This window comes from Pseudomonas sp. B35(2017) (genome assembly GCF_002113645.1).
Lineage (GTDB): Bacteria > Pseudomonadota > Gammaproteobacteria > Pseudomonadales > Pseudomonadaceae > Aquipseudomonas > Aquipseudomonas ekonensis.
In genome coordinates this window covers 112,456-168,054 of record NZ_NEIZ01000006.1, presented here as the reverse complement: position 1 = coordinate 168,054, position 55,599 = coordinate 112,456, and the positions used below count along the sequence as shown (strand labels likewise).

At 66.3% G+C, this 55,599-nt stretch carries 54 protein-coding genes (2 of these 54 cut by a window edge); 24 read left to right on the top strand and 30 right to left on the bottom strand.

Annotation, left to right across the window (positions count from 1 at the left end; genetic code table 11):
• Both CAG41_RS13630 and CAG41_RS13625 read right to left on the bottom strand, forming a co-directional pair.
• A protein-coding gene (locus CAG41_RS13630; protein WP_085707092.1) for an aspartate aminotransferase family protein crosses the window boundary here: on the bottom strand, nt 1-1,278 show its 5' portion. Its footprint begins 93 nt before the window's first position; 1,278 of the gene's 1,371 nt are visible here — the first part of the coding sequence; the start codon lies at nt 1,276-1,278; its stop codon lies beyond the left edge, outside the window.
• Between the two features lie 31 nt (nt 1,279-1,309).
• A complete protein-coding gene (locus CAG41_RS13625; RefSeq protein WP_085694668.1) occupies nt 1,310-2,803 on the bottom strand; it encodes an aldehyde dehydrogenase in 1,494 nt (497 codons plus the stop codon).
• A gap of 240 nt (nt 2,804-3,043) precedes the next feature.
• Between CAG41_RS13625 and CAG41_RS13620 the strand changes: the two genes are divergently transcribed.
• A complete protein-coding gene (locus CAG41_RS13620; protein WP_085584032.1) occupies nt 3,044-3,958 on the top strand; it encodes a LysR family transcriptional regulator in 915 nt (304 codons plus the stop codon).
• Between the two features lie 59 nt (nt 3,959-4,017).
• Here CAG41_RS13620 and hrpB read toward each other — a convergent pair whose 3' ends face one another.
• The gene (hrpB, locus tag CAG41_RS13615) at nt 4,018-6,537 is read right to left on the bottom strand and encodes an ATP-dependent helicase HrpB (protein ID WP_085707091.1); all 2,520 of its coding nucleotides are present in this window, start codon (nt 6,535-6,537) and stop codon (nt 4,018-4,020) included.
• Nucleotides 6,538-6,647: 110 nt separating this feature from the next.
• On the opposite strand from hrpB, the gene CAG41_RS13610 reads away from it, so the two are divergent.
• Both CAG41_RS13610 and CAG41_RS13605 read left to right on the top strand, forming a co-directional pair.
• Nucleotides 6,648-7,067: a polyribonucleotide nucleotidyltransferase gene (locus CAG41_RS13610; protein ID WP_085707090.1), complete on the top strand. Its 420-nt coding sequence runs from the start codon at nt 6,648-6,650 to the stop codon at nt 7,065-7,067.
• Between the two features lie 19 nt (nt 7,068-7,086).
• Nucleotides 7,087-7,998: a cation diffusion facilitator family transporter gene (locus CAG41_RS13605; RefSeq protein WP_085707089.1), complete on the top strand. Its 912-nt coding sequence runs from the start codon at nt 7,087-7,089 to the stop codon at nt 7,996-7,998.
• Here CAG41_RS13605 and CAG41_RS13600 read toward each other — a convergent pair.
• Nucleotides 7,988-9,082, bottom strand: a complete 1,095-nt coding sequence (locus CAG41_RS13600; protein ID WP_085584024.1) for a DUF6515 family protein — start codon at nt 9,080-9,082, stop codon at nt 7,988-7,990. The two genes, CAG41_RS13605 and CAG41_RS13600, sit on opposite strands and share 11 nt — an antisense overlap.
• A gap of 452 nt (nt 9,083-9,534) precedes the next feature.
• Between CAG41_RS13600 and CAG41_RS13595 the strand changes: the two genes are divergently transcribed.
• Together CAG41_RS13595 and CAG41_RS13590 are read left to right on the top strand one after the other, a co-directional pair.
• The gene (locus tag CAG41_RS13595) at nt 9,535-10,014 is read left to right on the top strand and encodes an Lrp/AsnC family transcriptional regulator (RefSeq protein ID WP_007909658.1); all 480 of its coding nucleotides are present in this window, start codon (nt 9,535-9,537) and stop codon (nt 10,012-10,014) included.
• 269 nt (nt 10,015-10,283) lie between these two features.
• The gene (locus CAG41_RS13590; RefSeq protein WP_016773053.1) at nt 10,284-10,493 is read left to right on the top strand and encodes a DUF2788 domain-containing protein; all 210 of its coding nucleotides are present in this window, start codon (nt 10,284-10,286) and stop codon (nt 10,491-10,493) included.
• Here the strand turns inward: CAG41_RS13590 and CAG41_RS13585 are convergent.
• The 4 genes from CAG41_RS13585 to CAG41_RS13570 form a co-directional block, all read right to left on the bottom strand.
• On the bottom strand, nt 10,488-11,123 hold the full coding sequence (locus tag CAG41_RS13585) for a pseudouridine synthase (RefSeq protein ID WP_085584021.1): 636 nt from the start codon (nt 11,121-11,123) through the stop codon (nt 10,488-10,490). The two genes, CAG41_RS13590 and CAG41_RS13585, sit on opposite strands and share 6 nt — an antisense overlap.
• Nucleotides 11,124-11,195: 72 nt before the next feature.
• Nucleotides 11,196-12,695 carry an AMP nucleosidase gene (gene amn, locus CAG41_RS13580; RefSeq protein WP_170930001.1) on the bottom strand — a complete coding sequence of 500 codons (1,500 nt, stop codon included), beginning with the start codon at nt 12,693-12,695 and terminating at the stop codon, nt 11,196-11,198.
• Nucleotides 12,696-12,883: 188 nt separating this feature from the next.
• The gene (locus CAG41_RS13575; protein ID WP_085638921.1) at nt 12,884-14,533 is read right to left on the bottom strand and encodes an acyl-CoA dehydrogenase family protein; all 1,650 of its coding nucleotides are present in this window, start codon (nt 14,531-14,533) and stop codon (nt 12,884-12,886) included.
• Nucleotides 14,534-14,629: 96 nt separating this feature from the next.
• Nucleotides 14,630-16,984, bottom strand: a complete 2,355-nt coding sequence (locus CAG41_RS13570) for a hybrid sensor histidine kinase/response regulator (RefSeq protein WP_085632361.1) — start codon at nt 16,982-16,984, stop codon at nt 14,630-14,632.
• A gap of 383 nt (nt 16,985-17,367) precedes the next feature.
• On the opposite strand from CAG41_RS13570, the gene CAG41_RS13565 reads away from it, so the two are divergent.
• The 4 genes from CAG41_RS13565 to CAG41_RS13550 all read left to right on the top strand — a co-directional run bounded on the left by CAG41_RS13565 (nt 17,368) and on the right by CAG41_RS13550 (nt 20,931).
• Nucleotides 17,368-18,165: a hydroxymethylpyrimidine/phosphomethylpyrimidine kinase gene (locus CAG41_RS13565; RefSeq protein ID WP_085707088.1), complete on the top strand. Its 798-nt coding sequence runs from the start codon at nt 17,368-17,370 to the stop codon at nt 18,163-18,165.
• 60 nt (nt 18,166-18,225) lie between these two features.
• Nucleotides 18,226-18,849, top strand: coding sequence for a thiamine phosphate synthase (thiE, locus tag CAG41_RS13560; protein WP_085632363.1), 624 nt, complete (start codon nt 18,226-18,228; stop codon nt 18,847-18,849).
• A gap of 17 nt (nt 18,850-18,866) precedes the next feature.
• On the top strand, nt 18,867-20,150 hold the full coding sequence (gene hemL / locus CAG41_RS13555) for a glutamate-1-semialdehyde 2,1-aminomutase (protein WP_085584011.1): 1,284 nt from the start codon (nt 18,867-18,869) through the stop codon (nt 20,148-20,150).
• 226 nt (nt 20,151-20,376) lie between these two features.
• Entirely contained in the window at nt 20,377-20,931 is a 555-nt protein-coding gene (locus CAG41_RS13550) for a tetratricopeptide repeat protein (protein WP_085584009.1), read from the top strand.
• Nucleotides 20,932-20,972: 41 nt separating this feature from the next.
• Here CAG41_RS13550 and CAG41_RS13545 read toward each other — a convergent pair whose 3' ends face one another.
• The gene (locus CAG41_RS13545; RefSeq protein WP_085584007.1) at nt 20,973-21,302 is read right to left on the bottom strand and encodes a DUF1820 family protein; all 330 of its coding nucleotides are present in this window, start codon (nt 21,300-21,302) and stop codon (nt 20,973-20,975) included.
• A gap of 134 nt (nt 21,303-21,436) precedes the next feature.
• Here CAG41_RS13545 and miaB point away from each other — a divergent pair, with 134 nt between their 5' ends.
• From miaB to lnt, 5 genes are all read left to right on the top strand, one after another.
• The gene (miaB, locus tag CAG41_RS13540) at nt 21,437-22,765 is read left to right on the top strand and encodes a tRNA (N6-isopentenyl adenosine(37)-C2)-methylthiotransferase MiaB (RefSeq protein WP_085707087.1); all 1,329 of its coding nucleotides are present in this window, start codon (nt 21,437-21,439) and stop codon (nt 22,763-22,765) included.
• A gap of 144 nt (nt 22,766-22,909) precedes the next feature.
• Complete coding sequence (locus tag CAG41_RS13535; protein WP_085584003.1) at nt 22,910-23,908, top strand: PhoH family protein; 999 nt, start codon at nt 22,910-22,912, stop codon at nt 23,906-23,908.
• Nucleotides 23,901-24,395 (top strand): rRNA maturation RNase YbeY, encoded by a 495-nt coding sequence (gene ybeY, locus CAG41_RS13530; protein WP_085584001.1) that lies wholly within the window; start codon nt 23,901-23,903, stop codon nt 24,393-24,395. The genes CAG41_RS13535 and ybeY overlap by 8 nt, the downstream gene beginning before the upstream one ends.
• Before the next feature lie 5 nt (nt 24,396-24,400).
• Entirely contained in the window at nt 24,401-25,240 is an 840-nt protein-coding gene (locus CAG41_RS13525) for an HlyC/CorC family transporter (RefSeq protein WP_085583999.1), read from the top strand.
• Between the two features lie 15 nt (nt 25,241-25,255).
• Nucleotides 25,256-26,779, top strand: a complete 1,524-nt coding sequence (gene lnt / locus CAG41_RS13520; protein ID WP_085632371.1) for an apolipoprotein N-acyltransferase — start codon at nt 25,256-25,258, stop codon at nt 26,777-26,779.
• A gap of 135 nt (nt 26,780-26,914) precedes the next feature.
• Here the strand turns inward: lnt and CAG41_RS13515 are convergent, their stop codons facing one another.
• Together CAG41_RS13515 and CAG41_RS13510 are read right to left on the bottom strand one after the other, a co-directional pair.
• The gene (locus tag CAG41_RS13515; RefSeq protein WP_085586005.1) at nt 26,915-27,694 is read right to left on the bottom strand and encodes a YdcF family protein; all 780 of its coding nucleotides are present in this window, start codon (nt 27,692-27,694) and stop codon (nt 26,915-26,917) included.
• 105 nt (nt 27,695-27,799) lie between these two features.
• Entirely contained in the window at nt 27,800-28,123 is a 324-nt protein-coding gene (locus tag CAG41_RS13510) for a hypothetical protein (protein ID WP_085586003.1), read from the bottom strand.
• A gap of 280 nt (nt 28,124-28,403) precedes the next feature.
• Here CAG41_RS13510 and leuS point away from each other — a divergent pair, with 280 nt between their 5' ends.
• From leuS to CAG41_RS13485, 5 genes are all read left to right on the top strand, one after another.
• Nucleotides 28,404-31,010: a leucine--tRNA ligase gene (leuS, locus tag CAG41_RS13505; protein WP_085632373.1), complete on the top strand. Its 2,607-nt coding sequence runs from the start codon at nt 28,404-28,406 to the stop codon at nt 31,008-31,010.
• Between the two features lie 88 nt (nt 31,011-31,098).
• Nucleotides 31,099-31,704 (top strand): LPS assembly lipoprotein LptE, encoded by a 606-nt coding sequence (lptE, locus tag CAG41_RS13500; RefSeq protein ID WP_085585999.1) that lies wholly within the window; start codon nt 31,099-31,101, stop codon nt 31,702-31,704.
• Nucleotides 31,705-31,743: 39 nt separating this feature from the next.
• Nucleotides 31,744-32,781 carry a DNA polymerase III subunit delta gene (gene holA, locus CAG41_RS13495; protein ID WP_085585997.1) on the top strand — a complete coding sequence of 346 codons (1,038 nt, stop codon included), beginning with the start codon at nt 31,744-31,746 and terminating at the stop codon, nt 32,779-32,781.
• Between the two features lie 121 nt (nt 32,782-32,902).
• Nucleotides 32,903-33,067 carry an alternative ribosome rescue factor ArfA gene (gene arfA, locus CAG41_RS13490; protein ID WP_085585995.1) on the top strand — a complete coding sequence of 55 codons (165 nt, stop codon included), beginning with the start codon at nt 32,903-32,905 and terminating at the stop codon, nt 33,065-33,067.
• 61 nt (nt 33,068-33,128) lie between these two features.
• Nucleotides 33,129-34,451, top strand: coding sequence for a lytic murein transglycosylase (locus CAG41_RS13485; protein ID WP_085656258.1), 1,323 nt, complete (start codon nt 33,129-33,131; stop codon nt 34,449-34,451).
• A 93-nt stretch (nt 34,452-34,544) separates the two neighbouring features.
• Here the strand turns inward: CAG41_RS13485 and CAG41_RS13480 are convergent, their stop codons facing one another.
• From CAG41_RS13480 to CAG41_RS13420, 13 genes are all read right to left on the bottom strand, one after another.
• The gene (locus CAG41_RS13480) at nt 34,545-35,495 is read right to left on the bottom strand and encodes an LD-carboxypeptidase (RefSeq protein ID WP_085585991.1); all 951 of its coding nucleotides are present in this window, start codon (nt 35,493-35,495) and stop codon (nt 34,545-34,547) included.
• Nucleotides 35,496-35,667: 172 nt separating this feature from the next.
• Nucleotides 35,668-36,690 (bottom strand): lipoyl synthase, encoded by a 1,023-nt coding sequence (gene lipA / locus CAG41_RS13475; RefSeq protein WP_085585989.1) that lies wholly within the window; start codon nt 36,688-36,690, stop codon nt 35,668-35,670.
• A gap of 1 nt (nt 36,691) precedes the next feature.
• On the bottom strand, nt 36,692-37,339 hold the full coding sequence (gene lipB / locus CAG41_RS13470; protein WP_085585987.1) for a lipoyl(octanoyl) transferase LipB: 648 nt from the start codon (nt 37,337-37,339) through the stop codon (nt 36,692-36,694).
• Nucleotides 37,339-37,614, bottom strand: a complete 276-nt coding sequence (locus CAG41_RS13465) for a DUF493 domain-containing protein (RefSeq protein ID WP_085585985.1) — start codon at nt 37,612-37,614, stop codon at nt 37,339-37,341. Before CAG41_RS13465 ends, lipB begins: the two co-directional genes overlap by 1 nt.
• 82 nt (nt 37,615-37,696) lie before the next feature.
• Nucleotides 37,697-38,854: a D-alanyl-D-alanine carboxypeptidase family protein gene (locus tag CAG41_RS13460; RefSeq protein WP_085632379.1), complete on the bottom strand. Its 1,158-nt coding sequence runs from the start codon at nt 38,852-38,854 to the stop codon at nt 37,697-37,699.
• Between the two features lie 189 nt (nt 38,855-39,043).
• On the bottom strand, nt 39,044-40,054 hold the full coding sequence (locus CAG41_RS13455; protein WP_085585981.1) for a septal ring lytic transglycosylase RlpA family protein: 1,011 nt from the start codon (nt 40,052-40,054) through the stop codon (nt 39,044-39,046).
• The gene (gene mltB, locus CAG41_RS13450) at nt 40,054-41,064 is read right to left on the bottom strand and encodes a lytic murein transglycosylase B (RefSeq protein WP_085632381.1); all 1,011 of its coding nucleotides are present in this window, start codon (nt 41,062-41,064) and stop codon (nt 40,054-40,056) included. The genes CAG41_RS13455 and mltB overlap by 1 nt, the downstream gene beginning before the upstream one ends.
• A gap of 17 nt (nt 41,065-41,081) precedes the next feature.
• Entirely contained in the window at nt 41,082-42,185 is a 1,104-nt protein-coding gene (gene rodA, locus CAG41_RS13445; RefSeq protein WP_085586018.1) for a rod shape-determining protein RodA, read from the bottom strand.
• 31 nt (nt 42,186-42,216) lie between these two features.
• A complete protein-coding gene (gene mrdA / locus CAG41_RS13440) occupies nt 42,217-44,112 on the bottom strand; it encodes a penicillin-binding protein 2 (RefSeq protein ID WP_085585977.1) in 1,896 nt (631 codons plus the stop codon).
• Nucleotides 44,113-44,122: 10 nt separating this feature from the next.
• Nucleotides 44,123-44,590, bottom strand: coding sequence for a 23S rRNA (pseudouridine(1915)-N(3))-methyltransferase RlmH (gene rlmH, locus CAG41_RS13435; RefSeq protein ID WP_009051038.1), 468 nt, complete (start codon nt 44,588-44,590; stop codon nt 44,123-44,125).
• A gap of 10 nt (nt 44,591-44,600) precedes the next feature.
• Nucleotides 44,601-45,095, bottom strand: coding sequence for a ribosome silencing factor (rsfS, locus tag CAG41_RS13430; RefSeq protein WP_085585975.1), 495 nt, complete (start codon nt 45,093-45,095; stop codon nt 44,601-44,603).
• Between the two features lie 71 nt (nt 45,096-45,166).
• The gene (gene nadD / locus CAG41_RS13425; protein ID WP_170930002.1) at nt 45,167-45,856 is read right to left on the bottom strand and encodes a nicotinate-nucleotide adenylyltransferase; all 690 of its coding nucleotides are present in this window, start codon (nt 45,854-45,856) and stop codon (nt 45,167-45,169) included.
• Nucleotide 45,857: 1 nt separating this feature from the next.
• Entirely contained in the window at nt 45,858-47,129 is a 1,272-nt protein-coding gene (locus tag CAG41_RS13420; RefSeq protein WP_085585971.1) for a glutamate-5-semialdehyde dehydrogenase, read from the bottom strand.
• Nucleotides 47,130-47,306: 177 nt separating this feature from the next.
• Here CAG41_RS13420 and CAG41_RS13415 point away from each other — a divergent pair, with 177 nt between their 5' ends.
• Together CAG41_RS13415 and CAG41_RS13410 are read left to right on the top strand one after the other, a co-directional pair.
• A complete protein-coding gene (locus CAG41_RS13415; RefSeq protein WP_085585969.1) occupies nt 47,307-48,005 on the top strand; it encodes a DNA-3-methyladenine glycosylase in 699 nt (232 codons plus the stop codon).
• Between the two features lie 87 nt (nt 48,006-48,092).
• Nucleotides 48,093-49,409, top strand: a complete 1,317-nt coding sequence (locus CAG41_RS13410; protein WP_085585967.1) for a bifunctional DedA family/phosphatase PAP2 family protein — start codon at nt 48,093-48,095, stop codon at nt 49,407-49,409.
• Between the two features lie 31 nt (nt 49,410-49,440).
• Here CAG41_RS13410 and CAG41_RS13405 read toward each other — a convergent pair whose 3' ends face one another.
• From CAG41_RS13405 to CAG41_RS13395, 3 genes are read right to left on the bottom strand one after another with little or no spacing between them, the layout of a single operon-like run.
• Nucleotides 49,441-50,031 carry an LON peptidase substrate-binding domain-containing protein gene (locus tag CAG41_RS13405; RefSeq protein ID WP_085585965.1) on the bottom strand — a complete coding sequence of 197 codons (591 nt, stop codon included), beginning with the start codon at nt 50,029-50,031 and terminating at the stop codon, nt 49,441-49,443.
• Nucleotides 50,032-50,041: 10 nt separating this feature from the next.
• Entirely contained in the window at nt 50,042-50,758 is a 717-nt protein-coding gene (locus CAG41_RS13400) for an LrgB family protein (RefSeq protein ID WP_085632385.1), read from the bottom strand.
• Nucleotides 50,758-51,120 (bottom strand): CidA/LrgA family protein, encoded by a 363-nt coding sequence (locus tag CAG41_RS13395; protein ID WP_085585961.1) that lies wholly within the window; start codon nt 51,118-51,120, stop codon nt 50,758-50,760. The genes CAG41_RS13400 and CAG41_RS13395 overlap by 1 nt, the downstream gene beginning before the upstream one ends.
• Before the next feature lie 193 nt (nt 51,121-51,313).
• Here CAG41_RS13395 and CAG41_RS13390 point away from each other — a divergent pair, with 193 nt between their 5' ends.
• The 3 genes from CAG41_RS13390 (at nt 51,314) to CAG41_RS13380 (ending at nt 54,284) form a co-directional block, all read left to right on the top strand.
• On the top strand, nt 51,314-51,769 hold the full coding sequence (locus tag CAG41_RS13390) for a MaoC family dehydratase (RefSeq protein WP_085707086.1): 456 nt from the start codon (nt 51,314-51,316) through the stop codon (nt 51,767-51,769).
• Between the two features lie 109 nt (nt 51,770-51,878).
• Entirely contained in the window at nt 51,879-53,615 is a 1,737-nt protein-coding gene (locus CAG41_RS13385) for a C13 family peptidase (RefSeq protein ID WP_085585957.1), read from the top strand.
• 27 nt (nt 53,616-53,642) lie between these two features.
• Nucleotides 53,643-54,284: an oxidoreductase gene (locus tag CAG41_RS13380; protein ID WP_085585955.1), complete on the top strand. Its 642-nt coding sequence runs from the start codon at nt 53,643-53,645 to the stop codon at nt 54,282-54,284.
• Between the two features lie 79 nt (nt 54,285-54,363).
• On the opposite strand, the gene CAG41_RS13375 is transcribed toward CAG41_RS13380, so the two are convergent.
• The 3 genes in view from CAG41_RS13375 to mpl are tightly spaced (each overlapping or abutting the next) and all read right to left on the bottom strand, a layout consistent with a single transcriptional unit that may run on beyond the window.
• Nucleotides 54,364-54,648: a YceK/YidQ family lipoprotein gene (locus tag CAG41_RS13375; RefSeq protein ID WP_085585953.1), complete on the bottom strand. Its 285-nt coding sequence runs from the start codon at nt 54,646-54,648 to the stop codon at nt 54,364-54,366.
• Nucleotides 54,641-55,273, bottom strand: a complete 633-nt coding sequence (gene ubiX / locus CAG41_RS13370) for a flavin prenyltransferase UbiX (protein WP_085585951.1) — start codon at nt 55,271-55,273, stop codon at nt 54,641-54,643. The genes CAG41_RS13375 and ubiX overlap by 8 nt, the downstream gene beginning before the upstream one ends.
• Nucleotides 55,270-55,599: the end of a UDP-N-acetylmuramate:L-alanyl-gamma-D-glutamyl-meso-diaminopimelate ligase gene (mpl, locus tag CAG41_RS13365; RefSeq protein ID WP_085585949.1), read on the bottom strand. The gene runs 1,020 nt beyond the window's last position; 330 of the gene's 1,350 nt are visible here — the last part of the coding sequence; its start codon lies off the right edge, out of view; its stop codon occupies nt 55,270-55,272. Before mpl ends, ubiX begins: the two co-directional genes overlap by 4 nt.

Below are 55,599 nucleotides of genomic sequence, written 5' to 3'. Positions count from 1 at the left end.
CGGCGCCATGATCATCCGGCCCAGGGTCGAGCGGATGATCACGCCTTCCTCGAAGCCGATCGTGCGGCAGCGCCAGGCGATGTCGTTCTCGTTGGCGAAGCGTTTGCGAGTGGCCTTGTCCTCGGCCAATTGCAGCGCCGCCACCATGCCCGCGCCCTGGATGTCGCCCACCAGCGGATGGTTGCCGAACACCTCGCGCAGGCACTGCTGCAGGTACGGCCCGATGTCGTCCTTGACCCGCGTCACCACGCCCTCGTCGCGCAACGCCTTGAGGTTGGCGATGGCCACCGCCGCCGCCACCGGGTGCCCGGAATAGGTCAGGCCGTGGGCGAACACCCCGCCCTGCTCCACCAGCACTTCGGCCATCTTCTTCGACAGGATCAGGCCGCCCATGGGGATGTAGCCGGAGGTCAGGCCCTTGGCGATGGACAGGGTGTCCGGCTCGAAGCCGAAATGCTCGTGGGCGAACCATTCGCCGGTGCGGCCGAAGCCGCCGATCACTTCATCGGCGCACAGCAGCACGTCGTACTGACGGCAGATGCGTTGGATCTCCGGCCAGTAGCTTTCCGGCGGGAAGATCATGCCGCCCGCACCCTGGAACGGTTCGGCGATGAAGCCCGCCACCTTGTCCGCGCCCAGTTCGAGGATCTTCGCTTCCAGTTGCCGCGCCGCCCGCAGGCCGAATTCCGCCGGGGTCAGGTCGCCGCCGTGGGCGAAGAAGTACGGCTCGTCGATGTGCTCGATGTCGGGCAGCATGCCGCCCATCTCGTGCATGAACTTCATCCCGCCCAGCGCCGTCGCCGCCAGGGTCGAACCGTGATAGCCGTTCCAGCGGCCGATCATGATCTTCTTCTCGGGCTTGCCCAGCACCTGCCAGTAGCGGCGCACCGTGCGGATCAGCACCTCGTTGGCCTCGGAGCCGGAGTTGGTGTAGATCGCGTGGCTGTAGTGCCCCGGCAGCAGGCTGAACAGTAGCTCGGACAGCTCGATCACCTGCGGGTGGGTGGTGTGGAAAAACATGTTGTAGTACGGCAACTGCTCCAGCTGTCGGCTGGCGGCGGCGTTCAGGTCCTGGCGCCTGTAGCCCAGGTTGGTGCACCACAGGCCGGACATGCCGTCCAGGTAGCGCCGCCCGTCGTTGTCCCACAGGTGCAGGCGCTCGCCGCGCACCATCACCCGCGGGCCTTCGTCGTTGAGGGCCTTCTGGTCGACGAACGCATGAATGTGGTGCGCTGCATCGGCGGCCTGGTAGTCGCGGGTTTCACGTGAGGTGGTCATCGCCGGATCTCCTTCTTGTTGTGAGCGGCTGTCATGAGCGCAGCTGAAACCAGGTGGTTTTCAGCTGGGTGTATTTGTCGAACGAATGCAGCGACAGGTCGCGGCCGAAGCCGGACTGCTTGCCGCCGCCGAACGGTACGGTGACGTCCAGCGCATCGACGCTGTTGACCGACACCGTCCCCGCCCGCAATTGCCGGGCCACCCGGTGGGCGCGGTGCAGGTCATCGGTCCACAGCGATGCCGCCAGACCGTAGACGCTGTCGTTGGCCAACCGCAAGGCGTGGGCCTCGTCGTCGAACGGGATCACCGCCAGCACCGGGCCGAACACCTCCTTGCGAAACAGTGCCATGGACGGCTGCACGCCGGTGAGGATCGTCGGCTGGATGAAGTTCTCCGAGCCGTTGAAGCTCAGCTGCCGGCCCCCGCAGACCAGCGTCGCGCCTTCGCGCTCGGCCTCGCGGATGAAGCGCAGCACCGTCGCGGTCTGACGGCCGTCGACCATGGCCCCGGCGGCGCTCGCCGGATCCAGCGGATCCCCCGGCTGCCAGCGCTCGGCCCGCGCCTTGAGGCGCTCGACGAACTCGTCGTGGATCGAACGCTCCACCAGCAGCCGCGAGTTGGCCGAACAGACTTCGCCCTGGTTGAAGAAGATGCCGAACGCGGCTTTCTGCGCCGCCAGCTCCAGGTCCCGGCAATCGGCGAACACCAGGTTGGCGCTCTTGCCGCCGCACTCCAGCCACACCTGCTTGAGGTTCGACTGCGCCGAGTACTGCATGAAGTATTTGCCCACTTGCGTCGAGCCGGTGAACACCAGGCAATCGACGTCGGGGTGCAGTCCCAACGCTTTGCCGGCCTGTTCGCCGAGCCCCGGCAGCACGTTCAGCACGCCCGCCGGCAACCCGGCCTCCTGCGCCAGTTCGGCCAGGCGCAACGCGGAGAACGGCGACTGCTCGGCGGGCTTGAGGATCACCGAGTTGCCGGCCGCCAGCGCTGGGGCGAGCTTCCACGCGGCCATGTCCAGCGGGAAGTTCCACGGCACCACGGCGGCGACCACGCCCAGCGCTTCGCGGGTGATGGTGGCGAGCACGTTCGCGGCGCTCGGCGCCACTTGGTCGTAGAGCTTGTCGAGGCTTTCGGCGTACCAACGGAACACCCCGGCGGCGCCCGGCACGTCGATGTTGAAGGCGTCCATCACCGGTTTGCCCATGTTCAGCGAGTCGAGCAGCGCCAGCTCTTCGCGGTGGGCCAGGATCAGCTCGGCCAGCCGCAGCAGCACTTGCTTGCGCTCCACGGGCGAGCGCCCCGACCAGACGCCGCTGTCGAACGCCTGACGCGCATCGCGCACCGCCGCCTCGACGTCGGCCTCGCCGCACGCGGCGACATCCGCCAGGTGCGCGCCGGTCGCCGGGTTGACCGCCGCAAAGGTCTGCCCCGACTGCGCGGCGCACCGTTTTCCGCCGATCACGGCCAGGTCGGGAAAGCTCAACGCAGCGGCCTTGCGCTGCCAGTCTGCACGTTCGAACACGGTCGGATGCTCCCTGGTGAGGTGTGATGCCTATTCTTGTGCGGTCGATAGTCGCTCACCCCCGCGAGCGGCAAAACCAGTAAAAATGTCTTCGCAGGCAATGAAAAAGCTAACCAGCGGACAACCCCCTCGCGCGCGTATGAGGCTATTGTTCAGGGACAAAAAACACCGTCGCCGGAACGGAGGATGGCGGCACATGAATTGCGTGGATGTCGAGATCCGTTCGACCTGAGGTTTGCCGTGGCCGCTTACAACCTGCGTCAGTTGAAGTACTTCATCACCACCGTCGAGTGCGGCAGCGTCGCCGAAGCGTCGCGCAAGCTGTACATCGCCCAGCCGGCGATCTCCACGGCGATCAAGGGGCTGGAGGACAGCTTCGGCGTGCAGCTGCTGATCCGCCATCACGCCCAGGGCGTGTCCCTGACCCCCAGCGGCGCGCGGTTCTTCCGCAAGGCTCAGGAACTGCTGCGCATGGCCAAGGAGTTCGAGCAGAACGCCCTGGCCGACAACGACGTGGTGGCCGGGCAGATCGACATCGGCTGTTTCGAGACCGTCGCGCCGCTGTACCTGCCGCAACTGATGGCCGGGTTCTCGGCGCTGTACCCGGGGGTGAAGATCCGCATCCGCGACGGCGAACAGCAAGAGCTGGTGCAGGGCCTGACCTCCGGCACCTTCGACCTGGCGATCCTGTACAAGCACGACCTGGACGCCACCATCGAGACCGAACCCCTGATGCCGGCCCAGCGGCCGTATGCGCTGCTGCCGGCGGACCACCGCTTCGCCCAGCTCAAGCAGGTGTCGCTGCGCGACCTGTGCCTGGAACCGATGATCCTGCTGGACGTGCAGCCGAGCCGCACCTACTTCGTCAGCCTGTTCGAGGAACTGGGCCTGAGCCCGCGGATCGAGTTCAGCTCGCCGTCCATCGAAATGGTGCGCGGCATGGTCGGCCAGGGTTTCGGCTTCTCGATCCTGGTCACCCGCCCGCACTCGGAATGCACCTACGACGGCAAGAAAGTGGTGTGCGTGGACATCGTCGAAGACGTCACCGGCTCAGGCCTGGTGGCGGCGTGGCTCAAACGCGGGCAACTGACCAAGCCGGCGCAGCTGTTCGCCGATTACTGCCGCGAACAGCTGACCGCCAAAGCGGGTGCCTGAAAGCTGTGGCGAGGGAGCTTGCTCCCGCTCGGGCGCACAGCGCCCGCCCTCACCGATGCTCAAGTCCCCCGCGGCTTGGCCCGCGCCGTCGCCTCCGCCACCAACGGATCGTCCGGCCAGTAATGCTTGGGGTAGCGCCCCTTCAGATCCTTCTTCACCTCGGCATAGGTGCTGCGCCAGAAGTTGGCCAAGTCCTGCGTGACCTGCACCGGCCGCCGTGCGGGCGACAGCAGGTGCAGTTTCACCACCTGTCGGCCGCCGGCGATCCGCGGTGTGTCGGCGAGGCCGAACAGCTCCTGCAAACGCACCGCGAGGATCGGCGGATGTTCGCTGTAGTCGAGGCGGATCGACGAGCCCGACGGCACGCTCAGGTGATGCGGCGCCAGTTCGTCGAGCCGCTGCGGCAACGGCCACGGCAGCAGATTGCGCACGATGCTCGACAGGTCGAGGTTGGCGAAGTGGCTGAGTCGCGAGACCTTGCCCAGGTACGGCATCAGCCAGTCTTCGAGGGTTTTCAGCAACGTGGCGTCGCTGACGTCCGGCCATTGGCTGTCGCTCTGGGTGTCCAGGTCGAGCTGGCGCAGCAGCCCGACCCGCGCCTGCCACTGGCGCAGTTCCGGTGTCCACGGCAGCAATTCCAGCCCCTTGCGCCGCACCAGATTGACCAGCGCCTGACTGCGGGCGTTTTCATCGAGACCGGTCAGCGGCTCGCGGCTCAAGATCAGCTCGCCGACCTTGCGCTGGCGCTCGGCGCGCAGCACGCCTTCGCGTTCGTCCCAGTCCAGTTGATCGACGCTGTGCACCTGTTCGGCCAGCACCGAGTCGAACAGCGCCGGATCGAAATCCGCCGCCAGGTAGATCCGCTCCTCGCGCTGGCCCTGGCGGCTGCCGAGGTCGGCGATCACGATCCACGGCTCCTTCATCAGGCTGTCGGCTTCGGCGAACAGCGCCGCGCGCCCGTTGGCCAACCGGTATTCGGCACCGCCGGCCTTGCGCTGCTGGGCCACACGATCCGGATAGGCCAGCGCCAGCAAGGCGCCGAGCCAACGCGGATGATCGGGGTCGGCCACCGGCTCGCTCGCTTTGCCGCGCAAGTAGCCGCGATATTGCTTGGCCAGTTGCCGGGCCCGCTGCACACCGCCCTGGGCACCGCGGGCCGCCCGCGCTTCGCCGGACAGCAACACCAGGCGACTGTGCAGATCGGCGCCGGCGCCGCGCAGGATGTCACGCTCGCCCAGCAGCGCAGCGACATCGCACGCCATCGCCGCCAGCCCCAGCGCCTGCCCGCGCAACAGCAGATGGGCGATGCGCGGATGGGCCGGCAGTTCGGCCATGGCCTGGCCGTGGCGGGTCAGGGTGTCGCCGTCCAGCGCGCCGAGACGCTGCAGCAAGTCCTGCGCCTGCGCATACGCGGCGGCGGGCGGCACGTCCAACCACACCAGATCCTTGGGCGCCACGCCCCAGCGGCCAAGCTGCAGCGCCAGCCCGGCCAGGTCCGCCGAAAGGATTTCCGCGCTGCCGTAGGCCGCCAGTTGTTCATGTTGATCCTGCGACCAGAGTCGGTAGCACACGCCCGGCTCCAGACGCCCCGCCCGGCCCGCGCGCTGGGTGGCGCTGGCCCGGGAGATGCGCTGGGTGTCGAGGCGGGTCATGCCGCTGCCGGGGTCGAAGCGCGGCACCCGCGCCAGCCCGGCGTCGATCACCACGCGCACGCCGTTGATGGTCAGGCTGGTCTCGGCGATGTTGGTGGCCAGCACCACTTTGCGCTGGCCCGCCGGGGCCGGGTCGATGGCCGCGCGTTGGGCGGCCAGATCCAGTTCGCCGTGCAGCGGGCACAACAACACGTCGCTGCGCTCGCCGAGGGCGTCGGCCAATTGCTGGTGGACTCGGCGGATCTCCGCTTGCCCCGGCAGGAACACCAGCAGGCTGCCGGTCTCGTCATGCAGGGCTTCGAGCACGGTCTGGGTGACGCGCTGATCGATGTATTCGCCGGGCTGGTACGGCCGGCCCCAGCGTGTGGTCACCGGGAACATCCGCCCTTCGCTGCGCAGGATCGGCGCATCGTCCAGCAGCCCGGCCAGGCGTTCGCCCTCCAGGGTCGCGGACATCAGCAAAATCTTCAGCGGCTGTTCAGCCCGGAACAGCTCGCGACCGTTCAGACTGAGCGCCAGCGCCAGGTCGGCGTCGAGGCTGCGTTCGTGGAATTCGTCGAAGATCAAAAGGCCCACGCCTTCCAGGGCCGGGTCGTCCTGCAGGCGCCGGGTGAGGATGCCTTCGGTGACCACCTCGATGCGGGTGCCGGGGCCGACCTTGCTGTCGAGGCGGATGCGGTAGCCGACGGTCTCGCCGACCTTCTCGCCCAGCTCGCTGGCCAGCCGCTCGGCCGCCGCGCGCGCCGCCAGCCGGCGCGGTTCGAGCATGAGGATGGTCTGCCCGGCCAGCCACGCCTCATCGAGCAAGGCCAGCGGCACGCGGGTGGTCTTGCCGGCGCCGGGCGGGGCTTCGAGCACGGCTTCGTGGCGTGTCGCCAGCGCGTCACGCAGGGCGGGTAGAACATCGTCGATCGGCAAAGAAATCATGCTGGCTCCCAAACAGAGTCGCGAGTATAACGGCGAACTGCCAGGTGTTCGTCAGGGTCTTAACTTCACACGACGACGCTTCGTCATCAGAGGATTCAGGAGATTTTTCCATGCGTTTACCTTTTCGCCTGATCGGCGGTGCACTGGTTGCCACCCTGCTCACCCAAGTGACCGCGTGCGGGTCGATCTTCTACCCGGACCGGCGCGGCCAGATCGACGGCAAGATCGACCCGGCCATCGCGGTGCTCGACGCCGTGGGCCTGCTGTTCTACATCATCCCCGGCCTGATCGCGTTCGCCGTGGACTTCACCACCGGCGCGATCTACTTCGAGCCGGGCAAGACGGCCCAGGTCGATCCGGCCAAGCTCAAGCAAGCGGTGGGCCTGGACGGTCAGGTCGATAACCTCAAATTGCAGGCTATCCTCGAAAGCGAACTGGGCCGCCACCTGCCGCTGGACGACCCGCGCCTGATCCGGCACAAGGGCAGCGCCCAGCAACTGGCGATGTTCGGCCTGCAACCGGCCGCTTGAACAAGGAACCGCTCCCGACATGACCTCCAGCCCCGAACACGCCCGCCTGCTGCGGCTGGCGACCCGCGCCTCGGTGGCGGTTGCCTGCACGCTGGTCATCGCCAAAGCGATCGCCTGGTGGCTGAGCGGTTCGGTGAGCATGCTCGCCGGCCTCACCGACTCGGCCCTCGACGGCGTCACCTCGCTGCTTAATCTGCTGGCGGTGCACTACGCGCTGCGGCCGGCGGACGACGATCACCGCTACGGGCACGGCAAGGCCGAGTCCCTGGCCGGCATGGCCCAGGCGCTGTTCATCGGCGGCAGTGCGGTGCTGATCGCCTTTCAGGCGTTCGAACGGCTCAAGCACCCCGAGCCCCTCGGCGCGCCATGGCTGAGCATCGGCGTGATCGTGTTTTCCCTGGTGCTGACGGCGGCGCTGCTGATGCTGCAGCACCGGGTGATCAAGCAGACTGGCTCCAACGCGGTGCGCGCCGACTCGCTGCACTACCGTTCGGACATGCTGCTCAACGGCAGCATCCTCATTGCGCTGGTGCTGGCGGGGCTGGGTTTCAATCAATTGGATGCCTGGTTCGGCCTGGGGATCGCCGCCTACATTCTGTGGAGCGCGATCCAGATCGCCCGGGAAAGCTTCGCGGTGCTGATGGACGAGGAACTGCCGGCGGACGTCAGCCAGCACATGCTCGAACTGGCCTGCGCCGTGCCCGGCGTGCTGGGCGCCCATGACCTGCGCACGCGGGTGTCGGGCAACCACTGGTTCGTGCAACTGCACCTGGAACTGCCGGGCGACCTGACCCTGACCGTGGCCCACGGCATCAGCGACCGGGCGGCGGATGCCATCCACACCGCCTACCCGCGGGCCGAAGTGCTGGTGCACGCCGACCCGCAGGAAGTGGTGAACGCCGCGCGTGCCGGCACCGGGATCAGTAGTTGACCTGATACCCGCGGCTGCTCAGGCAATTGCCCTGGGCCTGGCGGTAGGCCTGCACCACTTCGGGCGCCGGCTGGTAGGTCGCGGTGCGCGGGTCGAAACCGCTTTGCTGCACCGCGTACTGATAGCACTCGTAACCGTCGCGCTGGACCTGCTCCGGCGACTGCCCGTTGGCCGGATAGGCCTCCACGTCATAGCCGTTTCCGGACGGCTGCGACGGCTGCACCGGCGGCTCCACCACCATGTAGTCCTGCGTCGCCTCCTGGTAGGCGTAATAGGAACCGGCGGCGAGGAACAACAGTGCGCCGCCGATCCACACTTCGCGGGCGTAGTCGGGCAGGTACTGGATGCGGATCCCGCGGGGCGGCTGAACCACGATGTAGCGTGGGCCCTGCGGGCGATACCAGTAGCCGCCGGAATAGAAATAGTCCTGGCCGCGGTAGGGCACGCGGAAGTCCCGGTCCGGGAAGCGGTCGATCACATGGCCCGGCCGGTACTGCGGGCCGGGGCCCCAGCCGTTGCCGCGACCGTCCGGGCGGCCGGGCCAGCGGTGGTCGTCGGGCCGGTTGCCGGTCTGCCAGGTCTGGTGGTAGCCGCCGTTCTGCGGACGCTCGTCGCGGTAGTAGCCGGGGCGCGGCTCCTGAGTCTGGCGCACGGTGTCGGGCCGCGGCTGGATCGGCAGGCTGTTGGCCGGCAGTTGCGGCGGTGGCGGCGGCTGGCGCACCGGGTTGGGGTTGTAGGCCGGGCGCTCGCGGTTCTGGTCGTGGCCCTGCCACTGGCCGTTGCCGTGCTGCTGGCCGTTGTTCTGCCACTGGCCATTGCCAGGCTGCTGGCCGTTGTGCTCGAACTGGCGGCTGTTGTCGCCGCGGATGATCTCGTTGTTCTGCGGGCGCGGCTGATTCTGCTGCGGGCCGTTCTGCCCATGGGACTGATGCTCGCCGTCCCGCCCCTGATTGTTGCCCTGATGCCCCGGCCCGCGTCCGCCGCCGTCCGGGCCGCGATTCTGCGGCTCATCGGCCAGCGCCTGCGCACCGACACTCACACACAGCAAACCAACACCGGCCAGACGCCAGATGCGCGACTTCATGAAATTCCTCACTGCGGGGGGTTAGGGCTTGTAGCTAAGACCGGGAATCGACACACCGGGTTCTGCTACAGGTTATCAGTCACGGCATTTATTTATTGAGCCGCGCACACGCGAAGGCAGGCAAATCGCAGGCAAGAAAAAGGGGAGACCCGTCGGCCTCCCCTTCAGAGAACTTCGTCCTGGCTCGACGCTTGTGGCGCCGGCTCACCTCACCCCGTCTTCTGGACAGTGTGCAACTCGGGGGCCGGCGCGTCCCCGGTGGGGGCGGCGGCCGCGGCAGGCCTGATTGGGCGGCCGCAGTGGACTGTGTTACCGAGCAGTGATTCTGGTGATAAGGATAGGCCGGACGCCGCGACAGATGATTGCGAAGATTGCTCAAATAAACACCGCTTGCGCAATTTTTAACCCTGGATAGATAATCCGCCGCAATAGACAGCACAAAGGACAGATTGATGAGCAAACTCGACCGTTACGACCTGAGCATTTTGGCGGAGCTGCAGCGCGACGCCCGCATCTCCAACCAGGAGCTGGCCGAACGCATCGGTCTGTCGCCCTCGCCATGCTCGCGCCGGGTCAAGCAACTGGAGGACGACGGCTACATCTCGCGCCAGGTCGCCCTGCTCGACCGCAAGATGCTCGGCCTGAGCCTGACCGCCTATGTGCTGATCGGCATGGACCGGCACACGCCGGAGCGTTTCGAAAACTTCGAGGCGGCGATCCGCACCCTGCCGCAGGTGCTCGAATGCAGCCTGGTGACCGGGGTGGATGCCGACTATCAGTTGAAGGTGGTGGTGCCGGACATGGACCATTACCAGAAACTGCTGCTGGGCCACCTGACCCGGATCGAAGGGGTGACCAGCGTGCGCTCCAGCTTCGTGCTCAATCAGGTCCTGAACAGCACCGAACTTCCGTTGACCCACCTGCGCAGCTGAAGGCCCCTTCACAGGCCGGTCACCAGGATGTCGGCAATGCCGGCCTCATCGCTTGCAGGCAAGCTCCTGCAGGGTTTGGGGTGACAGCAGCTTTGCGGACATACGCGATCCCCTGTGGGAGCCAGCCGGCTGGCGATGGCGGTGCACCGGACACCGCCGATGCCGGCGACGGATGACTGCGGCACACCGCCGCAGGCCGATCCCCGCGCCGCCGCCCTTGGCGTATACTCCCCGCCGCCCTTTCAAGCCGCACGCGCCGGAGATGTCCGATGGATCCAGCACTGTTCGAAGAGTGGATGATGACTGGCCTGGTCAGCATCCTGATCATTTTCATGGGCTTCATCGTCTGGGACCTGGCGAAGAAATCCAAGGCCGGGCGCTTCGGCTCGTTCATCCTGTTCTTCGTGCTGGGTCTGGGCGTGGCCGCCTTCATCATCAAAAGCGTGGTGATCGGCCTGATCGAGTCCGGCGCCCTATAAGCGCGCCGGCACTTCCTTCCACTGGCCCTGATCGAGGCCGTCGAGCGTCCACCCGCCGATCCTGACCCGCACCAGCCGCAAGGTCGGCAGCCCCACCGCCGCCGTCATCCGCCGCACCTGACGGTTGCGGCCCTCCCGGATCACCAGTTCCAGCCAGCTCGTGGGCACGCTCTTGCGAAAGCGCACCGGCGGGTTGCGCGGCCACAGCTCAGGCTCGTCCAACTGCCGCGCTTCGGCGGGCAAAGTCATGCCGTCGTTGAGCTCGACGCCGTCACGCAGGCGCTGCAACTGCTCCGCGCTCGGCTCGCCCTCCACCTGTACCCAGTAGGTCTTGGCCAACTTGTGCTTGGGGTCGGCGATGCGCGCCTGCAACTGGCCGTCGTTGGTCAGCAGCAACAGGCCTTCGCTGTCGCGGTCCAGGCGGCCGGCCGGGTAGATGCCGGGCACGTCGATGTAGTCCTTGAGCGTCGCCCGCCCTTCGCCGTCGCTGAACTGCGTCAGCACATCGAACGGTTTGTTGAACAGGATCAGCTTCGGCTCGGCCGGCGGCGCCTTGGCGACACGGCGAGGGGCTGTCGGGGATGGCTTCGCGCCGGGGCGGCGGGAAGGCGGGCGTTGGGCACGGGACATGGGCAAAACAACATCTGACGGTCAGGGCCGACCATGCTAGTGCCCCGACCGCCAAATGGCCACGGCAAACCGTCAGCGGAACGGCGGTTCGTCGAAGCTGCGCAGCTTGCGCGAGTGCAGCGAGTTGAGTTCGGTGCGCAGCAGGTCCACCGCCTCGATGCCGATCTTCAGGTGCTGGCTGACCGCACGCTCATAGAAGGCGTTGGCCGAACCGGGCAGCTTGATCTCGCTGTGCAGCGGTTTGTCGGAGACGCACAGCAGCGTGCCGTACGGCACCCGCAGGCGATAGCCTTGCGCGGCGATGGTGCCGCTTTCCATGTCCACCGCCACAGCGCGGGACAGGTTGATCAGAGGACGCTCCTGGGCCCAGCGCAGTTCCCAGTTGCGGTCGTCGTAGGTCAGCACGGTGCCGGTGCGCAGGCGCTTCTTCAGGTCGTCGCCCTTGTCGCCGGTGACGTTGGCCGCCGCTTGCTGCAACGCCAGCTGCACCTCGGCCAGGGCCGGAATCGGAATGTTCGGCGGCACCACCCGGTCGAGGATCCCGTCGCGACGCATGTAGGCGTGGGCCAGCACGTAGTCGCCGATGGTCTGCGACTGACGCAGGCCGCCGCAGTGGCCGATCATCAGCCAGCAGTGCGGACGCAGCACCGCCAGGTGGTCGGTGATGTTCTTGGCGTTGGACGGGCCGACGCCGATGTTCACCAGGGTCACGCCGTGGCCGTCGCTGGCGATCAGGTGGTAGGCCGGCATCTGGTAACGGTGCCACACCACGCCGGCGGCGATGGCCGAGGCCTCGCCGTGATCCATGCCCTTCTCGATGATCACGTTGCCCGGCAGCACCATGCGCACGAAACGCGGGTCGCGGCGCAGTTGCTCAAGGCCGTGGACGATGAACTGGTCAACATAGCGGTGGTAGTTGGTCAGCAGGATCCACGGCTGCACGTGGCGCCAGTCGCTGCCGGTGTAGTGCACCAGCCGGCGCAGGGAGAAGTCCACCCGCGCGGCGTCGAACAGCGCCAGCGGCAGAGGGTCGGTGTTTTCCCAGTCGTAGAGGCCGTCGGCGATGCCGTCGGTGGCGGCGGACAGGTCGGTGCTCGGGAACACCCGCGCCAACACCGCGGCGGTGACGCCTGAACCGGCCAGCTCATCGCCCTGCTCGACCACGTACGGGTACGGGATGTTCTGCTCGCTGACGCCCACTTCAACGGTGACGGTGAAGTCGTGCATCAGCGGCGTCAGCTGCTCCAGCAGGTATTTGCGAAACGCCTTGGGATGGGTGACGGTGACGCTGTAGGTGCCCGGCAGCTGCACCTTGGCGTAGGCGCGGGTGGTCTGCGGGACTTCGCCCTGGCAGTGGTAGGTCAGGCGCAGTTCGGGGTAACGGAACAGGGCGCGCTGTGCGGCGTCCGGTTCGGCGCGGTCCTTGAGGTAACGCTTGAGCGCCGTGCTCAGCGCCGTGGTGGCCCGCTCGTGCAGCTCGGCCAAGAGGTCCACGGCCTGTTCGGCGGTTTGAACGACAATAAACGCTTCGGTCACGGTCAGCTTCCTGTGTTCTGTCTTGCAGGCCTTCATCTTGCCTGCAACGCGGCGTCACGGGAACAGTGGCGATTGGCTTTGCCGCAATCCTTGAGGCAAAGCGCAAACCTGTGGGAGCAACCGTCTCGGCTTTGCCCTGCGGCGCATGAGCTGACGCCATCGCCAGCAGGCTGGCTCCCACAGTGTTTTGTGCCTGGCGCCCCCCTTGTGGGATCGGGGCGGGATCAGAAACCCTGCGGCGTCGAGCGGGCGACAATGGCCGCCACGTCCACGCCACGGGGCAATGCGCCATAGACCCGGCCCGCGCCGCCGAGGCGGCTGGCGATGAAGGCGTCGCTGACCGCCGCATTCCCGGCCTCCAGCAACAGCTTCGCCTGCAGGCCGAGGGCGATGTCTTCGGTCAGTTGCCGCGCGCGGTACTGGATGTCGCCGGTGTCCTTGAACGCCGCCTGCAACCGCTGGATGTGCGCGGCCAGGCGCGGGTCGCCGTGGCCGTCGCCCAGTTCATGGAACAGCCCGTCGAGCACGCCCGGCTCTTTCGACAGGGCGCGCAGCACATCCAGGCACTGCACGTTGCCGGAACCTTCCCAGGTCGAGTTGACCGGCGCCTCGCGGTACAGCCGCGGCAGGATGCTGTCTTCGACGTAGCCGGCACCGCCCATGCACTCGGCGGCTTCGTTAATCATGGCCGGGGCGCGCTTGCAGATCCAATACTTGCCCACCGCCGTCACCAACCGCGCGAACTGCGCTTCGTGGCGGTCGTCCAGACGGTCCAGCGCCCGGCCCATGCGCAGGCTCAGGGCCAGCGCCGCTTCGCTTTCCAGCGCCAGGTCGGCCAGCACGTTCTGCATCAGCGGCTGCTCGCTGAGCAGCTTGCCGCCCACCTTGCGGTGCGCACAGTGGTGGCTGGCCTGGGTCAGCGCCTGGCGCATCAGCGAACTGGAGCCGACCATGCAGTCGAACCGGGTCATGGCGACCATCTCGATGATGGTCGGCACCCCGCGCCCCTCCTCGCCGACCATCCACGCCAGCGCCCCGCGGAACTCCACTTCGCTGGAGGCGTTGGAGCAGTTGCCGAGCTTGTTCTTCAGGCGCTGGATATAGAACTGGTTGCGCGTGTCGTCCGGGCGGTGGCGCGGCAGCAGGAAACAGCTCAGGCCCTTGTCGGTCTGCGCCAGGGTCAGGAACGCATCGCACATCGGCGCCGAACAGAACCACTTGTGCCCCACCAGCTCATAGGCCTGGCCCGGGCCGCCGGCGCCCACGGGGAACGCCTTGGTGGTGTTGGCGCGCACGTCGGTGCCGCCCTGCTTCTCGGTCATGGCCATGCCGATGGTCACGCCCGCCTTGTGGACCATGCCGACGTTGCGCGGGTCGTATTCGGTGGCGAGGATCTTCGGCAGCCAGCGCTCGGCCAGGTCCGGCTGCAGGCGCATCGCCGGCACGCTGGCGAAAGTCATGGTCAGCGGGCAGCCGCTGCCGGCCTCGGCCTGGCTATGCAGGTAGGTCATGGACGCCCGCGCCACATGGGCGCCGTCCTGCGGATGAGCCCAGGGCAGCGAGGTCAGGCCGTGCTCGATGGCCGTGCGCATCAGCTCGTGGTACGCGGGGTGGAACTCCACCAGGTCGATGCGGTGGCCGTAGCGGTCATGGCTGGCGAACACCGGCTTGTTCTGGTTGGCGAGGAACCCGGCCTCCATCAATGGCCCGCCGGCCAGGGCGCCGTAGGCGTCGATCCGTGACTCGGCCCAACCGGCGCCGAAGCGCCGCGACCACTCCTGCAGCGGCAGGTCGATGCGGTACAGGTTGGCGCCGTCCAGCGACGGCGGCTGGTTGGTGACTTCGTGGGTTTCGGCGAACTGATGCAGGTTCATGACGGGGCTCCTCCTGTCTGCCAGGCGTTCAGTTAAGCACCGCCCCGTGGCCGGACAAAGTGTCATTTACGCCGAACTCTCGGCGGTTTCACCCTATCAGCGACACAACACCCGGCGCTCCAGAGCCGCCTGCAACTCTTCGAATTTCACCGGTTTGCCCAGGTAGTCGATCACGGCGTCCGCCGCACAGCGCTCCCGCTCGGCCCCCAGCGCCAGGACGAACACCGGCAGGTGGGCGCAACCGGGCAGATCGTGGATCCGGCAGCACAGCGACGCGCCGTCCAGCGGCGGCAACTGGCAATCGATCAGCACCGCGTCGAACGTTTCGCGCTGCAGGCATTCGAGCGCCGCCTCGCCGTGGTCGGCCGTGCGCACCCGGAAGCCGAGCTTGAGCAGCATGCCGCGCATGACCAGTTGATTGACGCTGTTGTCGTCCACCAACAGAACGGTGCAATCCTGCGGCACCCGCGTGCCGTCAGCGCTGTGCAGCGAGACGGGAGCAGGTTCGAGCGCCGGCAGTTCGAATTCGACATCCAGCTGGAACCGGCTGCCGCGCCCGGGCTCGGAACGGTGGGTGAGCTTGCCGCCCAACAATTCGACCAGTTGCCGGCAGATCGCCAGGCCGACGCCCAGGCCGCCGTACTCCCGGGTCATCGAGCCGTCGAGCTGGAAGAACCGCTGGTACAGCGTCGCCTCGCCCAGGTCGGTGAAGCCGATGCCAGTGTCGATCACCGCGAACGACAGCGCCAACCGGTTGCCTTGGGACGGCTTGCCGGTGACCCGCAGGGCCAGCCCGCCGACCCGGGTGAACTTGATCGCGTTGTCCAACAGGCATTCCAGGCATTGCGCCAGTTTGCCGCTGTCGCCGTGCAGGCGGTCGGGCAAGGTCGGCAGCACATCGACCTTGAAATCCAGGGCCTTGCTCGACGCATTGCCGTCGAACTGCACCCGCAACGCCTCGATCACCCCCCGCAGGCTGAAGCTGCCCGACGTCGCCTTGAGCTTGCCGGCCTGCAGTTCGGTGAGGGTGAGAATGCCGTTGACCATGCGCATCATGTCCCGGGCGGAGCCGGCGGCGGTCTGCTGGTATTGCTCCAGTTCCGGATCCAGTTCGACGGTCTGCATCAGTTCCAGCGAGCCGATCACGCCGTTCATCGGCGTGCGCAACTCGTGGGTCAGGGTCGCCAGGAACTCGTCCTTGAGCTTGTTGCTGTGGGCCAGTTGCTGGTTGAGCACTTCCAGTTTCTGCCCGGCCTCAAGCAGGGTCTGGGCCTGCTGCTCGCGCATGGCGTTGATGCGGTCGGCCAGGGCTAGCGACAGCAGCGCCACTTCGATGGCCGAGCCGATCTGGCTGGCGTACATGGTCAGGAACACGTTCGGCAGCACGCCCAGCACCATCAGGGTGTTGACCACCCCGCCGAGCAGGAACGCCGACCACGCAATGATGAAATAGCGCGCCACCCGCAGGCCGCGCCACCAGGCCAGGATCCCGGCGGCGAAGATCACCACGGTGAAGGTCAGCGCCAGGGTCGTCGCCAGGCGCAGCGCCAGCCCGTAACTGGTCATCAGCGACAGGCCCACCACCAGCGCGCCGAACACGATCAGGGCGATCAGCAGCCGGTCGAGCCAGCGGCTGTGGTCTTTGGTCTGCAGGAAGCTGCGGGCGAACTGGCTGCCGAACAGCCCCGCACAGCCGATGAAGAACGGCGTGGCGGCGTTGGCCCACCACGGGTTGTCAGGCCAGAAGTACTCCACCGCCGCACCGTTGACCGACAGTTGGTACAGGCCGAACGAGGCGATGTAGAAGATGTAATAGAGGTAACTGGTGTCGCGCACGCTGAGGTAGATGAACAGGTTGTACACCAGCATCCCCAGCAGCACGCCATAAATGATGCCCAGCACGTACAGGCGCACCGGCTGGTCTTCCAGGTAGGCGGTGCTCGACCACAGCGTCACCGGGGCCTGGATCGAGCCTTCGCTGGCCAGCCTGAGGTAAACGGTCTGCGCCTGGCCCGGTTCGAAGGCCAGGTCGAACAGGTAATTGTTCTGGCGGATCTCGCGGCTGGCGAACGGCAGGGCATCGCCGGTCTGGCGCGCCAGGCGGTAGGCGCCCGTCGCATCGGGCAGGTAGAGGTCCAGGTGGTCGAGCGGCGGGTAGGCCAGCTCCAGCAGCCAGGTGCGCTGCGCCGCCGGATTGTTCGGGCGGTAAAGCAGATCGATCTTCAGCCAGAACGCCGAGCGCGAATAGCCGGCGTTGAGCGTGGCCTTGTCGTGCGGCTTGAAGCGGCCGGCAGCGTCTTGCGCGCGGACATCGGCGAAAGTCGCCTGACCGCTCGGATCTTCGAACACTTGCAGGGATCGGCCCAGCGGGAGGCTCTGGGTGAATTCGTCGAACTCGACGGCGCTCGCCAGGAGGGGCAAGCAGAACAGCAACATCAGCAAATAGCGCATTGAAGCCCCAGCGTGGCTTGTCCGGTTGCGTCAGGAAGCCCCCCATTCCCTTTGAGAAGACGTAAAACCGGTATTACCTGTTATTGGTTTGGATCCACTCTAGCATAGCCGTTGATGGCCATTGAGCACCATGGAAATTTTTCCCACAGAGGCTCTAGAACGGGCGTTTCAGAGCAAAGCACCGGGCTAGAGCTGTTGGCTTGGTCAGATTGTGACAGTGCAGTCCATTGCGGGGACGGCGCGTGCTCCCGATCCGTCGCCATGTCATTGATCCGGATGTGTCGGCAGAACGGCGCATCGGGGCCGCTTTGCGGCCCGGCGGCAGCAAGCTCCCTCACCACAGCTGAACCCGCACACCGGGATTGGTGGTAAGCTCGCGCACCATGAATACCTATAGCTCCCGCCCCGTTGTCCTCTGTCTCTCCGGCCACGACCCCAGTGGCGGCGCCGGCCTGCAGGCAGATATCGAAGCCCTGCTCGCCCAGGGTTGCCATGCGGCTCCGGCCGTCACCGCCCTGACCGTGCAGGACACGGTCAACGTCACCGATTTCCGCGTCCTCGACCGCGAGTGGGTATTGGCCCAGGCCAATGCCGTGCTCAACGATTCCGACGTCGCGGCGGTGAAGCTGGGCATGCTCGGTTCCCTGGAAATGGTCGACACAGTCGTCGAACTGCTCCAGGCGCACCCGCACCTGCCGGTGGTCTGCGACCCGGTGCTGCGCGCCGGCGGCGGCGGACGCCTGGGCAAGGACGAGGTCGGCTACGCCATGCGCGAACGTCTGCTGCCGCTGTCCGCCATCGCCACCCCGAACCTGCCCGAGGCGCGGATCCTCGCCGAACTGCCCGAAGGCACCGCGGACGAGTGCGCAGAAAAGCTCCTGCCGTTCGTCAAACACCTGCTGATCACCGGCGGCCACGGCGACGAGACGCAAATCTACAACCGCCTGTACAGCCGCGACGGCCTGCGCGAGACCTTCCTCTGCCAGCGCCTGCCGGGCAGCTACCACGGTTCCGGCTGCACCCTGGCCAGCACCCTGGCCGGTCGGCTGGCCTTGGGCGAAGACCTGGCCAGCGCCGTACGCAGCGCCCTGGACTACACCTGGCGCACCCTGCGCGACGCCGAGCGGCTGGGCAAAGGCCAGTTCGTGCCGCGCCGCCTGCCGCTGGACTTCTGCGCCTGATGCAGCGCCGCTGACGCGGCGCACCTGATGTTCCGCGCCTGACGCCGGGAGGCCTGTGCGATGAAATTACGTGGCCTGTACGCCATCACCGACAGCACGCTGCTGGCGGGCAAGTTTCTGCCTTACGTGGAGGCGGCGCTGGAAGGCGGCGTCACCCTCCTGCAATACCGCGACAAGAGCGGCGACGACGCCCGCCGCCTGCGCGAGGCCGAAGCCTTGCGCGAGCTGTGCGAGCGCCACGGCACCCGCCTGATCATCAACGATGACGCCGAGCTGGCCGCCCGCCTGGGCGTCGGCGTGCACCTGGGCCAGACCGACGGCCCGCTGTCGCCGACCCGCGCCCTGCTGGGACCGAAGGCGATCATCGGCTCGACCTGCCACGCGCAGCTCGACCTGGCCGAACAGGCGGTGAAGGAAGGCGCCAGCTACGCCGCCTTCGGCCGCTTCTTCAACTCCAGCACCAAGCCCGGCGCCCCGAGCTGCAGCCTCGGCCTGCTCGACGAGGCCCGCCGCACGCTGCATCTGCCGATCTGCGCGATCGGCGGCATCACCTTGGACAACGCCGCCCCGCTGGTGGCCCACGGCGCCGACCTGTTGGCGGTCGTCCACGGCCTGTTCGGTGCCGACAGCACCGCCGAGGTGACGCGCCGCGCCCGCGCATTCAATGAATTGTTCAAATCCTGACCTTCGAGAGCCCGATCATGTCCCGTTCCGAAACCCTGTTTGCCAATGCCCAGAAACACATCCCCGGCGGCGTCAACTCGCCGGTCCGCGCGTTCAAGAGCGTCGGCGGCACCCCGCTGTTCTTCAAGCATGCCGAAGGCGCCTACGTCACCGACGAAGACGACAAGCGCTATGTGGATTACGTAGGTTCGTGGGGCCCGATGATCCTCGGCCACAGCCATCCGGACGTGCTGGACGCCGTGCGCAAGCAACTGGAGCACGGCCTGTCCTACGGCGCTCCGACCGCCATGGAAACCGAGATGGCCGACCTGGTCTGCTCGCTGGTGCCGTCGATGGACATGGTGCGCATGGTCAGCTCCGGCACCGAAGCGACCATGAGCGCCATCCGCCTGGCCCGTGGCTTCACCGGCCGCGACAGCATCATCAAGTTCGAAGGCTGCTACCACGGCCACTCCGACAGCCTGCTGGTCAAGGCCGGCTCCGGCGCATTGACCCAGGGCGTGCCGAGCTCGGCCGGCGTGCCGGCGGCATTCGCCAAGCACACCCTGACCCTGCCGTTCAACGACATCGGCGCCGTCGAGAAGATGCTCGCCGAAGTCGGCCAGGACGTCGCCTGCATCATCGTCGAGCCGGTGGCCGGCAACATGAACTGCGTGCCGCCGGCGCCGGGCTTCCTCGAAGGCCTGCGCAGCCTGTGCGACCGCCACGGCGTCGTGCTGATCTTCGACGAAGTGATGACCGGTTTCCGCGTCGCCCTCGGCGGTGCCCAGGCCCACTACGGCGTGACGCCGGACCTGACCACCTTCGGCAAGATCATCGGCGGCGGCATGCCGGTCGGCTGCTTCGGCGGCAAGCGCGAGATCATGCAGCGCATCGCGCCGCTGGGCCCGGTCTACCAGGCCGGCACGCTGTCGGGCAACCCGCTGGCCATGGCCGCCGGCCTCACCACCCTGCGCCTGATCAGCCGTCCGGGCTTCCACGCCGAGCTGACCGACTACACCACACGCCTGCTCGACGGCCTGCAGCAACGCGCCGACGCCGCCGGCATCCCGTTCGTGACCACCCAGGCCGGCGGTATGTTCGGCCTGTACTTCAGCGGCGCTGACGACATCGTCACCTTCGACGATGTGATGGCCAGCGACGCCGCCCTGTTCGGACGCTTCTTCCACCTGATGCTCGAAGGCGGCGTGTACCTGGCGCCGAGCGCCTTCGAAGCCGGTTTCACCTCCATCGCCCACGGCGAAGCGGAACTGAAACTGACCCTGGACGCCGCAGAGCGCGCCTTCGCCGCCCTGAAGTAATCCGCCCTGACGCTGACGTTGGCCAATGCCGGCGTCAGCGTTTGCCTACACCTGAGCGTTTTTTCCTGCATCGCCGCCGACAATCGCCTGCAAACCGGGCGACCAGCGCTCCGCGCAGCAGAAAATCGAGTAAAGACTTTGTAAGGTTGGGCCTGCTTATTTCATAATGCGCGCTTATTGGATCCCTCGACGGGTCCGCGTGCCCTTCAGAGGTAAGTCGATTCCCATGAACCGCACCGGCCGCACCCTTGCCTTGGGCTGCCTGTTGCTCCTTCAGCCGCTGCTTGCACATGCACAGGCAGGCGGCAACTCGTTGTTGATCCCGGCGATGGGGCGTTGCACCCTCAACACCCAGCCGCAAGACGTCACGCAGGCCCTCGCCGCCTGCCAGAAGGCTGCGGACGAAGGGGATGCGCAAGCGCAATACGAGTTGGGCGAATTCTACTACGACGGCAAGAACGCACCGCGCGACCTCAACCAAGCCCTCAACTACTTCGAAAAGGCCTCGCTGCAGGGCCACGCCCAGGCGCAGTTCAAGCTCGGCACCATGTTCTTCCACGGCGAAGGCGTGCAGGCCAACAACATCCAGGCCTATATCGTGCTGAAGATGGCGGCGGTCAACGGCGCCGAGGATGCGTTGGACACCGCCGACGAAGTCGCCGAGAAGATGCCCCGCGAAGACCTCGAGACCGCCACCCAGGTGCTGGGGCAAATTTTCCGTAAATACCTGATGGAACTGCAGAGCGCGGACGGGCGCACGCCTTTCTCGCCGCTGCCCTGAAACCCGCTGGTCTGCCGTGAGTGCGGCAAGTGAGCCGTGGCTTACTTCTCAGGCATCGGCATCGGAAACGGCATCACGTTGCCGGTGCCGGCCCGGGCCTCGCTGATCTTCGGCGTGCCGAGGCGCTCGACCTCGTCGATGCGCACGATCGAATGCATCGGCACGAAGCTGCGCACCACGCCTTCGAACTGGGCCTTGAGCTTCTCTTCGCTCGGATCCACGACCACCTGGGTGCGCTCGCCGAAGACGAACTCTTCCACTTCCAGAAAACCCCACAGATCGCTTTGGTAGATCTGCTTGGCGTACATTTCGAACACCTGGCCCTGGTTGAGGAAAATCACCTTGTAGATCGGAGCTTCGCGTTTGGTCATGGCGGGCGGACAACACATCGGGGCAAAAATGAGGGCGCAAACTATAGCACAGGCACCGGTCGCGCAGCGGTAGGAACCTTTGGACATGTTCCCTATAATGCGCGGTTCTTCGAATCACGTGACGACCTGAATCCATGGCCAAAAAGCTCTACATCGAAACCCACGGCTGCCAGATGAACGAGTACGACAGCTCGCGCATGGTCGATCTGCTGGGTGAACACCAGGCCCTGGAAGTCACCGCCCGCGCCGAAGACGCCGACGTGATTCTGCTCAACACCTGCTCGATCCGCGAACGCGCCCAGGACCGGGTGTACTCCCAGCTCGGCCGTTGGCGCGAACTGAAACTGGCCAACCCGGAGATGGTCATCGCCGTCGGCGGCTGCGTGGCCAGCCAGGAAGGCGCGGCGATCCGCGACCGCGCGCCCTACATCGATGTGGTGTTCGGCCCGCAGACCCTGCACCGCCTGCCGGAAATGATCGACGCCGCACGCATCAGCAAGCTGCCGCAGGTGGACGTCTCGTTCCCGGAGATCGAGAAGTTCGACCACCTGCCCGAGCCGCGCATCGACGGCCCGAGCGCCTACGTGTCGGTGATGGAAGGCTGCAGCAAGTACTGCACGTTCTGCGTGGTGCCCTACACCCGCGGCGAGGAAGTCAGCCGGCCGTTCGACGACGTGATCGCCGAGATCATCCACCTGGCCGAAAACGGCGTGCGCGAAGTCACCCTGCTGGGGCAGAACGTCAATGGCTACCGCGGCCTGACCCACGACGGCCGCCTGGCGGACCTGGCCGAGCTGATCCGGGTGGTCGCAGCCGTCGACGGCATCGACCGCATCCGCTACACCACCTCGCACCCGCTGGAGTTCTCCGACAGCCTGATCCAGGCCCACGCCGACGTGCCGGAGCTGGTCAAGCACCTGCACCTGCCGGTGCAGTCGGGCTCCGACCGGATCCTGGCGGCCATGAAGCGCAACCACACGGCGCTGGAGTACAAGTCCAAGCTGCGCAAACTGCGCGCCGCCGTGCCGGGCATCTGCATCAGCTCCGACTTCATCGTCGGCTTCCCCGGCGAGACCGAGAAAGACTTCGAACAGACCATGAAGCTGATCGCCGACGTCGGCTTCGACTTCTCCTACTCGTTCGTCTACAGCCAGCGCCCGGGCACCCCGGCGGCCGACCTGGCCGACGACACCCCGGAAGAGCTGAAAAAGGAACGCCTGAACGCGTTGCAGCACCGCCTGAACCAACAGGGCTTCGAGATCAGCCGACAAATGGTCGGCACCACCCAGCGCATCCTGGTCACCGACTACTCGAAGAAAGATCCGGGCGAACTGCAGGGGCGCACCGAGAATAACCGTATCGTCAACTTCCGCTGCGACAATCCGACCCTGATCGGGCAGTTCGCCGACGTGCACATCGATTCGGCGCAGCCGCACTCGCTTCGCGGCTCGCTGATCGGCTGACGGTACAGAGCAACGGCGGGAACGGGCTTGCCCGCCCCCGCAACGTCGGCCATTCACCTTGCAAGATTTAAGAGCTTTCGCACCCACGCCACTGGCGTTATCCTTGATTTCATCATTATTGCCCCAGGGCGGCTAAATACGACCTTGAACGCACCCATAGAACCCCATCGCTTCATCCTTGAGCCCTTCGAGGCTCGTCGCTTCGCCAATCTGTGCGGGCAGTTCGACGAGCACCTGCGCCTGATCGAACAGCGCCTGGCCATCGAGATCCGCAACCGCGGCAACCAGTTCGAACTGATCGGCGAACCCAAGCACACCACTTCCGCGGAAAACCTGCTGCGCCGCCTGTACCGGGAAACCAAGGGTACGGAGCTGTCGCCGGACATGGTGCACCTGTACCTGCAGGAATCGGCCGTCGAAGAACTGGACAAGCACTCCCCCGCCGAACCGTCCGTCGCCTTGCGCACCAAGAAAGGCATGATTCGCCCACGCGGCCTGAATCAGCTGCGCTACGTGAAGGAAATCCTCGGCAACGACATCAACTTCGGCATCGGCCCGGCCGGCACCGGCAAGACCTACCTGGCCGTGGCCTGTGCCGTGGACGCGCTGGAGCGTGAACAGGTGCGGCGCATCCTGCTGGTGCGCCCGGCGGTCGAGGCGGGCGAAAAGCTCGGCTTCCTGCCCGGCGACCTGGCCCAGAAGATCGACCCGTACCTGCGCCCCCTCTACGACGCGCTCTACGAAATGCTCGGCTTCGAATACGTGGCCAAGCTGATCGAACGCCAGGTGATCGAAGTCGCGCCGCTGGCCTACATGCGCGGCCGCACGCTGAACAACAGCTTCATCATCCTCGACGAAAGCCAGAACACCACCGTCGAACAGATGAAAATGTTCCTGACCCGGATCGGCTTCGGCTCGACCGCCGTCATCACCGGCGACATCACCCAGGTCGACCTGCCGCGCGGCACCAAGTCCGGGCTGCACCATGTGATCGAGGTGCTGAAGGACGTGCCGGGCATCAGCTTCACCCATTTCCAGCCCAAGGACGTGGTGCGCCATCCGCTGGTGCAGCGCATCGTCGAAGCCTACGAGCGCTTCGAGACCCGTGCCGAAGCGGCCAAGGAACCCCCGCGCGATGCTTGAGCTAGACCTGCAAACCGCCACCGAGGCGCCCGCGCCGAGCGAAGCCGAATTCCGCCGCTGGTGCGAACTGGCCCTGCGCCAGCGCACCGCCGACTCGGAAATGACCATCCGTCTGGTGGACGAGGCCGAAGGCCGCGAGCTGAACCGCACCTGGCGCCAGAAGGACTACGCGACCAACGTCCTGTCGTTCCCCGCCGAAGTGCCCGACGAGTTTCTCGACATCCCGCTGCTGGGCGACCTGGTGATCTGCGTGGCCGTGGTCGAGCGCGAGGCTGCCGAGCAAGGCAAGGCGCTCGACGCCCACTGGGCCCATCTGGTCATTCACGGCTGCCTGCATCTGCTGGGCTACGATCACATCGATGACGATGAAGCCGAAGAGATGGAAGCCCTGGAACGCGAGTTGCTTGCCGAACTGGGCTACCCCGATCCGTACGCGGACGACGAAACCGAAACATCCCCTACCGTTACGACAAAGGATTCAGAGTAATCGCTATGAGCGAAGATCGATCGAGCAACGGGCAGAAGTCATGGCTGGGCAAGATCACCCAGGCTTTTGCCCACGAGCCGAAGAACCGCCAGGAGCTGATGGAGCTGCTGCGCGACGCCCATCAGAACAAGCTGCTGGACAGCGAAGCGCTGGCCATCGTCGAAGGCGCCATCCAGGTCGCCGACCTGCAGGTGCGCGACATCATGGTGCCGCGTTCGCAGATGGTCAGCATCAAGGCGACCCAGACGCCCCGCGAATTTCTCCCCGCCGTGGTCGACTCGGCCCACTCGCGCTATCCGGTCATCGGCGAAAGCCACGACGACGTGATGGGCGTGCTGCTGGCCAAGGATCTGCTGCCGCTGATCCTCAAGGAGAACGGCGAGAGCTTCAACATCAAGGACCTGCTGCGCCCGGCCACCTTCGTGCCGGAGTCCAAGCGCCTGAACGTGCTGCTGCGCGAATTCCGCGCCAACCATAACCACATGGCCATCGTCATCGACGAATACGGCGGCGTGGCGGGCCTGGTGACCATCGAAGACGTGCTGGAACAGATCGTCGGCGACATCGAGGACGAGCACGACGTCGAAGAGGACAGCTACATCAAGCCGCTGCCCAGCGGCGATTTCCTGATCAAGGCCCTGACCCCGATCGAGAACTTCAACGAGTTCTTCGACAGCGAGTTCTCCGACGACGAGTTCGACACCGTCGGCGGCCTGGTGATGAGCGCGTTCGGGCACCTGCCCAAGCGCAACGAGATCACCGAGATCGGCGCTTACCGCTTCCGCATCCTGAACGCCGACAGCCGTCGGATCCACTTGCTGCGACTGACCCCAATCGCCCGCTGACCTCCAAGGATAGAAATGCGCTGGATAACCCGCCCCGGCTGGCCCGGTAACCTGCTGGCCGTGGCGGCCGGCGCAATCACCACCCTCTCTCTGGCGCCGTTCGACATCTGGCCGCTGGCCTTGCTGGCGGCGGGCCTGTTCTATGCCGGCCTGCGCGAGCTGAGCCCGCGCCAGGCGCTCGGCCGGGGCTGGTGCTTCGGCTTCGGCCTGTTCGGTGCCGGCACCAGCTGGATCTACTACAGCATCCACCACTTCGGCGGCGCTTCGGTGCTGCTGGCCGGTTTCCTGATGCTGCTGTTCACCGCCGCGATCGCCTGGTTCTTCGCCCTGCCCGCCTGGCTCTGGGCGCGCTGGCTGCGACGCAACGAAGCGCCGCTGGCCGATGCGCTGGCGTTCGCGGCGTTGTGGGTCGGCCAGGAGGCGTTCCGGGGTTGGTTCCTCACCGGTTTCCCCTGGCTGTACTCCGGCTACAGCCAGCTCGACGGCCCGCTGGCCGGGCTGGCGCCAGTGGGCGGCATGTGGTTGGTGTCGTTCGTCCTGGCACTGACCGCCGCACTGTTCCACAACATGCCGCGCCTGCTCAGCGGCGGCCGCAAGGGTTTCGTGGCCGCCGGCCTGCTGTTGCTGATCGGGCCGTGGGTGGCGGGCGTCGCGCTCAAGGGCCACGCCTGGACCAGCCCGGCGGGCGCGCCGCTGAGCGTCGCCGCGATCCAGGGCAACGTCGAGCAGAGCATGAAGTGGGATCCGGCGCAGCTCAACGCGCAGTTGGCGCTGTACCGCGACCTGAGCTTCCGGTCCAAGCCGGTGGATCTGCTGATCTGGCCGGAGACCGCCGTGCCGGTGCTCAAGGAGTCCGCCGAAGGCTACCTGAACATGATGGGCACCTTCGCCGCCGAGCGTAAATCGGCGCTGATCACCGGGGTGCCGATCCGCCAGACCGTGCGCCACGAGAAGCGCTTCTTCAACGGCATCACCGTGGTCGGCGAAGGCGACGGCACCTACCTGAAGCAGAAACTGGTGCCGTTCGGCGAATACGTGCCGCTGCAGGATCTGCTGCGCGGGCTGATCGCGTTCTTCGACCTGCCAATGTCCGACTTCGCCCGCGGCCCGGCCGACCAGGCGTTGCTGCAGGCCAAGGGCTACCAGATCGCCCCGTTCATCTGCTACGAAGTGGTATACCCGGAGTTCGCCGCCGGCCTGTCCGCCCGCAGCGACCTGCTGCTGACCATCAGCAACGACACCTGGTTCGGCACCTCCATCGGCCCGCTTCAGCATTTGCAGATGGCGCAGATGCGCGCCCTGGAGGCCGGACGCTGGATGATCCGCGCCACCAACAACGGCGTCACCGGCCTGATCGATCCGTTCGGCCGCATCACCGAAAGCATCCCGCAGTTCGAGCAAGGCGTGCTGTACGGCGAAGTGGTGCCGATGCACGATCTGACGCCGTACCTGCAATGGCGCTCGTGGCCGTTGATCATCCTGTGCGTGCTGTTGTTCGGCTGGGCGCTGATGGCCGGGCGGATCTCCAAGACCCTCTGAAGGCTTCGCGGCGCCTTCACCGGCGCCATCGCCAGCAGGCTGGCTCCCACAGTCAGGCGCGCCTGAATACAGCCGCTGCGGGAGCGGCGGCGCGACGATTCGACTTGTCCGCGACGGGGCCATCGGCCCCGTGCATCATTCAGCTTCGTCAGCCCCTCGATAGAACAGCGAATACCCCACCTGCCCCACCGCCTCGTTCAGCAACTGTCCGCTTTGCCAGATCGACTTGAACTCCGGCAACCAGCCGCCGAACGGCCGGGCGTTGTCCGTGCCGAGGAAGCCGACCGGCGCCGGCACCACCTCGAACCCGGCCTGCTCGAAACACCACACCGCCCGCGGCATGTGCCAGGCCTGGGTCACCACCGCGACGCGCTTGATGCCCTGGGGCAGCAGCACCTTGGCGCTGAGCACGGCGTTTTCCCAGGTCGTGCGGCTCTCGCCTTCCTGCCAGCGCACCGTCACCCCGAAATCGTCGCGTAGCGAATCGGCCATCAGCTTGGCTTCCGTCGGCGGCGTGCCGTAATGCAGGCCGCCGCTGGTCAGGATCGGCAGCCCCGAGGCCTTGGCCAGACGCGCCGCATATCGCTGCCGCTCAAGCCCGATGCCGGTCGGCTGATCCTCGCCCCAGGCCAGGTCGCCGCGCTCGCGCCCGGAACCCAGCACCACAATCGCGTCGGCGCGTTGCGAAAGCCCCGCCCAGGCCTCACGGGCCAGCGGCGGCTCGCGCTCCAGGGCCTTGGCGCCCCATTGCACGACCACCGGCAGGCTCATCAGCCACAAACCGCCCAGCCCCAGGGCGAAGCACAGCCCGGCCAGGCGCGGACGTGAGCGGCGCAGCCACCAGGCGACCAACAGCAGCAGGAAAAGGATGCCGGGCGGCAGCAGCAGTTGTTTGATGAAATAGCGAAAGGGCATCGGGCATCTCCAAAGATGCCCGCAGCCTAAGTGGGTTGATTCGACGCGACAACCTATAAGGTGGGATCCCGCTTGAAAAGATCCGCTTCTTGACCTGCCATGCGCTTACTTGGCCTGCAGGGTGCGGACCTTGACGGTCGCTCTGCCGGGCGCCTTGTCCTTGAGCCATATGACCTTGGCCGAAGGCACTGCATCGAGCTGTTTCACTGCCTGTGACAGACATCCGTGGGCTTCACGTTCACTGCGATCCAGGTAAGCCTTGACCAGATCGAACTCGGCGGGGCTCAAGCCGCGCAATTCCAGCTCCAGGGGGCGCTCGTCGCGCAGCCGTCCCGCAGTTCTCGCCGCGTCCAGGGCCATGCCCAGACGGTCGATCAACCGCTCGTACAACTCGGGTTTGGTTACGTTCTGTTGCTGTGACTCCACCATCCCTCACCTCATTGAAGATAAGACTCACTCCCCACTAAGGAGCTTAGCTTCGCTGCACAAACCGGCCGCACGCCGCGACCAACGGCCCCCGCAGCCGTTTTGCCCGGCCGGACGGGCGCAATCAGGGTTTCCCTAGGCCAAGCGCGGTCATGTATGCTACGGCGCTTCCTGTCACTCCACTTCCAGCCCGTCCGGGCCGCGAAACGCCAACTTGGCGTCACCCGCCCCCGATGTCGCATCGAAGAGGACTGGGCCACCCCTATCCAGTACAAAAGTAGCCATGCACGAACACTATCAGCCCCGTGAAATCGAAGCCGCCGCCCAGTCGTTCTGGGATGAGCACAAGTCCTTTGAAGTCAGTGAACAGCCAGGCAAGGAAACCTACTACTGCCTGTCGATGTTCCCTTACCCCAGCGGCAAGCTGCACATGGGGCACGTGCGCAACTACACCATCGGCGACGTGATCTCCCGCTACCAGCGCATGCAGGGCAAGAACGTCCTGCAGCCGATGGGCTGGGACGCGTTCGGCATGCCGGCGGAAAACGCCGCGATGAAGAACAACGTGGCGCCCGCCAAATGGACCTACGAAAACATCGCCTACATGAAGTCCCAGCTGCGCAGCCTGGGCCTGGCGGTGGACTGGTCGCGCGAAGTCACCACCTGCAAGCCGGACTACTACCGCTGGGAGCAGTGGCTGTTCACCCGCCTGTTCGAGAAGGGCGTGATCTACCGCAAGAACGGCACCGTGAACTGGGACCCGGTCGACCAGACCGTCCTGGCCAACGAGCAGGTGATCGACGGCCGCGGCTGGCGTTCCGGCGCGGTGATCGAAAAGCGCGAAATCCCGATGTACTACTTCAAGATCACCGCCTACGCGGATGAGCTGCTGGAGAGCCTCGACGAGCTGACCGGCTGGCCTGAACAGGTCAAGACCATGCAGCGCAACTGGATCGGCAAGTCCCGCGGGATGGAAGTGCAGTTCCCGTACAACGTCGATTCCATCGGCGAGACCGGCACCCTGAAGGTCTTCACCACCCGTCCGGACACCCTGATGGGCGCGACCTACGTCGCCGTGGCCGCCGAGCACCACCTGGCCGCCCTGGCCGCGCAGAACAACCCTGAGCTGCAGGCGTTCATCGCCGAGTGCAAGGCCGGCAGCGTCGCCGAAGCCGACGTCGCCACCCAGGAAAAGAAAGGCCTGCCCACCGGCCTGTTCGTCGAGCACCCGCTGACCGGCGAGAAACTGCCGGTGTGGGTCGCCAACTACGTGCTGATGCACTACGGCGACGGCGCGGTCATGGCCGTTCCGGCCCACGACGAGCGCGACTTCGAGTTCGCCCAGAAGTACAGCCTGCCGGTCAAGTCCGTGGTGCGCACCAGCGCCGGCGACACCAACCCGGCCCCGTGGCAGGACGCCTACGGCGAGCACGGCACGCTGATCAACTCCGGCGAGTTCGACGGCCTGGACTTCGCCGGCGCGTTCGACGCCATGGAAGTCGCCCTGATCAAGAAAAACCTCGGCGCCTCGCGCACCCAGTTCCGCCTGCGCGACTGGGGCATCAGCCGCCAGCGCTACTGGGGCTGCCCGATCCCGATCATCCACTGCGGCGCCTGCGGCGACGTGCCGGTGCCGGAAGACCAGTTGCCGGTCGTGCTGCCGGAAGACGTGGTGCCGGACGGCAACGGCTCGCCGCTGGCGCGCATGCCGGAATTCTACGAGTGCGCCTGCCCGAAATGCGGCCAGCCCGCCAAGCGTGAAACCGACACCATGGACACCTTCGTCGAGTCGTCCTGGTACTACGCCCGCTACGCCTCGCCGCACTTCGAAGGCGGCCTGGTGGAAAAATCCGCAGCCGACCACTGGCTGCCGGTGGATCAGTACATCGGCGGCATCGAGCACGCCATCCTCCACCTGCTGTACGCGCGCTTCTTCCACAAGCTGATGCGCGACGAAGGCCTGGTGAGCTCCAACGAGCCGTTCAAGAACCTGCTGACCCAGGGCATGGTGGTCGCCGAGACCTACTACCGCCGCGAAGCCAACGGCGCCTACACCTGGTTCAACCCGGCGGACGTCGAGCTCGAGCGCGACAGCAAGGCCAAGGTCATCAGCGCCAAGCTGATCGCCGACGGCCTGCCGGTGGAGATCGGCGGCACCGAGAAGATGGCCAAGTCGAAAAACAACGGCGTCGACCCGCAGTCGATGATCGACCAGTTCGGCGCCGACACCTGCCGCCTGTTCATGATGTTCGCCTCGCCGCCCGACATGAGCGCCGAATGGTCGGACTCCGGCGTGGAAGGCTCGCACCGCTTCCTCAAGCGCGTCTGGCGCCTGGCCCAGGCCCATATCGTCCAGGGCCTGCCGGGCAAGCTGGACGTCGCCGCCCTGAACGACGAGCAGAAGGCCGTCCGCCGCTCGATCCACCAGGCCATCAAGCAGGCCAGCCACGACGTCGGCCAGAACCACAAGTTCAACACCGCCATCGCCCAGGTGATGACCCTGATGAACGTGCTGGAGAAAGCCGCCCAGGGCACCGAGCAGGACCGCGCCCTGATCCACGAAGGCCTGGAGACCGTGACGCTGCTGCTGGCGCCGATCACCCCGCACATCAGCCACGACCTGTGGAACCGCCTGGGCCACGCCGGCCCCGTGATCGACGCCGCCTGGCCTGCGCTGGACGAAAGCGCGCTGGTGCAGGACAGCCTGACCCTGGTGATCCAGGTCAACGGCAAGCTGCGCGGCCAGATCGAAATGCCGGCCAGCGCCACCCGCGAGGAGATCGAAGCCGCGGCCCGCGCCAACGAGAACGTGCTGCGCTTCGTCGACGGCCTGACGATCCGCAAAGTGATCGTGGTGCCGGGCAAACTGGTCAACATCGTCGCCAGCTAAATTGGATCGGGCGCCGGCTGCGGCCGGCGCCCTGTAAAACCTTTCGGGCCGCAGCATCGGCCCACACGGTTTCAAGGGGAGCAACACAATGATCAAACGCAATCTGCTGGTGATGGGCCTCGCGGTCCTGTTGAGCGCCTGCGGTTTCCACCTGCGCGGCACCGGCACCACCGAACTGGCGATCAAGGAACTCGACCTGAGCGCCCGCAACGCCTACGGCGAGACCGTGACCCAACTGCGCCAGGTGCTGGAGTCCAGCGGCGTCAAGGTGGTCTCCGGCGCGCCGTACAAGCTGTTCCTGGCCGACGAGCAGGAAAGCCAGCGCATCCTCAGCTATGCCGGCGCAGGCCGTACGGGCGAGTACCAGGTCAACACCGTGCTCAACTACGACATCCGCGGCGAGAACAACCTGCTGCTCAAGAGCGACAAGCTTGAAGTGCAGAAAGTGTTCATCCACGACGGCAACAACCTGGTGGGTTCCGACCAGGAAGCCAACGACGCCCGCCGCGAAACCCGCCGCGAGCTGGTTCAGCGCATGATGCTGCGCCTGCAGCAACTGACGCCGGCCCAGCTGGACGACCTGCAGCAGAAGGCCAACGCCCGCGCCAAGGCGGAAGCCGACGCGCTGGAAGCGGCGCAGAAGGCTGAGGCGGAGACTCCGCGTCAGTCGCCGCTCGAACTGCCGCAGCAGTAAGACGTCCGGGGCGCTCAGGCGCCCCGTTCGCTTTCTCTTATGAAGCTCGCTCCCGCCCAACTCGCCAAACACCTGCAAGGCACGCTGGCGCCGGTCTACGTCATCAGTGGCGACGACCCGCTGCTGTGCCAGGAAGCCGCCGACGCCATCCGCTCCGCCGCCCGCCGGCAGGGCTTCGACGAACGCCAGGTGTTCGCCGCCGACGCCAACTTCGATTGGGGCACGCTGCTGCTGGCCGGCGCCAGCCTGTCGCTGTTCGCCGAAAAGCGCCTGCTGGAACTGCGCCTGCCCTCGGGCAAGCCCGGTGACAAGGGCGCCGCCGCGCTCATCGAATACTGCTCGCGCCCGGCCGAAGACACCCTGCTGCTGATCAGCCTGCCCAAGCTCGACGGCAGCGCGCAGAAAACCAAGTGGGGCAAGGCCCTGGTCGAAGGTGCGCAGACCCAGTTCGTGCAGATCTGGCCGGTGGACGCCAACCAGCTGCCCAGCTGGATCCGCCAGCGCCTGTCCCAGGCCGGCCTGTCGGCCAGCCAGGACGCGGTGGAACTGATCGCCGCGCGGGTCGAGGGCAACCTGCTAGCCGCCGCCCAGGAAATCGAAAAGCTCAAGCTGATGGCCGAGGACGGGCAGATCACCGTCGAAACCGTGCAGGCGGCCGTGGCCGACAGCGCACGCTTCGACGTGTTCGGCCTGACCGACGCGATCCTCAACGGCGAAGCCGCCCACGCGTTGCGCATGCTCGAAGGCCTGCGCGGCGAAGGCGTCGAGCCGCCGGTGATCCTCTGGGCCCTGGCCCGGGAACTGCGCCTGCTGGCCAGCATCGCCCAGCAGTACAGCCAGGGCACGCCGCTGGACAAGGCCTTCAGCCAGTCCAAGCCGCCGGTCTGGGACAAGCGCAAGCCGCTGATGACCAAGGCCCTGCAACGCTACTCGGCCCAACGCTGGGCGCAACTGCTGCTCGAAGCCCAGCGCATCGATGCGCAGATCAAGGGCCAGGCACCGGGCTCGCCGTGGATGAGCCTGAGCCGGTTGTCATTGCTGATGGCCGGACAGCGCCTGCCGTTGCCTGCCGAATAAGTGCCGGACGTTGCGGCAAAGGCGCAAGCTTCCTCGCCGCAATGTTCATCACCGGACTGGACAGACCGCGAACATCGGCAGATCATCTGCCACGCAAAATCCCCCCTCAGAGAGTGACATCATGAGCAAAAAGCCATCGAAGCATGGCCACAACAAGGCCAAATCCATCATCGCCCAACCGCTGTTCCGCAGCCGCCAGGAACGCCCGGCCAAGGGCAAAGGCAGCTACCGCCGCGAAGCCTTCCAGTCTAAAAGCTGGGAGGCTTCTTACTTTCTGGCCGCGTGAAGCGCTTCACCCCTTTGCCATGTTAAGGTCTGCACCTGATTCACATCCTCTGGACCTGTGCATGCCCCTTTGCCTTACCCGTCGTTGGCCCGTGCGCCAATTGATCGCCGCCACCAGCTTCGTGTTGCTGGTCGCCTGCGCGGAGAAACCCACCGCCGCCGACGCGCAACCGCTCCAGACCGCCCCCGTGGCCACCGCCCCGGCCATCGTTCCGCCCGTCGTGCCTTCCGGTGACGACCTCGACCTGCAACCGACCCAGACCTTCGCCGAATGGCAGGCAGGCTTTCGCAAGGACGCCCTCGCCGCCGGGATCCGCGCCGACGTGTTCGACCGCGCCTTCGCCAACGTCAGCTTCGACGCCAGCGTGATCCGCGCCGACCGCAGCCAGCCGGAGTTCGCCCGGCCGGTGTGGGAATACCTCGACGGCGCGCTCTCGCCGCTGCGGGTGCGCAAGGGCCAAGCCCTGATCAATCAGTACGCCGGCATCCTGCAGAGCATCGAACAGCGCTATGGCGTGGACCGCCAGGCACTGGTGTCGGTATGGGGGATGGAAAGCAACTTCGGCCAGTTCCAGGGCAACAAGTCGGTGATCAACTCACTGGCGACCCTGGCCTACGAAGGCCGCCGCCCGGGCTTTGCCCATGCGCAACTGATCGCCGCGCTGCAGATCCTGCAACAGGGCGACATCACGCCCGAGAAGATGCTCGGCTCCTGGGCCGGCGCCATGGGCCAGACCCAGTTCATCCCCACCACCTACAACACCCACGCCGTGGACTTCGACGGCGACGGCCGCCGCGACATCTGGGGCAGCCCGGCCGACGCCCTGGCCTCGACCGCGCATTACCTGCAAAGCTCCGGTTGGCAGCGCGGCCAGCCGTGGGGCTTTGAAGTGCAGCTGCCGAGCGGCTTCAACTACACCCTGGCTGACGGCGCGATCCGCAGGAGCGTCGCCGAGTGGCGCCAAATGGGCGTGATCCTGCCCAACGGCGGGCAAGCGCCGGCCGGTTCCGATCAGCTGTCCGCCGCCCTGCTGCTGCCGGCCGGCTACCGTGGCCCGGCGTTCCTGATCCTCGACAACTTCCGGGCGATCCTCAAGTACAACAACTCCTCGTCGTACGCCTTGGCGGTGGGTCTGCTGTCGGAGCGCTTCAACGGCGCCGGCCTGATCAGCGGCACCTGGCCCAAGGACGACCTGCCGCTGAGCCGCACCGAGCGGATCGAACTGCAGAACCTGCTCAGTGCACGCAACTACGACGCCGGCGCGGCGGACGGCATCATCGGCGCCAACACGCGCAAGGCGATCCGCAGCGCGCAACAGTCGTTCGGCTGGCCGGCGGACGGCTATCCGACGCACAAGCTGCTCGAAAGCCTGCGCGCCCAGTAAAAAGCATCGCGGGCAAGCCCGCTCCCACAGGGATCGCACTGAACCTGTGGGAGCGGGCTTGCCCGCGAATACGCTCCGGCAGGCGCCGGATGCTTACTGCCTGACCACCACATCCTGCTCCAGCAGCAACTCTTGCTTCCCGGCATCCAGCCGCACCAGCGCCCCCAGCGGCAACGTCAGGTTCGGATCGCAATGCCCGCTGCGCCAGCCGGACAGCACTGGGATGCGCAGCGGTTCGAAGGTCTGCTTGAGCAACCGGTTCAGCGCAACGGTCTCTACCCCCGCCACATCCCCGACCAGCACACCGCGCAACTTGCGCAGGTGACCGGCCAGGCGCATCTGGGTCAGCAGCCGGTCAATGCGGTACAACGGCTCGTTGACGTCCTCGATCAACAGGATCACCCCTTCGGCGTCGATCTCGTAGGGCGTGCCCAGCGTGGATGCGATCATCGCCAAGTTGCCGCCCAGCAGCCGGCCATGGGCGATCCCCGGCTCGACGGTGGTCAACGGCCAGGCCGCCGGGTGGGCGATCACGCTGCCGGCCTGTAATTGGCCCCGCAGCATGGCAAAGAACGAAGTGACCGTCGGCGGCTCCTTGTCGCCCAGCAGGTCGGCGTTGAGCAGCGGCCCGTGAAAGGTCACGAACCCGGCGTAACGGCTGATGGCGAGGTGCAGCGCGGTGATGTCGCTGTAGCCGACGAACGGCTTGGCATGGCGCCCCAGCAGGTCGTAGTCGATGCGGTCGAGCAGGCGCGGCGTGCCGTAGCCGCCGCGCAGGCAGATGATCGCGTCGACCTCGGGATCGGCAAACGCGGCGTGCAGGTCATTGAGGCGCACCTCGTCGCTGCCGGCCAGGTAACCGTCCTTCTCATAGACGCCGGGAAAGATCCGCAGCCCGTAGCCCCGGGCGCGCATCCACTGCACCGCCTTGTCCGTGTCCAGCGTGCCCGGCCCTGCGGGCGCGATGACGCCGATCGTCCCTTCGGACGGCAGCGCCGGCACGGGTCGGTGCGGAAAAAGGGTGTGGGTCGGTCGAACGGTCATCCATGGATCTCCCTGCGTGAAGTCGTGAGCACACAGTAGTCAGGTACGGCGGCAAACAGAAGAGGCATTGTCAGCCATCGGTTGCGGGAAAAGTCTCTGTCGAGCATAGGCCAGGCAAAAAAACGCCCGCCGGGCGCTGGGGCGCGGCGGGCGATTTCGGGTCAGCGCCGGATCAGGAACCCAGCAGCTCGGCCTTGACCAGTTTCGCCTGCTCGTCGGCGTGGTAGGAGGAACGCACCAGCGGGCCGGAGGCGACGTTCTTGAAGCCCATCTTGTAGCCTTCCTCGGCGAACCAGGCGAAGGTGTCCGGGTGCACGAAGCGCTGCACCGGCAGGTGGCTGCGGGACGGCTGCAGGTACTGGCCCAGGGTCAGCATGTCGATGTCATGCTCGCGCATGCGCTTCATGACTTCGATCACTTCGTCGTCGGTCTCGCCCAGGCCCAGCATCAGGCCGGACTTGGTCGGGATGTGCGGCATCATCTGCTTGAAGCGCTGCAGCAGGGTCAGCGACCACTGGTAGTCGGAACCCGGGCGTGCGGCCTTGTACAGGCGCGGCACGGTTTCCAGGTTGTGGTTGAACACGTCCGGCGGCTCGGCGGCGGTGATTTCCAGGGCGATGTCCATGCGGCCGCGGTAGTCCGGCACCAGGGTCTCCAGCTGCACGTTCGGCGACAGCTTGCGGATCTCGCGGATGCAATCGGCGAAGTGCTGGGCACCGCCGTCGCGCAGGTCGTCACGGTCCACCGAGGTGATCACCACGTACTTGAGGCGCAGGTCGGCGATGGCGATGGCCAGGCTTTCCGGCTCGTTGACGTCCAACGGCTTCGGACGGCCATGGCCGACGTCGCAGAACGGGCAGCGACGGGTGCAGATGTCGCCCATGATCATGAAGGTCGCGGTGCCGCCGGAGAAGCACTCGCCCAGGTTCGGGCAGGAGGCCTCTTCGCAGACGCTGTGCAGCTTGTGCTTGCGCAGCAGGGTCTTGATGCGCTCGACTTCCGGCGAAACCGGGATGCGCACGCGGATCCAGTCGGGCTTCTTCGGAAGCTCCGTGGTCGGGATGATCTTCACGGGGATGCGTGCGACCTTCTCGGCGCCGCGCAGCTTGACGCCGGCTTCGACCTTGGCACGCGGGGCCGGGCGCTCGGTGACATCGAGCGTCGGGATCATGGTTTGCACTGCATCAGTAGTCATATCAGTCGATTCCGCCCGTCAGGGTCGTCTGCTCAGCATAGTCGAGGTGTTTGACGAGCTGCGCGCGCAGCCGGGCACTTACCTCGGCAAATTCAATCGATCCTGCGTGGTCGCTCAGCTGGGTCATGGCCAGCCCGGCGTAGCCGCAGGGATTAATCCGTCGAAACGGCTCCAGGTTCATGTCCACGTTCAGGGCCAGGCCGTGAAAGGAACAGCCGTGGCGAATCCGCAGCCCCAGGGATGCGATCTTCGCCCCGTCGACATAGACGCCGGGGGCGTCGGGCTTGGCCGCTGCGGTCACGCCGTAGCTGGCCAGCAGTTCGATCAGGCATTGCTCCATGCGCGTGACCAGGTCCCGAACGCCGAAACCCAGCTTGCGCACGTCCAGCAGCAGGTAGGCCACCAGTTGGCCGGGGCCGTGGTAGGTCACCTGCCCGCCCCGGTCCACCTGCACCACCGGAATGTCGCCCGGCAGCAGCAGGTGTTCGGCCTTGCCGGCCTGGCCCTGGGTGAACACCGGCGGGTGCTCGACGAGCCAGACTTCGTCCGCGGCATCGCTGCCGCGTTCGTTGGTGAAGCGCTGCATGGCATGCCAGACCGGCTCGTAAGCCATCTGGCCGAGTTCGCGAAAGCCCAGCGTGCCCGGCATCACAGCACCATGTGCACGAAACCGGTCGCCCGCAGTTCGCTGTTGATGTTGTACAGCTGATCCTGGTCGGTCGCCACGATGTGCAACTGGATGGTGGTGTACTTGCCGTTGCTGCTTTGACGCTCGTCCACACGCTCATCGTTGATCTTGGCGTATTTGCGGACGATGTCGATGATCTTGTCCTTGTTGCCCACGCCGGTGTCGCTGATCACCTTGACAGGATAGTCCGTGACAGGAAATTCGATCTTTGGCGCCTTTACTTGGGTATCGCTCATGGCGTAACGGCCTCGCAAGCCGTGCCAACGAGCATGGCCCCGCTCCGGGTTCGGGGCGGGGCCATGCAGGTCAACACTGGGATCAGTTGAACAAGCCGTAGAAGAATAGACGGATGCTATCCCACATGCGGCGGAAGATACCACCCTCCTCGACAGCGTCCAGGGCGATCAGGTCGGCGCTGTGCACCACCTTGTCGTCCAGTTTCACTTCGACTTTACCGATCACGTCGCCCTTGGCGATCGGCGCGGTCAGTTGCGGGTTCATGGTCATGCTGGCGGCGAGCTTCTTCAGCTGGCCTTTCGGCAGGGTCATGGTCAGGTCCTGGGCCAGGCCGGCCTTGACCTGACCGGTGGTGCCCTTCCAGACCGGCGCCTGGGCCAGTTCGGTGCCCTTCTGGTAGAAGGTCTGGGTTTCGAAGAAGCGGAAACCGTAGGTCAGCAGCTTCTGGGTCTCGGCGGCGCGGGCCACTTCGCTGTTGGTGCCGAACACCACCGCGATCAGGCGCATGCCGTCGCGCACGGCCGAGGACACCATGCAGTAGCCGGCTTCGTCGGTGTGGCCGGTCTTCAGGCCGTCGACGGTTTTGTCGCGCCACAGCAGCAGGTTGCGGTTAGGCTGCTTGATGCCGTTCCAGAAGAACTCCTTCTGGGAGTAGATGGCGTAGTGCGCCGGGTCTTCGTGGATGATCGCGCGGGCCAGGATCGCCATGTCATGGGCCGACGAGTAGTGCTCAGGGTTCGGCAGGCCGGTCGGGTTCATGAAGTGGGTGTTGGTCATGCCCAGGTCGGCGACGGTCTTGTTCATCAGGTCGGCGAACGCGTCTTCGCTGCCGGCGATGTGCTCGGCCACCGCGACGCTGGCGTCGTTGCCCGACTGGATGATGATGCCGTGCAGCAGGTCGCTGACGGTCACCTGGGAGCCGACCTTGATGAACATCCGCGAACCGCCGGTGCGCCAGGCGTTCTCGCTGACGGTCACCGGATCGTTCTCGCCGATCTGGCCGCGACGGATCTCCAGCGTGGCGATGTACGCGGTCATCAGCTTGGTCAGGCTGGCCGGCGGCAGGCGCTGGTCACCGTTGTTCTCCACCAGCACGTTGCCGCTGCTGGCGTCCATGAGCACGTAGGATTTGGCGGCCAGTTGCGGCGGCGACGGCATCATCTCGGCCGCGAAGGCGGCAGGCGAGAGGAGCAGCGGGACTAGCAGGCACAGGCGTTTGGCAAAGGTGGTGATGTTCATCCGTCTCTCGAAATCGCTAATGGAAACTGCCCTTGCGGGCAAAACTAATCAGATGGCCTTCTCATCGGGCCATCGCGTGTTCAGTTGCTCACTCCAGTCACCCTTGCCGGGCTTTTGTTCTTCGACGAGCCAACAACCTGGTCCACCCCCCGAAACCGCAAGTGAACCGTCAATCAAGTCCTACGTTTTTTACTCGGTGACCACGCTCGGCGAACCGAGGTTGGCCAGGCGCACGCTGTTCTGCACCTGGGCGATCTCACCCGGCGATCCGATCGGCCCCAGCCGCACCCGGTGCAGGGTCTGCTGATTGCGCACGATCGAACTGATGAACACCGGAGCGCTCACCATCCCGCTGAGCTTCGACCTCAGGAGTTCTGCAGCGTCCGGGTTGGCGAACGCGCCCACCTGCAGATACTGGCCAGACGCTGTTGCAGAAGCGTTTTTTTTTGCATCGAGCTGAACCGGCACGACGGCCGCGGCGTGCTGCTGCGGCGGAGGCGTCCACTGCTCGACGGTGCCGGCCGAAGCCGTGATCGCCGGGGCGGCATTCTGCGCCACTTGCGGCTCGTTGAGCATCAGAGGCGCCGGACGGCCCTTGGCGGCCCACCACTGCTGCGGGTCGATGCCTTCGACCTTGACCCGCGCGGTGCCGATTTCGGCGTAGCCGAGCTTCTTGGCGGCCGCGTAGGACAGGTCGATGATCCTGTCCGAATAGAACGGCCCGCGGTCATTGACCCGCAGGATCACGCTCTTGTTGTTGTCCAGGTTGGTCACCCGCACATAGCTGGGCAGCGGCAGGGTCTTGTGCGCGGCGCTCATGCCGTACAGGTCGTACACCTCGCCGTTGGCGGTGTTCTGGCCGTGGAACTTGGTGCCGTACCAGGACGCGGTGCCCTGGGCGACGTAGGTCTTGGATTCCTGCAGCGGGAAGTAGGTCTTGCCCAGCACCGTGTACGGGTTGGCCTTGTAGGGGCCGGTGTGCAGGGTCGGCGTGGCGTCCGGGATGCGCGACACGTCGACGTCCCACCACGGCGCGCCGTCCTTGTGGGCCCGGTTGATGTCCAGGCCCGGCTGCGAGCGGACGCTGTTGGAGGCGGACTTCTGAGCGGGCGAACGGCTGGTCGAACAGCTGGCGACCAGCACCGCCAACGCAGCGAATGCCACCAGCTTCAGGGGTTTGTTGATAGGCAATGCCCGCATTACTTGACGCCCCGTGCTTGTACCAGCTGTTCAGACAGTTGATGTACGGCCATGGCGTACATCACGCTGCGGTTATAACGCGTGATCGCGTAGAAATTCTTCAGGCCCATCCAGTATTCGGGGCCGTTGTCGCCTTCGAGGCGGAACGCGGTGACCGGCATGTCGTCGCGCAGCGCATCATGACTCGACCAGCCCAGCGCCCGCAACTCCCCGACGGTTTTCGTCGGCTCGATGCCGGCGGTCAGACCTTCGTCCACCTGCTCGCCCCGCACGTCCGCCCGGCTCACCACCGGCTCGCCGGCGACCCAGCCGTGACGCTTGAAATAGCTGGCGACGCTGCCGATCGCATCGTCCGGGTTGTTCCAGATGTTGATGTGGCCGTCGCCGTCGAAATCCACCGCATAGGCGCGGAAACTGCTCGGCATGAACTGCGGCAGGCCCATGGCGCCGGCGTAGGAGCCCTTGAGCGTCAACGGGTCGACCTGTTCCTCACGGGCCAGCAGGAGGAACTCGCGCAGCTCCTTGCGGAAAAACTCGGCACGGGGAGGATAGTCGAATCCGAGGGTGGACAAGGCATCGATCACCCGGAAATTGCCGGTATTGCGTCCGAAAAAGGTCTCAACGCCGATGATCGACACGATCACCTGGGCCGGAACGCCGTATTCCTGCTCGGCGCGGGCCAGGGTGGCCTCGTGCTGGCGCCAGAAGTCCACCCCGCGGGCGATGCGCGCGTCGGTGAGGAACATCGGCCGGTATTCCTTCCATTGCTTGACCCGCTCGGCGGGCTTGGAAATGGCATCGAGGATCGACTGCTTGCGCTCGGCCTCGCGGAACACCGCCATCAGCTGCTCGCCGGCGAAACCGTAGTCGCGGGTCATCTCGCCGACGAACTCGGCCACCTGGGGCGAGCCCTCGTAATCACCGGCCAGCGCTTCCTGCGCGCCGCCAAGGATGCCCACCAGGCCGACCCACGGCATGTGCCGGGTCGCCCAGCCACGCATTGCTTGCATTGAACTGTTCACCTTATTCAAACCTGTGCGATCCACTTGCGGTGGGTATGGATCGACATCAAAACCCCAAACGCTGACAGCAGCGTCACCAGCGAAGTTCCTCCGTAGCTAATGAACGGCAACGGCACCCCCACCACCGGCAGCAGGCCGCTGACCATGCCGATGTTGACGAACACATAGACGAAGAACGTCATGGTCAGCGCACCGGCCAGCAGCTTGCCGAACAGCGTCTGCGCCTGGGCGGTGATCACCAGCCCGCGGCCGATCAGCAGCAGGTAGATCAGCAGCAGCGCGCAGATCCCCACCAGGCCGAACTCTTCGCCCAGCACCGCAATGATGAAGTCGGTGTGGCTTTCCGGCAGGAAGTCCAGGTGCGACTGGGTGCCCAGCAGCCAGCCCTTGCCGAACACGCCGCCGGAACCGATGGCGGCCTTGGACTGGATGATGTTCCAGCCGGTGCCCAGCGGGTCGCTTTCCGGGTCGAGGAAGGTCAGGATCCGCTGCTTCTGGTAGTCGTGCATGATGAAGAACCACATGGCGACCGCCACCGGCACGGCCGCGGCCAGCACGCTGAGGATCCAGCGCCAGCGCAGGCCGCCCATGAACAGCACGAACGCACCGCCGGCCAGGATCAGCAGCGAGGTGCCCAGGTCCGGCTGGCGCACGATCAGCACGAACGGCACGCCGATCAGCAGCAGGCTGATGCCCACGTGCTTGAGCTGCGGCGGCAGCGTGCGCTTGGACAGGTACCAGGCGATGGTCGCCGGCATCAGGATCTTCATGAACTCGGACGGCTGGAAGCGGATCACCCCGGGGATGTTGATCCAGCGCGTGGCGCCCATGGCGTTGTGGCCCATGATGTCCACCACCATCAGCAGCACCACCCCGACCACGTAGCCCAGCGGCACCCAGCGCGCCATGAACCGCGGCTCGAACTGGGCGATGACGATCATCGACACCAGGCCGATGCCGAACGAGGTGGCCTGCTTGCCCAGCAGGTCCCAGCTCTTGCCGCTGGCCGAATACAGCACGAACAGGCTGCCGGCGGCCAGGATCAGCAGCAGCACCAGCAACGGGCCGTCGATGTGCAGGCGTTGCAGCAGCGTCGCGCGGCGACGCATCACATCCTCGCTGGAGAGCATGCGATCGAAATTATTCTTCACGGGCCGTAGCCTCCGCACTGATAGGGCTGGCGTATTCGGCCTTCAACCGTCCGTCCTGATCCAGAAGCCAGGCATCCATGACCTGACGCACCACCGGCGCCGCGACGCCGGAGCCGGACTCACCGTTCTCGACCATCACCGACACCACGATCCTGGGATCGTCCGCCGGGGCGAAGCCCACGAACAAGGCGTGGTCGCGGTGGCGCTCCTGCACCTTGGAGCGGTCGTACTTCTCGCCCTGCTTGATCGCGACCACCTGGGCCGTACCCGACTTGCCGGCGATCCGGTACTGGGCGCCGATGGACGCCTTGCGCGCGGTGCCCCGGGCACCGTGCATCACCTGCTGCATGCCGTGGTTGACCTTGGCCCAGTCCGACGGGTCGCGCAGGACGATGTCCGGCATCGGATTCTCGTCCTTGGGCTTCTCGCCCTCGATGGTCTTGGCCAGGTGCGGGCGGTTCCACACGCCCTTGTTGGCCACCAGCGCCGTGGCCTGGGCCAGTTGCAGCGGCGTGGACTGCATGTAGCCCTGGCCGATCCCCAGGATCAGGGTCTCGCCGGGGAACCAGGCCTGACGGCGGGTCGCCCGCTTCCACTCGCGGGACGGCATCAGGCCGGGAGATTCTTCGAACATGTCCAGCGAGACCTTCTGGCCGATGCCGAACTTGTTCATGTAGGCGGACAGCCGGTCGATGCCCAGCTTGTGCGCCAGGTCATAGAAGTAGGTGTCGTTGGAACGCATGATCGCCGTGTCCAGGTCCACGAAGCCGTCACCTGTGCGGTTCCAGTTGCGGTACTTGTGATCGTAGTTGGGCAGCATGTAGTAGCCCGGGTCGAACACCCGGCTGGTCGCCGTCACTACGCCCGCGTCGAGGCCGGCGATGGCCACCGCCGGCTTGATGGTCGAGCCCGGCGGGTACAGGCCGCGCAGCACACGGTTGAACAGCGGCCGGTCGATGGAGTCGCGCAGCTCGGCATAGGCCTTGAAGCTGATGCCGGTGACGAACAGGTTCGGGTCGAAGCTCGGCTGGCTGACCATCGCCAGCACCTCGCCGGTGCGCGGATCCAGCGCCACCACGGCGCCGCGGCGGCCGCCCAGCGCCGCTTCGGCAGCTTCCTGCAGCTTGATGTCGAGGCTCAGGACGATGTCCTTGCCCGGCACCGGATCGGTGCGCTTGAGCACCCGCAGCACGCGGCCCCGGGCGTTGGTCTCGACTTCCTCGTAACCCACCTGGCCGTGCAGCTCGGCCTCGTAGAAGCGCTCGATGCCGGTCTTGCCGATGTGGTGGGTGCCGCTGTAGTTGACCGGGTCGAGGGTCTTGAGCTCTTTCTCGTTGATCCGCCCCATGTAGCCCACCGAGTGCGCGAAATGCGCGCCCTGGGGATAGTGGCGGACCAGCTGCGCGACCACTTCCACGCCCGGCAGGCGGAACTGGTTCACCGCGATCCGGGCGATCTGCTCCTCGGTCAGCTCGAACAGGATCGGCACCGGCTCGAACGGCCGGCGCCCCTGGCGCATGCGTTTCTCGAAGATCACCCGGTCTTCGGGCGTCAGCTCCAGCACTTCGACGATCACGTCGAGCACCTGCTGCCAGTCGCCGGAGCGCTCGCGGGTCATGCTCAGGCTGAAGCTGGGGCGGTTGTCCGCCACCACCACGCCGTTGCGGTCGAAGATCAGGCCGCGGGTCGGCGGGATCGGCTGGACGTGGACGCGGTTGTTCTCCGACAGCGTCGAGTGGTACTCGTACTGGATCACCTGCAGGTAATACAGCCGCGCAATCAGCACGCCGATCAGCATGACGATCGCAATGGCCCCGAACACGACGCGGCTGCGCACCAGACGTGCGTCTTTTTCGTGGTCCTTGATGCGGATCGGCTGAGACATGAGGGCTGGATTACTTGTGGTAAGGGTGGCCGGACAGCACGGTCCAGGCACGGTACAGCTGTTCGCCGATGAGGATGCGCACCAGCGGGTGCGGCAAGGTCAACGGCGACAGCGACCAGCGCTGGTCGGCCCGCGCGCAGACTTCCGGCGCCAACCCTTCCGGGCCGCCGACCATGAAGTTGACGGTGCGCGAGTCCAGCCGCCAGCGGTCCAGTTCGACCGCCAGCTGCTCGGTGCTCCACGGCTTGCCGTGGACTTCGAGGGTGACGATCCGCTCGTTCTGCCCGACCTTGGCCAGCATGGCTTCGCCTTCCTGACGGATGAAACGGGCCACGTCGGCATTCTTGCCACGGGTATTGAGCGGAATTTCCACCAGTTCCAGCGCCAGCTCGGACGGAAGACGCTTGGCATACTCATGCCAGCCTTCTTCCACCCACTTGGGCATGCGTGAACCGACGGCGATCAGTCGCAGTCGCACAGCGCTTACCTTACTGCTGGTCTTTGTTGAGCTTGGCGAAATGCTCGTGGGTGTTTTCCGGGCTGTGGTGCTTGGCGTCGGCCGCACGGCTCTGCTCGGCACCGGCCCACAGGCGCTCCAGGTCGTAGAACTGACGGGCCGAGGCGGTCATCATGTGCACGATCACCAGGTCCAGGTCCAGCAGCACCCAGTCGCTGTCGCCCTTGCCTTCTTCGCCCAGCGGACGGGCGCCGTTCTTCTTGACCTCTTCGCGGACCTTTTCCAGCATCGCGTTGATCTGGCGGTTGGAGGTACCGGTCGCGATCACCATGTAGTCGGTGATGCTCTGCTTGTCGCGCACGTCGATGACCTGGATGTCCTGGGCCTTGACGTCTTCCAGGGCCGCCACGGCGACCTTGACCAGCTCGTCGCCCTTCAGCGGCTCGGCGCTCACGGTCGGCTCCGGCAGCGGGGCACTCTTGAACGTGCCTTTGCGCTTGATTTTGTTTACGTCGTTGTTGGTCATATAAAACTCGTTTTGCTCATGTGTTCGGCGGTTCGGGATACGCCGGTGCGTATCAGTGAAGCACGCCTTGTTCAGTTCGACGCACGGTACAGACCGTGCGCATCGATGTAGGCCAGGACCGCGTCGGGCACCAGGAAACGTACCGACTTACCGCTGGCCAGCAGTTGACGGATCTGGGTGGCGGACACCGCGAGCGGTGTCTGCCAGACGAATGCAATCTGTCCGCTCGGCCCCTTGAGGGCCTGCGGGTCGCTCACCGAGCGCGCCGCCAGCAGGTTGCGCAAGGCATCCGGCGGCTCGCTGTCGGCGTCCGGGCGCTGAAGCACCAGGATGTGGCAATGCTGGAGCAGTTCGCTCCAGCGGTGCCAAGTGGGCAGGCCGCAAAACGCGTCCCAGCCCAAAAGCAGGAAAACCTGGGTCTCCGCGGCCATTTCGGCGCGCATCGACTCCAGGGTGTCGATGGTCCAGGACGGCTTGTCCCGCTGCAGTTCGCGGGCGTCCACCACCAGCGGCGGCACGCCGGCCACCGCGCATTCGACCATCGCCAGCCGGTCCTGCGCCGACACCTGCGGCGCATCGCGGTGCGGCGGCCGGGCGCTGGGCGTCAGGCGCAGCTCGTCGAGGCCCAGGGCATCGGCGACTTCCAGCGCACCGCGCAGATGGCCGACGTGCACCGGGTCGAACGTGCCGCCCAGTACGCCGATGCGCCGGGGTCGGGATTCGCTGGCGGGCAGCGGCGCTTTAGGGTCGAGATCGGACAAGTCAGACCGTCGCCTGGCCGCGCAACTGGCCATCACCGACCACGATGTACTTCTCGCAGGTCAGGCCTTCGAGACCCACCGGGCCGCGGGCGTGCAGCTTATCAGTAGAAATGCCGATCTCGGCACCCAATCCGTATTCGAAACCGTCGGCGAAGCAGGTCGGGGTGTTGATCATCACCGACGCCGAGTCGACTTCCGCCACGAACCGACGGGTGTCGGCAAGGTGCTCGCTGACGATCGAGTCGGTGTGGTGGGAGCCGTAATGGTTGATGTGCTCGATGGCCTGGTCCAGGCCGTCGACGACGCGCACCGACAGGATCGGCGCCAGGTACTCGGTGCTCCAGTCGTCTTCGGTGGCCGCCACCGCGTCGATGATCGCGCGGGTGCGCTCGCAACCGCGCAGCTCGACGCCCTTCTCGCGAAAGCGGGCGGCCATCGACGGCAGGAAGTCCTTCGCGACGGCCTGGTCGACCAGCAGGGTCTCCATGGCGCCGCAGATGCCGTAGCGGTAAGTCTTGGCGTTGAAGGCGATGCGCTCGGCCTTGGCCAGATCGGCGTGCTCGCCGACGTAGACGTGGCAGATGCCGTCCAGGTGCTTGATCACCGGCACCCGGGCATCGCGGCTGATGCGCTCGATCAGGCCACGGCCGCCGCGCGGCACGATCACATCGACGTGTTCGGGCATGGCGATCAGCGCGCCGACGGCGGCGCGGTCGGTGGTCTCGACCACCTGCACCACGGCAGGCGGCAGGTCGGCTTCGGCCAGGCCGCGCTGGATGCAGGCGGCGATGGCGCGGTTGGAGTGGATCGCCTCGGAGCCGCCGCGCAGGATGGTCGCGTTGCCGGACTTCAGGCACAGGCTGGCGGCGTCGATGGTCACGTTCGGCCGGGACTCGTAGATGATCCCGATCACGCCCAGCGGCACGCGCATCTTGCCGACCTGGATGCCCGACGGACGGAAGCTCATGTCCCGGATCGCACCCACAGGATCGGGCAATGCCGCCACCTGGCGCAGGCCGGTGATCATGCCGTCGATGCGCGCCGGGGTCAGTTCCAGACGTTCCAGCAGCGCCGGCTCCAGGCCGTTGGCGCGACCGGCGGCCAGGTCCTGTTCGTTGGCTGCCGCAAGCTCGGCGCGGGCGGCGTCCAGGGCATTGGCGGCAGCCAGCAGGGCGCGGTTCTTCTGCGCGGTGCCGGCACGGCCGATGACCCGGGACGCTTCGCGGGCGGCGCGACCCAATCGGGTCATGTAGTCAAGAACGGACTCAGTCATGGTCTGCTGGGGTCTTGGCAAAGAGGAAAGCGGCAGATTATAGCTGTCGCGTCCCGGGACTAACAGCGGTGACGGGCGGATGGTCGAAATCGCTTTGGATTTGCCGACGTTCAGCCGTGATTAAGATCCAAATTGTTATCATCGCGCCCTCCCGAGCCTGGATGAACGCCGCCCGCCATGTCCAACCTGACCGTTCCCCTCCCCGCCGCGCCCCGGCCCGCCGGCCTTGCGGACGCCTTCTTCGACCGCGACGCCCAGACGCTGGCGCAGGACCTGTTGGGCAAAGTCATCCGCCACCGGGTCGGCGACCTGTGGCTCAGCGCCCGGATCATCGAGACCGAGGCCTATTACTGCGAAGAAAAAGGCAGCCACGCCTCCCTCGGCTACACAGAAAAGCGTAAGGCTTTGTTTCTGGACGGCGGGCACATCTATATGTACTACGCCCGCGGCGGCGATTCGCTGAACTTCAGCGCCCAGGGGCCCGGCAACGCGGTGCTGATCAAATCCGCCTATCCGTGGGTCGATGAGATCAGCGGGCCGGCCAGCCTGGCGCAGATGCTGCTGAACAACCCCGACGCCCAGGGCCGGCCGCGCCCGTCGCAAAAGCTCTGCGCCGGGCAGACGCTGCTGTGCAAGGCGCTGGGGCTGAAGGTGCCGGTGTGGGACGCCAAGCGTTTCGACCACGACGTGCTGCTGGTGGAAGACACCGGCCCGGCCCCGACCCACATCATCCAGACCACCCGGCTGGGCATTCCCCACGGGCGCGACGAGCATTTGATGTACCGCTTCGTCGACGCCGCCTACGCGCAGTGGTGCACCCGGAACCCGTTGCGTCGCGGGCAGGTCGAAGGGCGCGATTACTATTTGCTGCCTTGAATATGCCGGGATCCCGGACAGGCAATGCCCTGTGGGAGCGGGCTCGCGCCTACAAGGATTCTCATGAAATGGATGGAGTGATATGCAATGGGCCAATGGCTCGATAGCGTGACCGGATGGCTGGCGGCCAACCCGCAGTGGCTGGCGGCGGCGGTGTTGATCATCGCGTTCGTGGAGTGCCTGGCGATCGCCGGGATCATCGTGCCGGGCACCGTGCTGCTGTTCACCGTGGCGGTGCTGGCCGGCAGCGGCGCGCTGCCCTTGAGCGAAACCCTGCTGCTGGGCTTTCTCGGCGGGATTCTGGGCGACGCCGTTTCCTATTACCTGGGCCGCCACTTCCACCAGAACATCCGGCGCCTGCCCGGGCTGCGCCACCATCCGGAGTGGATGGCCGGGGCCGAGACCTACTTCCAGCGCTACGGCATCGCCAGCCTGCTGGTGGGCCGGTTCATCGGCCCGCTGCGGCCCATGCTGCCGATGGTCGCCGGCATGTGCGACATGCCCTTCCCGCGCTTCGCCGCCGTGAGCCTGCTGGCCGCCGCCGGCTGGAGTGTCGCCTATCTGCTGCCGGGCTGGGCCACGGGTGCGGCGATCCGCCTGCCGCTGCCCGAAGGTTTCTGGCTGCAGGCCGGCATCGTCGCTGGCAGCATCGCCGCGATGGTGGGCCTGAGCGCCAACAGCAGCCTGCGCCGCCATCGCCGCGCGACCGTCTGGATCGGCGGCATGAGCCTGCTGATCCTGATCGGCCTGTTCATCGGCTACCCCTACCTCACCGCCCTGGATCGGGGCGTGATGACGCTGATCCAGGAACACCGGCAGCCGGCCCTGGACGAAATCGCCGTCACCTTCACGCTGATCGGCGAGTTCCGCAACATGCTGCTGTTCAGCGCCTTGTTCACCGGCCTGTTGCTGCTGATGCGCCAATGGCGCCATGCGATATTCGTCGGCGGCACCCTGCTCGTCACCGCGCTGGCCAACACCGCCACCAAGCATTTCTTCGCCCGGCTGCGCCCCGAGGTGCTGACCGATCCGCTGACCAGCTACAGCATGCCCAGCGGCCATGCCTCGGGCTCGTTCGCGCTGTTCCTGACCCTCGCGGTGCTCGCCGGGCGCGGCCAGCCGCCGCGGATGCGCCTGACCTGGCTGCTGCTCGGCTGCCTGCCGGCCATGGCCATCGCCCTGTCGCGGGTGTACCTGGGGGCGCACTGGCCGACGGATGTGCTGGCCGGTGCGATGCTGGCGGCGTGCGTGTGCGCGGCGGGGCTGTGGCTGATCCAGCGGCAGACGCCGCTCGGGCCGATGCCGCAGAAAGTCTGGTGGCTGGTGCTGCCGGCGCTGGTGGCGCTGTTCGGCCTGTTCGTCATGCGCCACCTGCCCCACGTCATGCTGCGCTACGCCTACTGACCTTCAGGCGCTGCCCCTCAAGCGCTGCCCCTCAAGCAAACAGCTCGCCTTGCAGCTCATCGAGCAGCGCCTGGATCGCGTCCAGCCGCTGCTGCGGGTCGTCGAGCTGGAGCAGGTCCAGCTTGTCCGCCTCGGCGAACGGCAGCAGGTAGGCCAGCTGATTGGCCAACGACTGCTGCCCCGCCGCGTGGGTGCCCATGTCCAGCGCCTCGACCATCGGGTGTTCGGCCAGCGCCTTGAGCAAGGCCACCAGATCCGCGTCCTCGTCCTGCAGCGGTTGCTCGGGCTCGTCGTCCAGCCATTCGATGTCGGCGACGAGCAACTGGTCGCGCTGCACCTCGCTGCGCAGCACCCGGAAGCGCCGCCCGCCCTGCACGCGGATGCCCAGCAGGCCGTTGTCCTGCTGCTGGAAATCGGTGATGCGCGCCTCGCAGCCGACCCGGGCGAAGCCTTCCGGCGCGGCGCCGACCTCGTCGCCGTCGAGGATGCACACCACGCCGAAGCCTGCGCCCTGTTTCATGCAGCGGCCGATCATGTCCAGGTAGCGCGCCTCGAAGATCTGCAAGTCGAGGTTGCAGCCGGGAAACAGCACTGTGTTCAGCGGGAAAAGCGGCAGACTCATAGCCATATCCTTACACCACCATCGACACCGCCAACGGCAGGAACACCGCCGTGGCCACGCCCATCAGACTCATCGCCAGCGCCGCGAAGGCGCCGCACTCATCGCTTTCCTGCAACGCCACCGACGTGCCCACCGCATGCGCCGTCATGCCCAGCGCCATGCCGCGCGCCTCGGGGCTGCGCACGCCGAGGCGGTCGAGCAGCGCCGGGCCGAAGATCGCGCCGATAACCCCGGTGATCAGCACGAACACCGCCGCCAGCGCCGCCACGCCGCCGATCTGCTCGGCCACCAGCATCGCGATCGGCGAGGTCACCGACTTGGGCGCCATGGTCATGAGGATCATGCGGTCGGCGCCGAACCACCAGCCCAGCGCCACGCCCATGCCGGTGGCGACCACGCCGCCTATCACCAGCGTAGTAAAGATCGGCCAGAACAATTGGCGGATGCGCCGCAGGTTCAGGTACAGCGGCACCGCCAGCGCGACGGTCGCCGGCCCCAGCAGGATGCTGAGGATCTCGGTGCTCTTGCGGTACTCGGCGTAGGTCAAGCCGCAGCCGACCAGCACGCCGATCACCAGCAGCATCGACACCAGCACCGGTTGCAGGAAGATCCAGCGGGTCTTCTCGAACGCCGCCAGCACCAGTTGATAGGCCCCCAGGGTGACGCCGATGCCGAACAGCGGATGGTGGATCACCGACGCCCAGGCGCCTTGCCAGTCGAACAGCATCAGGACTCCTCCGTGCCGGCGGCGTGACGCTTGACCAGGCGCTGCATCAGCACCCCGGCGAACGCCATGGACAGGATCAGCGACACCACCAGCGCACCGACGATGGCCCAGAAATCCGCGGCGATGGCGCCGGCGTACACCATCACCCCCACCGCCGGCGGCACCAGCAGCAACGGCAGGTAACGCAGCAGGCTGCCGGCGGCCAGGCTCAGCGGCTCGCCGACCTCGCCCCGTACGATGAGGAACCCCAGCAACAGCAGCAGGCCGATGATCGGCCCCGGCAGCACCGGCAACAGCAAATGGTTGAGCGCCGTGCCGAGCAATTGGAACAGCACCAGCCAGGTCAGGCCACGTAGCAACATCCGACATCTCCGTCCGACCGCCCGCCAAGCACGGGCGGGGCATTATAAGCATGCGGCGCCTATGCACAGGCATTCGCCAAAAGCATGGCAGGTTGACCGGAGCAAATCGCCATGATGATCTACAGTGGTTCGCAGGGCGGTCATGTCCCCCACCTGAAAAACGATAAAACCGATGAACCCAAGGAGAGTCTCAATGCCCTATGTTCCCGTTGCAGAGCTCAAAGATTATGTCGGCAAGGAACTCGGACGTTCCGAATGGCTCACCATCGATCAGGAGCGCATCAACCTGTTCGCCGAAGCCACAGGGGATTTCCAGTTCATCCACGTCGACCCGGTCAAAGCCGCGCAAACGCCATTTGGCAGCACCATCGCACACGGATTCCTGACGCTGTCGCTGATGCCCAAACTGATGGAAGACATCCTGATCCTGCCCAAGGGCGTGAAGATGGTGGTCAACTACGGGCTGGACAGCGTGCGCTTCATCCAGCCGGTCAAGGTCGACTCCAAGGTCCGGCTCAAGGTCGACCTGGTTGACGTGACCGAGAAGAAACCCGGCCAGTGGCTGCTCAAGGCCAACGCCACCCTGGAGATCGAAGGCTCGGAAAAACCGGCCTACATCGCCGAACCGCTGTCGCTCTGCTTCGTCTGAGCACCGGGATGCGAAGCGGCTCACGCCGTTTCGCATCCGCCCCGCCTCCCGGCTGTATATGGTCACCCGGCTGCGGCATACTCGGTCGCCTAATTGCCCGGAACCCGCCATGCGCTCACTTGTGTCCCTTGCCCCGATTGCCCCCCTTGCCCTGGCCCTGATGCTCACCGCCTGCGGCGATGGCGAATCGCTGCTGCCGGCCGATGCGCACCTGCCGGACGGCGGGCGCTACCGCGGCGAGCTGGTCAACGGCCTGCTGCAGGGCCAGGGCCGGGTCGACTACCCCAACGGCAGCTGGTACGCCGGCGCGTTCGACAAGGGCCAGTGGCACGGTCAGGGCGAGTGGCACGGCAGCAACGGCGAGGTCTACCGCGGCCAGTTCCGGCAGGGCCTGTTCGACGGCCAGGGCACCCTGACCACCCACGGCAGCAGCTACACCGGCGGCTTCAAGCTGGGCCGGCGCGACGGCGAAGGCACCCTGAAGGAAAACGCCATGACCTACCGCGGCGAGTTCAAGGCCGACCAGTACGCAGGGCTCGGCCGCCTCGAACTCGACGACGGCAGCTCCTACCAGGGCCAGTTCGCCAACGGCAAGCCCAACGGCGAAGGCCAGCGCGGCGACGCCAGCGGCAACCAGTTCACCGGCCGGTTCGTCAACGGCCAGCTGGAAGGCAACGGCACTTTCAACAGCGCCGACGGCGACATCTATGTCGGCGGCTTCAAGAACAACCAACTGCACGGCAAGGGCCGCTACGAGAACGCCGACGGCGACGTGTGGCTCGGCCAGTTCAAGGAAGGCGCGCTGACCGGCAAGGGCGAACTGATCGGCGCCGACGGCAGCCATTACACCGGTGACTTCAATGACTGGCGCTTCAGTGGCCAGGGCCGCCTGAACCTGTCCGACGGCAGTTTCTACATCGGCCAGTTCGACAGCGACAGCTACGCCGGGCGCGGTACCCTGGTGCTCACCGACGGCACCGTCCTGAGCGGCACCTGGGTCAACGGCCAGCGGGTGCGCGACGCCGACGGCAAGCTGTTGCCCGACACCCTCGAACTGGGTCTGCTGGCCCAGGGCCGGCTGCTCGACGACGCCCTGGGCAACGTGCCCGCCTCGACCCCGGCCGTGGAGCTGTACACCCTGACCTTGGGCGGCGACGGCAAGCAGAGCGTGTTCCTGCGCGAGTCCGACTACGTCGCCAACATGCTCGCCAGCCGTTTCGGCGCCCGCGGCCAGATCCGCCTGGTCAACCACCGCGACCACCTCGGCGACCGGCCAATGGCCACCCGCGAGAACCTGCGCCGCGCCGCCCAGACCTTGGCCGAACGCAGCGGCCCGGAAGACCTGGTGTTCATCTACCTCACCAGCCACGGCACCGCCGAGCACGAACTGGTGCTCGACCAGCCGCGCATGGAACTGGCCGACCTGCCCGCCGACGAACTGGCCGCCGTGCTGGCGCCGCTGAAGAACCGCGACAAGGTCATCGTCATTTCCGCGTGCTATTCCGGCGGCTTCATTCCGGCGCTCAAGGACGAACGCACGCTGATCATGACCGCCTCGCGCGCCGACCGCGTGTCGTTCGGCTGTTCGGAGGAAGCCAACTTCACCTACTTCGGCGACGCGCTGTTCGCCCAGGCGCTGAACCAGACCGACGACCTGGAGCAGGCCTTCAAGCTGGCCAAGGCCACCGTCGCCGAACGGGAGCTGGCGGACAATTTCGAGGCGTCGGAGCCACAGATCTGGGCACCGAAAACCGTGCTGTCGCACTGGCAGCAGCTGCGCAAGCAACAGGCCAGAAAAGCGTTGCAGAGTGCTGCATTGAACGACGGGGCGACAAAGAGCAACTAAGCTGAACAGTATCAAGGGAGAGACACTATGTACTTGACGCCTCAGCATGTCTTGCTTGCCGGAGCCACCGGGTTGACCGGTGAACATCTGCTCGACCGCCTGCTCAACGAGCCGACGATCACCCGAGTGCTCGCCCCTTCACGCCGGCCGCTGGCCGAGCATCCTCACCTGGAAAACCCCGTCGGTGATCCCCAGGCGTTCCTGCCGCAGCTCTCCGGGCGGGTCGACATCGCCTACTGCTGCCTGGGCACCACCATCAAGCAGGCCGGCTCCGAAGAGGCGTTCCGCGCGGTGGACCTGGACATGGTCGTGGCCTTCGCCAAACGTGCCCGGGAAATGGGCGCACGGCACCTGATCGTGATCAGCGCGCTGGGGGCCGACCGCAGATCCTCGATTTTCTACAACCGGGTCAAGGGCGAGATGGAGTACGCCTTGCGCGCCCAGAACTGGCCGCAACTGACCATCTGCCGGCCGTCGCTGCTGCTGGGCGACCGCAGCGAGCCGCGCCTGGGCGAGCAGCTCGCCGGGCCGTTGTCGAAACTGATCCCCGGCAAGTACCGCGGCATCGAAGCCTGCCAACTGGCCCGGGCGATGTGGCGGCTGGCGCTGGAGGAACAGGACGGGGTGCGGGTGGTCGAGTCGGATGAGCTGAGAAAGCTCGGCAAGTGATTGGCGGCGTCCGTGAGGACGCCATCGCCAGCAGGCTGGCTCCCACTGGGGAGCCGCGAATGGAGCGCGCAGCGCTGCCTTACAGCCCCCCGGTCGCCTGAAACCCGACGCCGATCACCGTCAGCAACGACAACGGCAGCAACAGCGTGTCGAGCAATGCGCTGGCCGGCAGGTCCACCTGGGGATACCCCGGCGCCTCCGCCCCGAACCGATCCTTCGCGCAGCACCCGCCATTGATCGCATACAGATCCAGCCGCGTGCCGGCGTACACCACCGGCGCCCCCGGCTTGGCCGCGTCCAGGGTGCGTGCGGTGGCGCAGCCGGTCAGTTGCAACGCCAACAGAACCGCCAGCAGCTTATTCATCGCTGCTCAGGTGATGTTCGCCCCAGCGCGGCAGCATGTCCTGGGGAATGCCCAGCAGGTTGAGGATGCGCGCCACCACGAAGTCGATCAGGTCGTCGATGGTCTGCGGCTGGTGATAGAAACCCGGCGAGGCCGGCAGGATGGTCACGCCCATGTTCGACAGCTTGAGCATGTGTTCCAGGTGAATGCTCGAATAAGGCGCTTCGCGCGGCACCAGGATCAGTTGGCGGCGTTCCTTGAGGGTCACGTCCGCCGCCCGTTCGATCAGGTTGTTGCAGGCCCCGGTGGCGATGGCCGACAGGGTGCCCGTGGAGCACGGCACCACCACCATCGCCGCCGGCGCGCCGGAGCCCGAGGCCACCGGCGACATCCAGTCTTCCTTGCCGTACACGCGGATCTGCCCGTCGGCGGCGCCGGTGTACTCGGTGAGGAACGCCTGCATCATCTGCGGCTTGGCCGGCAGCGACACATCGGTCTCGGTGGCCATCACCAGTTGCGCGGCCTTGGAGATCAGGAAGTGCACCTCGCGGTCCTCGCGCACCAGGCAGTCCAGCAGGCGCAGGCCGTACTGGGCGCCGGACGCGCCGGTCATCGCCAGGGTGATGCGTTCCGGGCCGTTGTTCATTTCAGCGCCTCGGCCAGTTTGCCGTGCAGGCCGCCGAAGCCGCCGTTGCTCATGATGACCACGTGGGTGCCGGGCTGGGCCTGGCTCTTCACACGCTCGATGATGCCTTCCAGCGAATCGCTGACGACCGACGGCACCGAACATTGCGCCGCCGTGGCCGCCAGGTCCCAGCCCAGGTTGGCCGGCGCGTACCAGATCACCTGGTCGGCATCGGTCACGCTGTCCGGCAGGCCGTCGCGGTGCGCGCCCAGCTTCATGGAGTTGGAGCGCGGTTCGATGATCGCGATCAGCGGCGCGTCGCCGATGCGCTTGCGCAGGCCGTCGAG

Excerpts from the sequence above, each read along its gene's own strand:
- CAG41_RS13485 (WP_085656258.1), top strand. The coding sequence starts at position 33,129 with ATGCCCCTTTGCCTTACCCGTCGTTGGCCCGTGCGCCAATTGATCGCC.
- lptE (WP_085585999.1), top strand. The coding sequence starts at position 31,099 with ATGATCAAACGCAATCTGCTGGTGATGGGCCTCGCGGTCCTGTTGAGC.
- rodA (WP_085586018.1), bottom strand. The coding sequence starts at position 42,185 with ATGCGTCGCCGCGCGACGCTGCTGCAACGCCTGCACATCGACGGCCCG.
- lipB (WP_085585987.1), bottom strand. The coding sequence starts at position 37,339 with ATGCCGGGCACGCTGGGCTTTCGCGAACTCGGCCAGATGGCTTACGAG.
- CAG41_RS13410 (WP_085585967.1), top strand. The coding sequence starts at position 48,093 with ATGGGCCAATGGCTCGATAGCGTGACCGGATGGCTGGCGGCCAACCCG.
- mrdA (WP_085585977.1), bottom strand. The coding sequence starts at position 44,112 with ATGTCTCAGCCGATCCGCATCAAGGACCACGAAAAAGACGCACGTCTG.
- CAG41_RS13595 (WP_007909658.1), top strand. The coding sequence starts at position 9,535 with ATGAGCAAACTCGACCGTTACGACCTGAGCATTTTGGCGGAGCTGCAG.
- miaB (WP_085707087.1), top strand. The coding sequence starts at position 21,437 with ATGGCCAAAAAGCTCTACATCGAAACCCACGGCTGCCAGATGAACGAG.
- hrpB (WP_085707091.1), bottom strand. The coding sequence starts at position 6,537 with ATGATTTCTTTGCCGATCGACGATGTTCTACCCGCCCTGCGTGACGCG.
- CAG41_RS13575 (WP_085638921.1), bottom strand. The coding sequence starts at position 14,533 with ATGAACCTGCATCAGTTCGCCGAAACCCACGAAGTCACCAACCAGCCG.
- CAG41_RS13380 (WP_085585955.1), top strand. The coding sequence starts at position 53,643 with ATGTACTTGACGCCTCAGCATGTCTTGCTTGCCGGAGCCACCGGGTTG.
- CAG41_RS13550 (WP_085584009.1), top strand. The coding sequence starts at position 20,377 with ATGAACCGCACCGGCCGCACCCTTGCCTTGGGCTGCCTGTTGCTCCTT.
- CAG41_RS13480 (WP_085585991.1), bottom strand. The coding sequence starts at position 35,495 with ATGACCGTTCGACCGACCCACACCCTTTTTCCGCACCGACCCGTGCCG.
- CAG41_RS13405 (WP_085585965.1), bottom strand. The coding sequence starts at position 50,031 with ATGAGTCTGCCGCTTTTCCCGCTGAACACAGTGCTGTTTCCCGGCTGC.
- CAG41_RS13400 (WP_085632385.1), bottom strand. The coding sequence starts at position 50,758 with ATGCTGTTCGACTGGCAAGGCGCCTGGGCGTCGGTGATCCACCATCCG.
- CAG41_RS13420 (WP_085585971.1), bottom strand. The coding sequence starts at position 47,129 with ATGACTGAGTCCGTTCTTGACTACATGACCCGATTGGGTCGCGCCGCC.
- lnt (WP_085632371.1), top strand. The coding sequence starts at position 25,256 with ATGCGCTGGATAACCCGCCCCGGCTGGCCCGGTAACCTGCTGGCCGTG.
- holA (WP_085585997.1), top strand. The coding sequence starts at position 31,744 with ATGAAGCTCGCTCCCGCCCAACTCGCCAAACACCTGCAAGGCACGCTG.
- CAG41_RS13510 (WP_085586003.1), bottom strand. The coding sequence starts at position 28,123 with ATGGTGGAGTCACAGCAACAGAACGTAACCAAACCCGAGTTGTACGAG.
- thiE (WP_085632363.1), top strand. The coding sequence starts at position 18,226 with ATGAAATTACGTGGCCTGTACGCCATCACCGACAGCACGCTGCTGGCG.
- CAG41_RS13585 (WP_085584021.1), bottom strand. The coding sequence starts at position 11,123 with ATGTCCCGTGCCCAACGCCCGCCTTCCCGCCGCCCCGGCGCGAAGCCA.
- CAG41_RS13590 (WP_016773053.1), top strand. The coding sequence starts at position 10,284 with ATGGATCCAGCACTGTTCGAAGAGTGGATGATGACTGGCCTGGTCAGC.
- CAG41_RS13390 (WP_085707086.1), top strand. The coding sequence starts at position 51,314 with ATGCCCTATGTTCCCGTTGCAGAGCTCAAAGATTATGTCGGCAAGGAA.
- arfA (WP_085585995.1), top strand. The coding sequence starts at position 32,903 with ATGAGCAAAAAGCCATCGAAGCATGGCCACAACAAGGCCAAATCCATC.
- rsfS (WP_085585975.1), bottom strand. The coding sequence starts at position 45,095 with ATGACCAACAACGACGTAAACAAAATCAAGCGCAAAGGCACGTTCAAG.
- CAG41_RS13525 (WP_085583999.1), top strand. The coding sequence starts at position 24,401 with ATGAGCGAAGATCGATCGAGCAACGGGCAGAAGTCATGGCTGGGCAAG.
- CAG41_RS13395 (WP_085585961.1), bottom strand. The coding sequence starts at position 51,120 with ATGTTGCTACGTGGCCTGACCTGGCTGGTGCTGTTCCAATTGCTCGGC.
- ybeY (WP_085584001.1), top strand. The coding sequence starts at position 23,901 with ATGCTTGAGCTAGACCTGCAAACCGCCACCGAGGCGCCCGCGCCGAGC.
- hemL (WP_085584011.1), top strand. The coding sequence starts at position 18,867 with ATGTCCCGTTCCGAAACCCTGTTTGCCAATGCCCAGAAACACATCCCC.
- ubiX (WP_085585951.1), bottom strand. The coding sequence starts at position 55,273 with ATGAACAACGGCCCGGAACGCATCACCCTGGCGATGACCGGCGCGTCC.
- leuS (WP_085632373.1), top strand. The coding sequence starts at position 28,404 with ATGCACGAACACTATCAGCCCCGTGAAATCGAAGCCGCCGCCCAGTCG.
- CAG41_RS13605 (WP_085707089.1), top strand. The coding sequence starts at position 7,087 with ATGACCTCCAGCCCCGAACACGCCCGCCTGCTGCGGCTGGCGACCCGC.
- CAG41_RS13455 (WP_085585981.1), bottom strand. The coding sequence starts at position 40,054 with ATGCGGGCATTGCCTATCAACAAACCCCTGAAGCTGGTGGCATTCGCT.
- lipA (WP_085585989.1), bottom strand. The coding sequence starts at position 36,690 with ATGACTACTGATGCAGTGCAAACCATGATCCCGACGCTCGATGTCACC.
- CAG41_RS13565 (WP_085707088.1), top strand. The coding sequence starts at position 17,368 with ATGAATACCTATAGCTCCCGCCCCGTTGTCCTCTGTCTCTCCGGCCAC.
- CAG41_RS13375 (WP_085585953.1), bottom strand. The coding sequence starts at position 54,648 with ATGAATAAGCTGCTGGCGGTTCTGTTGGCGTTGCAACTGACCGGCTGC.
- CAG41_RS13570 (WP_085632361.1), bottom strand. The coding sequence starts at position 16,984 with ATGCGCTATTTGCTGATGTTGCTGTTCTGCTTGCCCCTCCTGGCGAGC.
- mltB (WP_085632381.1), bottom strand. The coding sequence starts at position 41,064 with ATGCAAGCAATGCGTGGCTGGGCGACCCGGCACATGCCGTGGGTCGGC.
- CAG41_RS13545 (WP_085584007.1), bottom strand. The coding sequence starts at position 21,302 with ATGACCAAACGCGAAGCTCCGATCTACAAGGTGATTTTCCTCAACCAG.
- CAG41_RS13385 (WP_085585957.1), top strand. The coding sequence starts at position 51,879 with ATGCGCTCACTTGTGTCCCTTGCCCCGATTGCCCCCCTTGCCCTGGCC.
- CAG41_RS13600 (WP_085584024.1), bottom strand. The coding sequence starts at position 9,082 with ATGAAGTCGCGCATCTGGCGTCTGGCCGGTGTTGGTTTGCTGTGTGTG.
- CAG41_RS13460 (WP_085632379.1), bottom strand. The coding sequence starts at position 38,854 with ATGAACATCACCACCTTTGCCAAACGCCTGTGCCTGCTAGTCCCGCTG.
- CAG41_RS13415 (WP_085585969.1), top strand. The coding sequence starts at position 47,307 with ATGTCCAACCTGACCGTTCCCCTCCCCGCCGCGCCCCGGCCCGCCGGC.
- CAG41_RS13610 (WP_085707090.1), top strand. The coding sequence starts at position 6,648 with ATGCGTTTACCTTTTCGCCTGATCGGCGGTGCACTGGTTGCCACCCTG.
- amn (WP_170930001.1), bottom strand. The coding sequence starts at position 12,695 with ATGAAGGCCTGCAAGACAGAACACAGGAAGCTGACCGTGACCGAAGCG.
- CAG41_RS13515 (WP_085586005.1), bottom strand. The coding sequence starts at position 27,694 with ATGCCCTTTCGCTATTTCATCAAACAACTGCTGCTGCCGCCCGGCATC.
- CAG41_RS13465 (WP_085585985.1), bottom strand. The coding sequence starts at position 37,614 with ATGAGCGATACCCAAGTAAAGGCGCCAAAGATCGAATTTCCTGTCACG.